The 42865-nt window shown below is 61.2% G+C and carries 44 protein-coding genes; 19 read left to right on the forward strand and 25 right to left on the reverse strand.

Annotation, left to right across the window (positions count from 1 at the left end):
* The 7 genes from HMPREF3149_RS10600 to serS form a co-directional block, all read right to left on the reverse strand.
* A partial coding sequence (locus tag HMPREF3149_RS10600; protein WP_246819998.1) for an HNH endonuclease occupies positions 1–849 on the reverse strand: 849 nt, incomplete at its 3' end.
* A gap of 44 nt (positions 850–893) precedes the next feature.
* Positions 894–1730 carry an HAD family hydrolase gene (locus tag HMPREF3149_RS10605; protein ID WP_210385448.1) on the reverse strand — a complete coding sequence of 279 codons (837 nt, stop codon included), beginning with the start codon at positions 1728–1730 and terminating at the stop codon, positions 894–896.
* 83 nt (positions 1731–1813) lie between these two features.
* Positions 1814–3361, reverse strand: a complete 1548-nt coding sequence (gene glpK, locus HMPREF3149_RS10610; protein ID WP_070538045.1) for a glycerol kinase GlpK — start codon at positions 3359–3361, stop codon at positions 1814–1816.
* A 24-nt stretch (positions 3362–3385) separates the two neighbouring features.
* Positions 3386–4123, reverse strand: coding sequence for an MIP/aquaporin family protein (locus HMPREF3149_RS10615; RefSeq protein WP_070538047.1), 738 nt, complete (start codon positions 4121–4123; stop codon positions 3386–3388).
* A 74-nt stretch (positions 4124–4197) separates the two neighbouring features.
* Positions 4198–5922 (reverse strand): glycerol-3-phosphate dehydrogenase/oxidase, encoded by a 1725-nt coding sequence (locus HMPREF3149_RS10620; RefSeq protein ID WP_070538049.1) that lies wholly within the window; start codon positions 5920–5922, stop codon positions 4198–4200.
* Between the two features lie 357 nt (positions 5923–6279).
* On the reverse strand, positions 6280–8004 hold the full coding sequence (locus HMPREF3149_RS10625; protein WP_070538051.1) for a lysophospholipid acyltransferase family protein: 1725 nt from the start codon (positions 8002–8004) through the stop codon (positions 6280–6282).
* Between the two features lie 89 nt (positions 8005–8093).
* Positions 8094–9359, reverse strand: coding sequence for a serine--tRNA ligase (serS, locus tag HMPREF3149_RS10630; protein ID WP_070538104.1), 1266 nt, complete (start codon positions 9357–9359; stop codon positions 8094–8096).
* 66 nt (positions 9360–9425) lie between these two features.
* On the opposite strand from serS, the gene HMPREF3149_RS10635 reads away from it, so the two are divergent.
* The 3 genes from HMPREF3149_RS10635 to HMPREF3149_RS10645 all read left to right on the forward strand — a co-directional run bounded on the left by HMPREF3149_RS10635 (position 9426) and on the right by HMPREF3149_RS10645 (position 11729).
* Positions 9426–10157: a GntR family transcriptional regulator gene (locus tag HMPREF3149_RS10635; protein WP_070538052.1), complete on the forward strand. Its 732-nt coding sequence runs from the start codon at positions 9426–9428 to the stop codon at positions 10155–10157.
* Between the two features lie 82 nt (positions 10158–10239).
* Positions 10240–11352: a septum formation family protein gene (locus HMPREF3149_RS10640; RefSeq protein ID WP_070538055.1), complete on the forward strand. Its 1113-nt coding sequence runs from the start codon at positions 10240–10242 to the stop codon at positions 11350–11352.
* A gap of 29 nt (positions 11353–11381) precedes the next feature.
* Positions 11382–11729 (forward strand): metallopeptidase family protein, encoded by a 348-nt coding sequence (locus HMPREF3149_RS10645; protein ID WP_070538058.1) that lies wholly within the window; start codon positions 11382–11384, stop codon positions 11727–11729.
* Here the strand turns inward: HMPREF3149_RS10645 and HMPREF3149_RS10650 are convergent.
* Positions 11726–12373, reverse strand: coding sequence for a histidine phosphatase family protein (locus tag HMPREF3149_RS10650; protein WP_070538060.1), 648 nt, complete (start codon positions 12371–12373; stop codon positions 11726–11728). The genes HMPREF3149_RS10645 and HMPREF3149_RS10650 overlap by 4 nt on opposite strands.
* 10 nt (positions 12374–12383) lie before the next feature.
* Complete coding sequence (gene pheA, locus HMPREF3149_RS10655) at positions 12384–13292, reverse strand: prephenate dehydratase (protein ID WP_070538062.1); 909 nt, start codon at positions 13290–13292, stop codon at positions 12384–12386.
* Positions 13293–13325: 33 nt separating this feature from the next.
* Between pheA and HMPREF3149_RS10660 the strand changes: the two genes are divergently transcribed.
* From HMPREF3149_RS10660 to HMPREF3149_RS10670, 3 genes are all read left to right on the forward strand, one after another.
* Positions 13326–14471 carry an amidase gene (locus HMPREF3149_RS10660; RefSeq protein ID WP_070538064.1) on the forward strand — a complete coding sequence of 382 codons (1146 nt, stop codon included), beginning with the start codon at positions 13326–13328 and terminating at the stop codon, positions 14469–14471.
* Positions 14468–15169, forward strand: coding sequence for a CPBP family intramembrane glutamic endopeptidase (locus HMPREF3149_RS10665; RefSeq protein WP_070538066.1), 702 nt, complete (start codon positions 14468–14470; stop codon positions 15167–15169). The genes HMPREF3149_RS10660 and HMPREF3149_RS10665 overlap by 4 nt, the downstream gene beginning before the upstream one ends.
* A gap of 75 nt (positions 15170–15244) precedes the next feature.
* A complete protein-coding gene (locus HMPREF3149_RS10670; protein WP_070538068.1) occupies positions 15245–16651 on the forward strand; it encodes an LCP family protein in 1407 nt (468 codons plus the stop codon).
* A 107-nt stretch (positions 16652–16758) separates the two neighbouring features.
* On the opposite strand, the gene HMPREF3149_RS10675 is transcribed toward HMPREF3149_RS10670, so the two are convergent.
* The 3 genes from HMPREF3149_RS10675 to HMPREF3149_RS10685 are packed head-to-tail and all read right to left on the reverse strand — an operon-like array spanning position 16759 to position 19361.
* Positions 16759–17688, reverse strand: coding sequence for a DUF5926 family protein (locus HMPREF3149_RS10675; RefSeq protein ID WP_042532708.1), 930 nt, complete (start codon positions 17686–17688; stop codon positions 16759–16761).
* 21 nt (positions 17689–17709) lie between these two features.
* Positions 17710–18414, reverse strand: a complete 705-nt coding sequence (locus tag HMPREF3149_RS10680) for a glycerophosphodiester phosphodiesterase family protein (RefSeq protein ID WP_070538070.1) — start codon at positions 18412–18414, stop codon at positions 17710–17712.
* Complete coding sequence (locus HMPREF3149_RS10685) at positions 18414–19361, reverse strand: L-lactate dehydrogenase (protein WP_070538072.1); 948 nt, start codon at positions 19359–19361, stop codon at positions 18414–18416. The genes HMPREF3149_RS10680 and HMPREF3149_RS10685 overlap by 1 nt, the downstream gene beginning before the upstream one ends.
* A gap of 141 nt (positions 19362–19502) precedes the next feature.
* On the opposite strand from HMPREF3149_RS10685, the gene HMPREF3149_RS10690 reads away from it, so the two are divergent.
* Complete coding sequence (locus HMPREF3149_RS10690) at positions 19503–21344, forward strand: alpha/beta-hydrolase family protein (protein WP_083280857.1); 1842 nt, start codon at positions 19503–19505, stop codon at positions 21342–21344.
* Between the two features lie 25 nt (positions 21345–21369).
* Here HMPREF3149_RS10690 and msrA read toward each other — a convergent pair whose 3' ends face one another.
* On the reverse strand, positions 21370–22020 hold the full coding sequence (gene msrA, locus HMPREF3149_RS10695; RefSeq protein ID WP_070538074.1) for a peptide-methionine (S)-S-oxide reductase MsrA: 651 nt from the start codon (positions 22018–22020) through the stop codon (positions 21370–21372).
* A 176-nt stretch (positions 22021–22196) separates the two neighbouring features.
* Here msrA and HMPREF3149_RS10700 point away from each other — a divergent pair, with 176 nt between their 5' ends.
* Entirely contained in the window at positions 22197–22799 is a 603-nt protein-coding gene (locus HMPREF3149_RS10700) for a superoxide dismutase (protein ID WP_039672633.1), read from the forward strand.
* 155 nt (positions 22800–22954) lie between these two features.
* Here the strand turns inward: HMPREF3149_RS10700 and HMPREF3149_RS10705 are convergent, their stop codons facing one another.
* On the reverse strand, positions 22955–23518 hold the full coding sequence (locus tag HMPREF3149_RS10705; RefSeq protein ID WP_070538076.1) for a DNA methyltransferase: 564 nt from the start codon (positions 23516–23518) through the stop codon (positions 22955–22957).
* Between the two features lie 833 nt (positions 23519–24351).
* Between HMPREF3149_RS10705 and HMPREF3149_RS10710 the strand changes: the two genes are divergently transcribed.
* From HMPREF3149_RS10710 to HMPREF3149_RS10720, 3 genes are read left to right on the forward strand one after another with little or no spacing between them, the layout of a single operon-like run.
* Complete coding sequence (locus HMPREF3149_RS10710) at positions 24352–26058, forward strand: carbon starvation CstA family protein (RefSeq protein WP_070538078.1); 1707 nt, start codon at positions 24352–24354, stop codon at positions 26056–26058.
* Entirely contained in the window at positions 26048–26305 is a 258-nt protein-coding gene (locus HMPREF3149_RS10715; RefSeq protein WP_070538080.1) for a cory-CC-star protein, read from the forward strand. Before HMPREF3149_RS10710 ends, HMPREF3149_RS10715 begins: the two co-directional genes overlap by 11 nt.
* Positions 26296–27261, forward strand: a complete 966-nt coding sequence (locus HMPREF3149_RS10720) for an ArsA family ATPase (RefSeq protein WP_070538083.1) — start codon at positions 26296–26298, stop codon at positions 27259–27261. Before HMPREF3149_RS10715 ends, HMPREF3149_RS10720 begins: the two co-directional genes overlap by 10 nt.
* Here HMPREF3149_RS10720 and HMPREF3149_RS10725 read toward each other — a convergent pair.
* Complete coding sequence (locus HMPREF3149_RS10725) at positions 27209–28099, reverse strand: LysR family transcriptional regulator (RefSeq protein WP_070538085.1); 891 nt, start codon at positions 28097–28099, stop codon at positions 27209–27211. The two genes, HMPREF3149_RS10720 and HMPREF3149_RS10725, sit on opposite strands and share 53 nt — an antisense overlap.
* 70 nt (positions 28100–28169) lie before the next feature.
* Here HMPREF3149_RS10725 and HMPREF3149_RS10730 point away from each other — a divergent pair, with 70 nt between their 5' ends.
* Together HMPREF3149_RS10730 and HMPREF3149_RS10735 are read left to right on the forward strand one after the other, a co-directional pair.
* Positions 28170–29321, forward strand: a complete 1152-nt coding sequence (locus HMPREF3149_RS10730; protein ID WP_070538087.1) for an MFS transporter — start codon at positions 28170–28172, stop codon at positions 29319–29321.
* An 11-nt stretch (positions 29322–29332) separates the two neighbouring features.
* Positions 29333–30625, forward strand: coding sequence for a copper oxidase (locus tag HMPREF3149_RS10735; RefSeq protein ID WP_070538089.1), 1293 nt, complete (start codon positions 29333–29335; stop codon positions 30623–30625).
* Positions 30626–30759: 134 nt separating this feature from the next.
* On the opposite strand, the gene HMPREF3149_RS10740 is transcribed toward HMPREF3149_RS10735, so the two are convergent.
* Complete coding sequence (locus HMPREF3149_RS10740; protein WP_083280860.1) at positions 30760–32196, reverse strand: TM0106 family RecB-like putative nuclease; 1437 nt, start codon at positions 32194–32196, stop codon at positions 30760–30762.
* Positions 32197–32270: 74 nt separating this feature from the next.
* Between HMPREF3149_RS10740 and HMPREF3149_RS10745 the strand changes: the two genes are divergently transcribed.
* Both HMPREF3149_RS10745 and HMPREF3149_RS10750 read left to right on the forward strand, forming a co-directional pair.
* On the forward strand, positions 32271–32903 hold the full coding sequence (locus tag HMPREF3149_RS10745; protein ID WP_070538091.1) for a DUF6474 family protein: 633 nt from the start codon (positions 32271–32273) through the stop codon (positions 32901–32903).
* 345 nt (positions 32904–33248) lie between these two features.
* On the forward strand, positions 33249–33566 hold the full coding sequence (locus tag HMPREF3149_RS10750) for a histone-like nucleoid-structuring protein Lsr2 (RefSeq protein ID WP_042532733.1): 318 nt from the start codon (positions 33249–33251) through the stop codon (positions 33564–33566).
* On the opposite strand, the gene HMPREF3149_RS10755 is transcribed toward HMPREF3149_RS10750, so the two are convergent.
* A complete protein-coding gene (locus tag HMPREF3149_RS10755) occupies positions 33563–34201 on the reverse strand; it encodes a LuxR C-terminal-related transcriptional regulator (RefSeq protein WP_042532736.1) in 639 nt (212 codons plus the stop codon). The genes HMPREF3149_RS10750 and HMPREF3149_RS10755 overlap by 4 nt on opposite strands.
* A gap of 36 nt (positions 34202–34237) precedes the next feature.
* Positions 34238–35410, reverse strand: a complete 1173-nt coding sequence (locus HMPREF3149_RS10760; protein ID WP_070538093.1) for a sensor histidine kinase — start codon at positions 35408–35410, stop codon at positions 34238–34240.
* Here HMPREF3149_RS10760 and HMPREF3149_RS10765 point away from each other — a divergent pair.
* Positions 35409–36038 (forward strand): DUF2020 domain-containing protein, encoded by a 630-nt coding sequence (locus HMPREF3149_RS10765; RefSeq protein ID WP_042532741.1) that lies wholly within the window; start codon positions 35409–35411, stop codon positions 36036–36038. The genes HMPREF3149_RS10760 and HMPREF3149_RS10765 overlap by 2 nt on opposite strands.
* Here HMPREF3149_RS10765 and HMPREF3149_RS13665 read toward each other — a convergent pair whose 3' ends face one another.
* Entirely contained in the window at positions 36039–36191 is a 153-nt protein-coding gene (locus HMPREF3149_RS13665) for a hypothetical protein (RefSeq protein WP_042532743.1), read from the reverse strand. It lies immediately after the preceding gene.
* A complete protein-coding gene (locus tag HMPREF3149_RS10770; RefSeq protein WP_070538095.1) occupies positions 36191–36958 on the reverse strand; it encodes a class E sortase in 768 nt (255 codons plus the stop codon). Before HMPREF3149_RS10770 ends, HMPREF3149_RS13665 begins: the two co-directional genes overlap by 1 nt.
* Positions 36959–37019: 61 nt before the next feature.
* Between HMPREF3149_RS10770 and yidC the strand changes: the two genes are divergently transcribed.
* Positions 37020–38006: a membrane protein insertase YidC gene (yidC, locus tag HMPREF3149_RS10775; RefSeq protein ID WP_070538097.1), complete on the forward strand. Its 987-nt coding sequence runs from the start codon at positions 37020–37022 to the stop codon at positions 38004–38006.
* Here the strand turns inward: yidC and HMPREF3149_RS10780 are convergent.
* The 4 genes from HMPREF3149_RS10780 to HMPREF3149_RS13670 form a co-directional block, all read right to left on the reverse strand.
* Complete coding sequence (locus HMPREF3149_RS10780) at positions 37963–38571, reverse strand: TetR/AcrR family transcriptional regulator (protein WP_042532748.1); 609 nt, start codon at positions 38569–38571, stop codon at positions 37963–37965. The genes yidC and HMPREF3149_RS10780 overlap by 44 nt on opposite strands.
* A gap of 68 nt (positions 38572–38639) precedes the next feature.
* Positions 38640–38900 (reverse strand): GlsB/YeaQ/YmgE family stress response membrane protein, encoded by a 261-nt coding sequence (locus HMPREF3149_RS10785; RefSeq protein ID WP_042532750.1) that lies wholly within the window; start codon positions 38898–38900, stop codon positions 38640–38642.
* A 133-nt stretch (positions 38901–39033) separates the two neighbouring features.
* Positions 39034–39930: a universal stress protein gene (locus tag HMPREF3149_RS10790; RefSeq protein ID WP_042532752.1), complete on the reverse strand. Its 897-nt coding sequence runs from the start codon at positions 39928–39930 to the stop codon at positions 39034–39036.
* A 41-nt stretch (positions 39931–39971) separates the two neighbouring features.
* A complete protein-coding gene (locus tag HMPREF3149_RS13670) occupies positions 39972–40118 on the reverse strand; it encodes a hypothetical protein (protein WP_168162211.1) in 147 nt (48 codons plus the stop codon).
* On the opposite strand from HMPREF3149_RS13670, the gene HMPREF3149_RS10795 reads away from it, so the two are divergent.
* A complete protein-coding gene (locus HMPREF3149_RS10795; protein ID WP_083280861.1) occupies positions 40054–41106 on the forward strand; it encodes a pseudouridine synthase in 1053 nt (350 codons plus the stop codon). The genes HMPREF3149_RS13670 and HMPREF3149_RS10795 overlap by 65 nt on opposite strands.
* Here the strand turns inward: HMPREF3149_RS10795 and HMPREF3149_RS13175 are convergent.
* Positions 41088–41288, reverse strand: a complete 201-nt coding sequence (locus HMPREF3149_RS13175) for a hypothetical protein (protein WP_210385449.1) — start codon at positions 41286–41288, stop codon at positions 41088–41090. The two genes, HMPREF3149_RS10795 and HMPREF3149_RS13175, sit on opposite strands and share 19 nt — an antisense overlap.
* Positions 41289–41529: 241 nt before the next feature.
* Here HMPREF3149_RS13175 and HMPREF3149_RS13675 point away from each other — a divergent pair, with 241 nt between their 5' ends.
* Positions 41530–41703, forward strand: a complete 174-nt coding sequence (locus HMPREF3149_RS13675) for a hypothetical protein (RefSeq protein ID WP_168162212.1) — start codon at positions 41530–41532, stop codon at positions 41701–41703.
* Positions 41704–42865: the final 1162 nt, after the last annotated feature.

The raw sequence follows: 42865 nt of genomic DNA on the forward strand, positions 1-42865 counted from the left end.
CACCAGGTGATGCACCTGGGCAAAATCAGCAGGCTTATTACAGCCTTCCCTTGCACACGTGGGATGCTCCGCACTAGCCATCATGCGCTGCTCAAACCCAGCTAAGCGTTTCAGGCGGTGTAGCCATACCGGCCCAATAGTGGGATGGACTAAGGTGACGTAGCCGATTTCAGCAAACTTATAAGTCAAAAACTCCCGCCCAGTCATACGCCCACCATTGGTTAACTCCAGCACGATGTCGTCACCGTCACCGGAGATAATCTTGTCGAGCTTATCCAAAGTCACCACCACACTGGTGAGCACGGCAGGTTTAGAACCACCATGCTTGTCGTTGAAGAAGACTTGTTTAGTCGCTTCCAGCAGGTTGGTCTTATCGATGGATTCTAAGGTGCCGTGCATTTCGGTAATCATCAACGGATCACCAGTAATAGTCAGTGAATGCGGACCTTGTTTGCGGTAGGTCATGCGCACCCCAGGTTTCGGCACACGCTTAGGCTTAAGTTCCTTCAACCGCTTGGTGCCCACGGCTGGGATGTTGTGTGCCGGGGTGCCAGCTAATTTGATGCGTAGGTTCCAGGCATCCAGCTGGTTTGTCAGCTTGGCAGTGTAGGACTCAATGAGGCTGAGCGTGGCCACATCATGGCCCTGGTCCAGGGCACGCGCACGAGCGGTGCGCTGTTTACCCGTGAACTTGGTAGCACCGAACCAGACGTGGTGCAGGCGTGCCAATTCGGCGGCATCAGCCGGTGCGGCACCAAGTGCGCGTAAGTGTTGTTCTCCTCCTTCCGCTTGCCCCACCAACGTGATCCCCGAGTTACGGAAGGAGAAATAGGTCTCTAAATCCCCCATGGGAAGGAGACTAAAGCACCCTAGAAAACCCCGCAACCGGAAGACTAAAACCAGTGCTCAAGCACTTTCGCCACGCCGGATTGGTGGTGTGGGAGGGTGGTGGCATCGGAGACGTCGACAAGCGCGGGGTCCGCATTCTCCATGGCCACGCCGAAACCAGCCCACTCCAGCATCTCAATGTCATTGGGCATATCGCCGAAGGCAATGATGTCCTCGCGGGCGATGTCGTGGTGCTCCGCCAGCCACTGAATGCCACGGCGCTTGGTCACGTTCGGTGCGGCAACCTCCAACACACCTTCCGACATCGAATAGGTCACGTGGGCCAGCTCCGGGTCAATGTGCGGGGCGAGCAGCTCATAGAGTTCAGGCGCCGAATAGTCGGTATTGCGGATGAGTAATTTCACGGCTGGCTTCGCCACCAACTCCCCCACGCTTACTAGGCCAAAGCCTTCGAACAGCGCATTCTCTGAATAATGGGATTCCACCACGAAAAGCTCCTCGACGGGATCGAGCAATGAGCCCCCGGCGCGCTCCGCGCCGAAGCCCGCGCCGCCAAGGGGCTGGAGAACTCGGCTGGCAACGTTGACAGTCTCAGCAAGCGCCTCAGGGGAAAGTTCGTGCGCGGAGAGGACGCGGTCTTCGGCGGAATCATAGATCACCGCACCGTTGGAGGTCACGCACACCGGGCGCACGGGGAGCTGCTCCAAGACCGGCATAATCCAGCGGAAAGGCCGGCCAGTGGCGAGGGCGAACTCGGCGCCAGCAGCAACCGCGCGGGACACTGCTTCCCGGTTACGCTTGGGCACGCGGTGGTTCCGGTCCAACAAGGTGCCGTCAATATCGCTCACAATAAGGCGCGGCGCGCGCTCCGGGAAAGTCATAACCATGAGTCTACGTCAGGGGGCTAGAACGCGAACGCGGCCGTGACGAGAGAACTCATCACGGCCGCGGGCAACGTTAGTGCTTAAGCAATCACGTCGTCATCGTCCACGTCTTCCCAGTTGAGGGAACGCTTGATGGCGCGCTTCCAGTCGCTGTACAGAGCCTCGACCTCATCCTTGTCGCGCTGCGGCTTCCACACCTTGAAGTCGCCCTGCTGGGAGCCCAGGACGCTGAGGTCGTCCCAGAAACCGGAATCTAGACCGGCGGCGAAGGCCGCACCGGTGGCGGTGGTCTCCACGTTCTTCGGGCGGTGCACCTCCACGCCGAGCATGTCTGCCTGGAACTGCATGAGCAGTTCGTTCATGGTCATGCCGCCGTCGACGCGCAGCTCGGTGATCTCCACGCCGGAATCAGCCACCATGGCGTCGGCGACGTCACGGGTCTGGTACGCGGTGGACTCGAGGACCGCGCGGGCCAGATGCTTGCGGTTGGCGTAGCGGGTCAAGCCCACGATGACACCGCGGGCATCCGGGCGCCAGTACGGCGCGAACAGGCCGGAGAAGGCCGGGACGATGTAGACACCACCGTTGTCCTTGACCTCACGGGCCATGTTCTCGATGGAGGAGGAATTCGGGATGATCTGCAGGTTATCGCGCAGCCACTGCACCAGCGAGCCACCCATGGAGACAGAACCCTCGAGGGCGTAAATCGGGCGCTCGCCCTCGCGCTGGAAGCAGACGGTGGTGAGCAGGCCGTTCTCGGAGAACTTCGGGGTGGTACCGGTGTTGAGCAGAAGGAACAGGCCGGTGCCGTAGGTGTTCTTCGCAGAACCCGGGCGGAAGCAGCCCTGGCCGAACATTGCGGCCTGCTGGTCACCGAGGATGGCGCGAATCGGCACGCCGGACAGGGAACCGCGCTCACGGACGGTGCGGAAGTCACCGAGGGACGGACGAATCTCCGGAAGCATGGAGGTAGGAATACCCATCTCCTTGCACAGCTCCTCATCCCACTCGAGCTTCTCAATGTCCATGAGGAGCGTACGGGAAGCGTTGGTGACATCGGTAGCGTGCAGGGCTTCCTGACCGTTGTCGCCATCGGCGCCACCGGTGAGGTTCCACAGCAGCCAGGTGTCGATGGTGCCGAAGAGCAGCTCACCGGCCTCGGCACGTTCACGGGCGCCGTCGACGTTGTCGAGGATCCACTTCACCTTCGGGCCGGCCGGGTAGGAGTTGATGATGAGACCGGTGCGGCGACGCCACTTGTCCGCGCCCTCGTCGCCGGCGAGTTCCTTACAGATCTCGGTGGTGCGGGTGTCTTGCCAGACGATGGCGTTGTACACCGGCTTGCCGGTCTTCTTGTCCCACACCACGGTGGTTTCACGCTGGTTGGTGATACCGAGGGCGGCGATGTCCTCAACGTTGATGTCAGCGTTGGCCAGCGCCTCACCGACGGCGCGGCGGGTGTTGCTCCAAATCTCCTCTGGGTCGTGCTCAACCCAGCCCTTTTCCGGGAAGATCTGCTCATGCTCCAGCTGGCCGACGGCCACCTGCTCACCGTCGTGGTCAAAGATGATGCAGCGCGTGGAGGTGGTTCCCTGGTCGATCGCTGCGACGTAGCTCTTGGTAGACATAGTTTTCTCCTTGTCGGGATGTTGTTAGAGAGCCATGGACAACAGGCCAATAGCCACGGCCGACAGCATCGGCGCGACGACCGGAACCCAGGCATAGCCCCAGTTTCCGGTGCCCTTGTCCTTGATGGGGAGGATGAAGGCGTACATGATGCGAGGGCCGAGGTCACGGACCGGGTTGATGGCATAGCCCGTGGGGGTGCCGAGGGACAGACCGACGGACACAACAACGAAGGCAACGCCGAAGTAGCTCAGCGGGCCAAGTTCGCCGCCGGCTGGGCCGAAGGCAATGAACATGAGGAGCACGCAGGTAGCGATGAACTCGGTGACCGCGTTCCAGCCATTGTTCGGGTGGGCGGGGTTGGTAAAGAAGATGCCGCCGGTCGTGGCGTTAGCGCCAGTGGTGTTGCCGGCGTCGTCGACATTGTTGGCGTCGAAAAGCTGCTTGAATGCGGCCCAGGCAAGGAATGCACCAACCATCGCGCCCAAGATCTGGCCCAGGGCGTAGTAGGGCACGAGGCTCCATTCAAGCGAACCGTTCACCGCGAGCATGAGAGTCACGGCTGGGTTGAGGTGGCCGCCGGAGGGATCAGCCACGCTGGCGCCGACGAAGACCGCCATACCCCAGCCGAGCGCGATGACTATCCAGTCTGCGCCGCGCGCACCCGAGGTGCGCAGGTTAACTACAGCGCATACGCCGTTGCCGAGCAGGAGCAGCAGCGCAGTGCCGATGAACTCCCACAGGAATGCATCCATTCCGGTCATTGTGTTGTCCTTTCTTATCTGCCTAGGCCAAGGGCCCAGCGAGAGGTCGCTGCTCCCGCTGGGCCCTCAATTTTTTAGGCGTCTGCCTGGGTGGCGCGTGCGCTGCCCGCACGCTCCAGAATGTCATTCGCCTCACGGTCAGTGAGTGCGGCCTCGGCGGCAAGCTCCGCCTCGGTGTGCTGCTTGAATTGGGAAACCTCGCGCTCGATGTCGCTCTGGTCCCAGCCCAGCAGCGGCGCGACGAACTCAGCAATAGGCTGAGCAGCGGCAACGCCACGGTCGGCGAACTCGATGGCCACGCGCAGACGGCGGGACACGATGTCGTCGATATGCAGAGCGCCCTCGTGGGTGACGGCATAGCGAACCTCAGCCCAGATGTAGCTCTCGGCACCCGGCACCGGCTCGAGGAGCGAGGAGTCCTCGGCGGCAGGTGCCAGGACCTCATCGATGAGGGAGCCATAGCGACCGAGCAGGTGCTCGATACGGTCCTCGCTGAGGTTGTAACGGCGAGCCAGTGCTGGGAGCTGGTTGGCCAAGGCATGGTAGCCGTCCGCACCCAGAATCGGGGTGCGCTCCGTGATGGATTCTGCAACCTTAGTACCCAGCTCCTTAACAGCCAGGTCCACGGCGTCCTTACCAATCACGCGGTAGGTCGTGTACTTACCACCAGCAACGGAGACGAGGCCCGGGGCTACGCGGGCAACGGCGTGGTTGCGGGAGAGGTTGGTGGTGGAGTCGGACTTACCAGACAGCAGCGGGCGCAGACCGGAGTAGACACCGACGATGTCATCGCGGGTGATCTTGTTGCGCACGCGCTGGTTGACCTGGTCCAGGATGTAGTCGATATCTGCCTTGGTCGGGGCCGGATCCGGCAGGGACAGGCCCTTCTCCCAGTCAGTGTCAGTGGTACCAATGATCCAGTACTCGCCCCACGGGATAACGAAGAGCACAGACTTTTCGGTGACGAAGCAGAGCGCAGCGTCAGCATCGAGAGCGTCCTTCGGGACGACGATGTGCACGCCCTTGGAGGCATGGACGGTGAACTTGCCTTCGGCGCCGGCCATCTCCTGAATCTTGTCGTTCCAGACACCGGTGGCGTTGATGAAGACCTTGCCGCGGACGGTGCTCTCGCGGCCGGTCTCGAGGTCACGGACGTGAGCGCCGGTGATGCGGCCACGGTTGTCCTTCTCGAAGCCGGTGACCTCGGTGCCGGTGCGCACGCTAGCGCCGTACTCGGCGGCGGTGCGCAGGACGGTCATGGTGTGGCGGGCGTCGTCGACAAGCGTGTCGTAGTAGCGGACACCACCAACAACGGCATCTTCCTTGAGGCCCGGGGTTACCTTGAGCACGCCCTTGCGGGTGAGGTGCTTCTGCATGGGAACGCTCTTGGCGCCGCCCATGAGGTCATACAGGGTGAATCCGCCGAACATCATGACACGCTCCCAACCGCGGTGGGTCAGCGGGAAGATGAACTTCAGCGGCTTCACCAGGTGCGGAGCCAGGGTGGACATGTTGAGCTCGCGCTCCTTGAGGGACTCAGCCACCAGGCGGAAGTCGAACATAGCCAGGTAGCGCAGACCACCGTGGAACATCTTGGAAGAACGCGACGAGGTGCCGGCAGCGAAATCGCGGGCCTCGACAACGGCCGTCTTCAGACCGCGCGTAGCTGCATCGACGGCGGCGCCGGCACCGACAGAACCGCCACCGATGATGACAACGTCATAGTCCTCAGTGGAGTAGTCGTTCCAGGCCTTTTCAAAATACTCGGGGTTGAAGCTGTGATTACTCGTCGTGGTCATGATTGACCAAATCTCCTCTCTCGCTGCTTACTACTGCGCGGAGCCAGAAGGTTCTGTTCAAGTGACAAAGGCGCAGCTCAAAGCAAGTGTTGCTCATCCACCGCCCAGATTCGATTCCGCAGCGTTGAACACCGTGATCGCCCTTCCGCGCGGGACGGATGAAGAAGAAGTTTTCTCCCAAATCCAATGTTATAGGTCACCTCAATTTCCTTCTGGAGACGCTACTCACACGTAGGTTCCGGTGAGGTAAGCAGGACTTTTGCACCCAATTCGGTAGGGTCGCAAAACGAAAAATACCCCCATCAGGGGGCATTAAAGGGGCAGGGGCTGCGTCAAATAAGTGGGAGATGTCCTGACTTATTTCTTTTTCGGCTGCTGCAGGCGAGCCATTGCCTCGAGAACTTCCGCGATTCCGAAGCGCTCCGCCGAATAGGTCACGGCCTGAGCCGCCTTAACTACCTCAATGGGCGCGGTTTCCAGGGCCACCATGTGCACAGCAACTCCCTCTCCACCCTCGGCAAAGGTCTCATCGCCCGGCTCGTTGGCAAAGAAAAGCAGGTCCTTGGGTTCAGCGCCAATCTTCTTCACCACAGCTGCGAGCCCCTCTGCCGGTGAAGCCGCCGTAACGACATCGCCGCCAGGGGCATCGTTGAACTGCACGGCCTCTGCGCGCTCGCTGCAGGCAATGCGCCACACGGTCTGCGGAACAGCGTCCAGCGCTGCGGCATCGAGCACCGAGCCCTGCTGCGAAATGATAACCAGCTCTTCTGCCTGCGGGTGCAGTTCAGCCAGTGCCTCCTGCAGGCGTTTCGAGACTTCGCCGCCCTCCATGCTCAGCGCACTTTGATCTGCCACAATCACGCGCGGGACCGCCGAGTACTCAGCCTTGATGCGGTGCGGGAGGCGGGACACAATGAGGCGCGACTGCGTTGCCGCAGAGAGCAGGCCCTGTTCCACAACCGAGCCCGCAAAAATCTCCTTGCCGCTCGCCGTCATGGAAGCCTGAGCCTCAGCAACGTCAGACTTCAGCTGCGCCATCACCTCGGTGACCTTCTCGCGTCCTTCTTCCAGGCCACGGGTAGCTTCTTCAACGACGGAGTTGAGGTTCTCCTTGATCCACTCCAAGGTTTCCGGCGCGGTGCGGGGACGATCCTTGCCTTGGTCGGGGTCGGTGGTGGCGGTAGGGGGGACGTCGCCAAGCGCGGCGTCAGCATCGGCAGCCTCAGGCGTGGAGGACTTCATCAGCGCCATGCGGTCGCGCACAAGCTCAATGGTGGCCGCAGACACGTGCCCTTTGAGGCTGGTCAGGTCATCACGAAGCCTGCGCACGCGATAGCGCTCGCTTTCCACTTCAGTGTCCTGGGCCTCGGCCTCCTCCAAAGTCGGCGCGCCGCCCCCCTTGCGCGCGGGCACCCAATACTCGCCCGCCGGCATTGGGCCAAACTCGGCCTCATACTGTTCCCAGAGGCCCTCCAGCGCGTCCTGCATGCGGCGGCGCACTTCAGCGATGTCCGCATCATGATCGCCCGTGGTGTAGTACGGCTCCAAGGCCGTGATGAGGATCGGGGTTTTCGTGCGGCCCAGGTGCTTCTTCTGGCCCTTGGTCCACAAACGCTGCGAGCCGAAAATCACCTGCGGAATGATGGGCACACCCGCGGCATGGGCAATCCGCGCGGCCCCATTACGCATGCTGCGGATCTCAAAGCTGCGAGAAATCGTGCCTTCCGCGAAGACGCCCACGAGCTCGCCGTTCTTAGCCAGCTCGGTGCCCTTAACAATGGCCGCACCACCATCGATACGGTCCACCGGAACGTGGCCCATCATCTGAAAGAGCTGTCCCACCACGGGGGCCTTAAAAACGGAAGCCTTGGCCAAATAGCGCACAAGGCGCTTCTTGCGGTACGCCAGGAAAGCCCCGAAGAGGAAATCCATGTAACCGGTGTGATTGCACACGATCACCGCGCCGCCTTCATCCGGGATATTCTCCACACCCGACAAACGCATCTTCAACCCTTGGGCCAAGGTCAGCCCGCGACCTACGTGGGTAATCTGCCGGTAGACAACGTTGCTCACAGCGCTCATGGTGCTCCAAACAGGTAAAGACTCTCGCCGGCCCAAGGCGGCGAGGAGGGACAGGGGGGCGCTGCGCACGAAACCTCGCGCGCAGCGTTCTACTGGGAGTTTACGGGGTGAAGCACGTCCTTGCCTACGAAAGGACGCAAAGCCTCAGGAACCACGACCGAACCGTCCGCTTGCTGGTGGTTTTCCAGGATGGCCACGAGCCACCGGGTGGTGGCGAGGGTGCCGTTGAGGGTAGCGGCGTACTGAGTCTTGCCGTTCTCATCGCGGTAGCGCGTGGACAGGCGGCGGGCCTGGAAGGTGGTGCAGTTCGACGTTGAGGTCAGCTCGCGGTAGGTCTCCTGCGTAGGCACCCACGCCTCGTTGTCGAACTTGCGAGCAGCGGAGGAACCGAGGTCTCCGCCGGCGATGTCGATGGTGCGGTAGGGCAATTCCATCGCAGCCAGCATGTCCTTTTCCATGGTGAGGAGCTTCTGGTGCATCTGCTCTGCCTCTTCCGGCTTGCAGTAGACAAACATCTCCAGCTTGTCGAACTGGTGCACGCGCAAAATGCCACGCGTGTCCTTGCCATGAGATCCGGCCTCGCGGCGGAAGCAGGAGGACCAGCCGGCGTACTGCACCGGACCATTGGACAGGTCGATGATTTCATCCTTGTGGTAACCAGCAAGAGCTACCTCGGAGGTTCCGACGAGGTACAGGTCATCCGCCGGGAGGTAGTAAATTTCATCCGAGTGCTGACCCAGGAAGCCGGTTCCCTGCATGACATCTGGGCGCACGAGCACCGGCGGCACCATGAGGGTAAAGCCAGCCTCGCGGGCCTTCTGTGCGGCCAGCATGAGCATGCCCAGCTGTAGGAAGGCACCATCGCCGGTGAGGTAGTAGAAGCGGGCGCCGCCGACCTTGGCTCCCCGTTTGACGTCGATAAGCCCCAGCGATTCACCCAACTCCAGGTGATCCTTCGGTTCGAAGTCGAACTGCGGCTTCTCGCCTACTTCCTCAATGATGACGAAGTCATCCTCGCCACCGGCCGGCGCGCCTTCAACCACGTTCGAGAGCTGGTACTGCAGCTCCTCCACCTTGGCCTCTGCAGCAGCCGCTTCCTCGCCGGCTGCCTTGACCTTCTCCTTGAGCTCGTTGGAGCCCTCGAGCAATGCTGGGCGTTCCTCCGGGGAGGCTTGGCCAATCTTCTTGCCAAAGGCCTTCTGCTCCGAGCGCAGCTGGTCCGCCTTCACAATCGCCGCGCGGCGCTGCTCATCGGCAGCGAGTAGCTGGTCCACCAGCGCGGGATCCTCCCCACGGTTGACCTGGGACGCGCGGACTACATCGGGGTTTTCGCGAAGAAACTTGAGATCAATCACGCCGAACAGTTTAGCGCACAGCGAAACCTTTGCGGTGGTCATAACCAGTGGCATATCATAGGTGTTATGGCACCTCACATCATCACCGACGGCCCCGTGCCCAAGCACGCGCAGCTGCGGGATATTCTTTCCGAGCTCTGCCGCACCACACTCAAGCCCGGTGACATCCTGCCCGGCGAACGCATTCTGGAAGAAACCTATGGTGTCTCCCGCATTACGGTGCGCCGCGCCATTGGGGATTTAGTGGCGGAAGGCCGCCTGCGCCGCGTGCGCGGCAAAGGCACGTTCGTGGCCCCGAATCCGCTGGTCTCCCGCCTCCATTTGGCATCGTTCTCCGATGAGATGGGCCTGCAAAAGGTCACGGCCTCCTCGAGGATCCTGCTCGGTGAGCGCAGTACCGCGCCCGAGGACGTGTGCGAATTCTTTAACACCGAGTCCACCGTGGCCCATACTCACCTGCGCCGCCTGCGTCTGGGCGATGGCGAGCCTTATTCCATTGATGATGGCTGGTACAACTCCACCTTCGCGCCCACGCTGCTGGAAAATGATATTTACAACTCCGTCTACGCCATTCTGGGCTCGACCTTTGATGTCCCCATCACGGAGGCCGAACAAACAGTGACGGCAGTGGCGGCAGATGAGGAGATTGCCGCGCTTCTCGACGTCCCCCCAGCTACCCCCCTCCTCCACATCACCCGCTTCGCCCGTTCCGGGGATCGGCCCGTGGAGTGGTGCTCCTCCGTTTATCGCACCGACCGCTACCGCCTGACCACCCGCGTCGCCCGCGCCGTGGACTAAGCAGCCCTGCCCCCCAGTTTCACGCCCCGAATAGTCGCCGGAACGAAGCGAGTACAGCGAAGGGAGTACTATGGGGAGTTCTATGAGCACTTCTTCTGCATGGCGCTCCGCCTCCGCCATCCGCGTCGTCCTCGTGGCCGCCTTGGCTGCGGCCGCCTTTCTGGCTGCCTACGGCGTGTTTAGCGGCGAGTCTACCGGCACCGATTCCGCGGCGAGCGAGTCCGCCACCCCCAGCGTTGACGGCAGCCAGGCCGCCGATCCTTCGGCCCCGCCTGCACAGGCCGCGTCTTTCACCAGTGCCTCCGCCGGCGCATGCGTGACGTGGGATATCGCAGAGGATGGCACGGCCACCGGCTTTGAGCAGACCAGCTGCGACAAACCGCACCGCTTTGAAATCTCGGCCCGCGAGGACCTGAGCGCCTACCCCACCAGTGAGTTTGGCCGCAACGCCGAGCGCCCCGACATTACCCGCCAAAACGCCCTCCGCGATGAGCTCTGCGAAGCCCCCACGGTGAGCTACCTCAACGGCAAATGGGACCCGAATGGTCGCTATGACATCGCCTCCATCTTGCCGCCAGCAGCCTCCTGGGAGAAGGGCGACCGCACCTTGTTGTGTGGCCTGCAGACCACGGACTCGGCAGGCATTCCACAGGAGTCCACCGGCAAGGTGTCGGAGGTGGACCAGGCGGTCGTCGCCAAGCCCGGCGAATGCCGCAAGGTTGATGAGAATAAGGTGATCAGCACCGTTCCCTGCGCCGAGCCGCACCAGATGGAGACCGTCTCCGTCATCAACGTGGCCGAGCGTTTCCCCGGTGGCTACCCAAGCGATGAGGAGCTGGACAAGCACCTATCTGAGACGTGCACCCAAGATGCCATGGATTACCTCGGTGGCGAGGAAAACCTCTACCAATCCACGCTGCAACCGTTCTGGGGCGCGCTCACCCGCGAATCCTGGGAAGGCGGTTCGCGCTCGGTGAATTGCTCACTGATCCACGTCAACAATGGTTTCTTCTCCACCGTGACGGGCTCCGCCAAGGACGGTCGCGACGGCCTGAGCATTGACGGCGCCCCGCCCACCGAGCAACCCAAGCGCAACCCCCTGCGTGATCCGAATGCCCAGCCAGGTGACACGAACCCTTCCGAGACCCCGGCTGATCCCGCAGCACCTGTCGACGTCCCAGTGGCGGCGCAGTAAACGGCCCCAATCATTACGAAGGAGCAGCGATGTACGAGGTCAGCGAGGAACGCTTCGAAGAGCTCGTGGGCGAGGCCCTGGACAAGATTCCAGACAAGTTCGTCGACCAGATGCGCAACGTTGTCATCCTCGTAGAAGACCAGCATCCGGAGAACCCGAACCTCCTCGGCCTCTATGAGGGCGTGATGCTCACGCACCGCACGGCGACACACACCGGCTACCTTCCGGACACCATTTCTATTTACCGCAAGCCGCTGCAGTCCATCAGCAACTCGGAAGAGGGGCTAGCCCACGAGGTCATGGTGACCGTCTTTCACGAGGTGGGCCACTATTTCGGTTTTGAGGAGAACCGTCTCCACGAGCTCGGCTGGGGCTAAACCTCGGTGTCCGCCCAGCGCTTGAGCGTCCAGTGGCCAAAGGGCTGGCCCTGCGGCTCCATGAGGGTAAAACGGCAGTTCGGCATGTAGCCGGTGTAAGCGAAGTCTGGATCGACGCCGCACGCATGGGTCGTGACCACGCGGATGGCAGCGCCGTGGCTCACCACGACGACATCGTCGTCATCATCAAGCTCCTGCGCAATATCCTCCAGCACCGGCTGGTAGCGCTCCAGTACATCCGCGTAGCTCTCGCCGCCTGGCATACGGGACTCAGCGTCACCGTCGAGCCAGCCGCGCAAGGCCACCATGTATTCGCGGTGGGTATCCTCGCTGCCGCTCATTTCGTGTTCGCCGGCGAAGACCTCATGCAGGCCTACGCGGACCTCCACTGGGACATCGCGCTCATCGGCAGCCTCGGCATAGGTGCGGGCAGCCAGCATCGCGGTCTGCTGAGCACGCAGCGCGATCGAGCAGATGAAGCGCACGCGGCGGCCTTCACACAGCTCCGCCAGCTCGCGGCCGACATCCTCTGCCTGGCCGCGGCCACGCTCGGTGAGCTCGGCACCTGGCGGGCGGGTATCCATGATGCGGTCAATGTTGGAAAAGGTCTGGCCGTGGCGCAGGAGGATGATTCTTCCGGTCATGCTTCACACATTATTGCCCGGTGCGCGCCTTCGCTACCCATTCATCGGCCTGTTTCAGGCGGGCAAGATCCAACTGGGGCGTTGACGTGGCCACCGCCGAAGGCCATGAACCAACGAAGACAACCTCCTCTGCGCGCAACCACAATGCCCGCAATGCCTCCGCCACAGGCTGGTCCTCGATGTGCCCGATGAGGTCGGCGTGGAAGCGGTAGTTGCCAAAGACGGTGCGCAGCGGCCTTGACTCGATGCGGGAAAGATCCACCCCGCGGTGCGCGAATTCCTGGAGGGCACCGACCAGGGAGCCAGGCTCATTGGGCAGAGTGAAAATGACGGATGTCCTGTCGTGTCCGGTGCGCGCGGTGGGTCTGCCGGCAGGGCCGACGAGCACGAAACGTGTGGTTGCGCCCGCCACGTCCGCGACATTCTCCGCTAGTGATTCCAGTTCAAAGATCTCGCCCGCGCGCGCGGGGGCCGCAGCGGCATCGACCTCACCGCGCGCCACGGCTTGGGCCGCCGCGCCATTCGAGGCTGCCGGAACGTACTCCACGCCCGGCAGGTTCTCCTCCAACCAGCCCCGCACCTGCTGATAGGCCACGGGATGGGTTGACAATGTCTTAATCTCCTTCGCATCCTGTCCGCGGGTGAGGATGGAGAAAGACACGGGAAGGTCCACTTCGCGGTAAATCTGGACTGGCGTTCCATCCGCAAGCGCATCAAACGTGGCCGTGACCGGGCCGTCCACGGAGTTCTCGATGGCCACGCAGGCATAGTCTGCCTTTCCCGAGCGCACCGCTGCAAGGGCCTCCTTGGGCGAACCGACCGGAAGCGGTTGGGTCTCACCAAGGTCTGCGGCGAAGCGCTGCATCGCCGCCTCCGTAAACGTTCCGGCGGGACCAAGGAATGCGATGGTGGTGCTCATGCACGCAACTTTAGCCCACTAGACTGGGCCGCCATGGACGTTAACGAGTTCACCCTGGAGCAGCTCCGTGAGGATCTCGCGGGCCTCAGCCCCGAAGAGCATGGTTTCACCTATCTCGATGTGGAGCGGCGGCCGCAGCACCACGGGCGTTTAAGCGGCTGGATCCTCTCTGTCAAGGATCTCAATGACGTCGCCGGCATGCCCACCACCCATGGACACATCGAGCGCACCTATCTGGCGGAGGAGACGGATCCTTTCGTGCAGGAGCTTATCGACGCCGGCGCGCTCATCATCGGCAAATCCGCCGCCCCCGAGCTGGGCCTTCGCGTCGATACCGAACCGGTGGGCCTGCCCCATCCGGATAACCCGCTGTACCCTGGGCACACGCCGGGCGGCTCCTCCGGCGGCGCAGCCGTTCAGGTAGCGCGCGGCCTGCTGCGCGCGGCACATGCCTCCGATGGTGGCGGTTCCATCCGCGTTCCGGCCGCTGCCTGCGGTGTGGTGGGCTTCAAGCCTTCCGGGGAGGACCTCTCCGTGCCTGGGTTTATTACCCGTTCAGTCGCTGACGCCGCCACGCTCCACGGCCTTCAGCCCCGCACGCCGCGCGCTCGCATCGGGGTGCTTACCGATCCGCTCTTTGCCGAGGTAGAAGTGGCCCCGCACATGCTGCGTGCGGTCAGCGAGGCCGCCGCGCGATTGGAGGGCGCTGGTTTCGAAACCGTAGCGATTTCGCCCTATCCGCAGGCAGCTGCCACTTTCGAGGCCTTCCAGCACATCTTCACCCACCGCCTGGCAGGCTTGGAGTTCGCGGAAGGCTACGCGGAGTGGATTCGCGCCCAAGGCCGCCGAGTGACCGACTTTGAGCATTCCCTGGCGCGCTGGCACGCCATTGTTCTGCCAGGGGTTCTCACGAAGTTCTGGCAGGTCGACGCCATCCTGACCCCCACGTTAGCGTTCGACCCGCCGCGCCGCGGGCACTTCCTCGCGCTGGATCACCAAGAGAATTTCGATGAGCAGACGCGCTGGTCACCGTGGGGGTCGCTGTTCAACGTGGCCAAGCTGCCTGCTATCTCCGTACCGTGGCCCGTGCCGCATCACCCGCCGGTGGGCGTCCACCTCGGAGGCATCACGCTTGACGACGCCTCCCTCCTCGGCCTCGCCCACGTACTGCACCCATGAGCCTCACGCGATCCCGCCTGCGTGCGGAAATCTTCATTGTCCTCACCATCACGTTCGGCATCTCCGGGGTTCGTGCGATGCTACGGCTGACCGATGCCCTGCTGAACCCCGCGCCGCTCAACGAACAGTCCGTCACCATCAACTCCTCGCAGTCCACCACGACGCTGCTCGACCTCGCGTTTCAGCTGTGCAGCACCGCTGTCTTGGTGGCGTGGGGAGCACTCGTGCTGTATCTCCTCGCAATGCCGCCACGGCCGCGCTGGCGCGATGGCCTGCACGGCGCGGCCTTGGCCGCGATTATTGGGTTGCCGGGCCTGGCGCTCTATTACACGGCGCTCCACTGGGGCTGGACCAAGGAGGTCATCCCGGGAGCCTTCGACACGTGGATTGAGATCCCCGTTCTGCTCCTCAAGTCCTTCGCTAACGCGTGGGCGGAAGAGCTCGTCGTGGTGTATTGGCTGATGACGCGGCTCAAGCAGTGTGGCTGGGCCCTTCCGGCGACACTGGCGACCTCATCCATCCTGCGCGGCTCTTATCATCTTTATCAGGGCGTATCAGCAGGCTTCGGCAATATCCTCATGGGGCTGCTCTACGGCTGGTATTTCCATCGCACGGGGAAGGTGTGGCCGCTGGTCATCGCGCACTTTCTTATCGACGCCGTCGCCTTCGTTGGCTACGCCTCCCTCTTCGGCGCTTAAAATATCGCTGAAAAGGCCCCAGCTGGCGCATTGTGAACACTGGGGCAGGAGTGATTTAGCGGTACAGTATTCCCCATGACATATCGAGGACGCGATCCTGAGCGTGAAACCCGGCGCGCCGGCGAGCCACCCAGCGATGCCCGCCGCGCGAGCTTCGGCAGCTCTGCCGGCCCATCCGGTGCCCACGCCGCCGGTTCCGAGTCCGGCGACTTCGTCCTCGGCGCGGATGGCCAGCCCTTACGCGACCGTTATGGCCGCCCGGTGCGCCGCCGCCCACAGTCCGCAAGTGGCAACCGTCACGGCTCGCAGGGCCACCACACCTCAGCCCACCGCGGCAATCCTCCCGCGGCTCGGCCGGAGGAGACACGTTTCGACGTGGACGCCTACATGGCGCAGCACACGCCCCGCCAGTCCGCACCGCGCCAGCAGCCAGTTCAGCACAGCGGCCAGCGCTACCCGCGCCGCGGCGCCGCGCCCGCTGCTGCCGCCCCACCACCGCGCAGTTATGACCCCGATGCACCAGCACGCAGTGTCCGCCGTCGCGCTGACGGCCGCCCGCACCGGCGCCGCAAGAAGGTCAACCCGCTCAAGCAGGTCTTCGGCTGCGCAGGCTGGCTCATCGCCATCGCGCTCGTCTTCATGGTGGCTTTTACCCTGTGGACAGACTCCCGCCTGACCCGCATAGATGCGCTGCCTTCCGAGCAGGTGGCGTCCACCTCCGGCACAAATTGGCTGCTCGTGGGGTCCGACTCCCGTCAGGGCCTCACTGAGGAACAACAGGCAGAATTAGGTACCGGTGGTGATGTCGGTGTCGGCCGAACGGACACCATCATGCTGCTGCACATCCCTACGTCCGGCAAGGCCACGCTGGTGTCCATTCCGCGCGATAGTTACGTCGACGTCCCCGGTTTTGGCATGGACAAGGTCAACTCAGCCTTCACCTACGGTGGCCCCCAGCTGCTGACCCAGACGGTGGAACAGGCCACGGGCCTCCACGTCGATCACTATGCGGAGATCGGTATGGGCGGGCTTGCCAACGTTGTTGATTCAGTAGGAGGCGTGGAGATCTGCGTCCAAGAACCCATCAATGACCCACTCGCGGGCATCGACCTGCAGGCGGGCTGCCAGAAGCTGCGCGGCCCAGATGCTTTGGGCTATGTGCGCACCCGCGCCACGGCGATGGGTGACCTTGACCGCGTGCAGCGTCAGCGCGAGTTCTTCGCGGCACTGTTGCACAAGGCCACGTCACCGGCGACCATTGCCAACCCTTTCAAGGCAATTTCCTTGGTCAACCACACCGCAGATTCCTTCATCGTGGGCCAGAAAGATCACGTCTGGCATCTGGCGCGCGTGGCGCTGTCGATGTCCTCCGGCGTCGAGACGGTCACCGTCCCAATCGGCGGATTCCAGGACACCGTGGTAGGCAACGTGGTGCTGTGGGACGACGCCCAAGCGCAGGCCCTCTGGGATTCCATGCGCTAGGGGCGCCGACTGGTCATATCGATCAAATAGGGCTCCAGAACTCCCCAGTTTTGGAGCCCTATTTGATCGAAACGTACCTACGCTATGATGCGCGGCCGGCGACACGACTAGCGCAAGGTCACCTGACGGGACTTGATGTTCTGCAGCTGCTTGCGCTCATCGGCGGTCAGGTTGGCATCGTTGGAGATCTCCTCCGTCAGAGCCTTGTTCACGCGGGAGAGCTCGGACTCATAAGAATCGTGAGCGACCTCCGGGTCTAGGTCGAAGACGGGGGCGATGAGGCCGTGGGTGCGGAAGACCCCGGCAAACTTGGTGTTCTCACCCAGGTTGAGCTCACCGCGGGCAGCGACGCGGGACAGGGCGTTGAGGAAGGCGTTCTCATCATCGCAGGGGCGTACCCAGCGGATATGCGCCTTGCCGCCACCGGCGTTGGCCCAGAAAGCGGTACCGATGAAGCCCTCGGCTTCCTGGCCTACCTGGTAGGACTCGATGACGGAATCGTTAGCGCGCTGCAGGGCGGTGGCCATGTGCGGCGGAACCTGTGCGCCCTCCGGCATCCACCAGGAGAAGTCCTGGTAGACGGTAATATCCAGCTCTGCAGATTCGTCGAGAAGCTCGGAGAGCTCCGGCTGGGAACCATCCGCAGCGGTGGACTCCAGGGTGGAACCCGGCGCGTTGTTCTTCACCCAGTTCAGGGCGAAGGCTAGGTCGCGACCTGGGTTGTGGGTGTGGGACTGCACCTGCAGGCCCACGAAGGCGTCACCGCCGGACTCCTCATCGCGGATGAGGGCTGCGGAGGCGCCCGGCAGCACGGTGGCAACGTAGACGTCCTTGTCGAAGCCCTTGACGGACAGCTTCGCCGTTGCGGAAGGAACGAATTCCTGCAGAGCGACGAGGCTAGCCTCAGCGGCGAGGCCGCCAAACGGGCGGGGGTCCTTTTCCAGGGCAGCGCGCTCGGCGGCGCGGGCAGCGAGCTTGGCTTGGCGGCGGGACATGCCCTCCGGCAGCTGTTCGTTGTTCTTTTTCTTCTTGGCCATACTGAACAACTTACCTGCTTGCTACAGCTCGATGGCGTGGAGGGCCACCTCTGGCTCATTCGTGGCGAGAATATCGACGCCGTTCGCCCATGCCCATTTCATGTCCTCCGGCTTATCGACGGTCCACATGTAGGTGGGCAGGCCATGTGCCCCGATGGCATCGGGCTGGAGTTTGGCACGCAAAATGGACATGCCTAAGCCCGTGGGCTGGGATAACAGGAAATCAGATCGGTTGAGGTGGCGTTCCCAATCACGGCGCAGATAAATACGATCCACATGTGGGGCCAGAGCCGTCATGCGACGGATGGCGTGATGATTGAAGGAAATCATGTGGATACGGGGGTCGTCGATAAGCCCCGCGTAGCGCAGCCGCAGCACCATTTGTTCCTCGAGGATGTCGCCCTGCCCCGAGGGGTGTTTAGTCTCCACGTAAAGGTGGTGATTCTTGCCGTCGAGCATCTCAAGGAGTTCGTCGAAAAGCAGCATGCGCTGACCATCTCCGATATCCAGCCGGCGCAGCTCCTCCCATGTCTGGCGGGACACGCGCCCCGAACCGTTCGTGGTGCGATCCACGGTGGGGTCGTGGTGAACCACCACCTTGCCGTCACTGCTCAGGCGGATATCGCACTCGATGCCGTGGATAGGCAGCTCGAGCGCTTTCTCAAAGGCAAGAGGGGATAACTCCGGATATTTCCCGGAGTATCCCCTGTGGGCGACAATCTTCACTAGCCGAAGATTTCTTCCTTGATGGTGTTCAGCGTTGTGTAGGAGTTCTCGAAGCGCTCCTTCTCATGCTCAGAAAGCTCCAGCTCGATGACACGGTTGACGCCGCTGCGGTCAACGATGGCTGGGGTGCCGATGAAGACATCTTCCTTGCCGTACTCGCCCTGCAGGTAAGCAGAGACCGGGAGTGCCACGGCCTGGTTCTGGATGACCGCGCGGGTAATGCGGGCCAAGGCCATTCCGATGCCGTAGGAAGTGGAACCCTTGGCGTCGATGATGTGGTAGGCCGCATCGCGGGTGTCCTCGAAGACCTTCTCAATGCGCTCGTTGTACCCCGGGTCCTTCTGGGAGCGGCGGGACAGGGACACACCTGCGATGTTCGCGGAGGACACAACCGGCAGCTCAGAGTCGCCGTGCTCACCGATGATGTAGGCGTGGACGGAGGTCGGGGCGACATCGTCCATCTCGGAGAGCATATAGCGGTAGCGAGCGGAATCCAGCACGGTACCGGAGCCGATGACGCGCTCGTGCGGGAAGCCGGAGGCTTTCCACACAGCGTAGGTGAGCAGGTCCACGGGGTTGGAGGCGACGAGGAAGATGCCGTCGAAGCCGTTCTTCATGACGTCACCCACGATGGAGTTCATAATCTTGACGTTCTTGTCCACGAGCTGGAGGCGGGTCTCACCCGGCTTCTGGGCAGCACCAGCGCAGATGACGACCATGGAGGCGTCCTTGCAGTCTTCGTAGGTGCCCTTGGTCACGCGGGTGCGGGACGGTGCCCAGACAACACCATGGTTGAGGTCCATGACGTTGCCTTCGAGCTTCTTCTCGTCGATGTCGATGATGGCCAGGTGGTCAACGGTGCCCTGGTTGACCAGAGCGTAGGCGTAGGCAATTCCAACGTCGCCGGCGCCGATGAGTACTACTTTGTTTCCAACATGATTTCCCATGGCACCTATTCTGCCCCCAATGTCCGAATATTGCTCGTTATGCGCCCGAATTCACAGATCCGGTAGTCCGATCTCACATTTCCGATGTCCGATCGGACGCCTTTCCAGGGTTATCTGCACGGCGGCATGAAAGCTGGTTCAATGGCGGGCATGCGCCAACTCGCCCGCCGCATCGCGTTGAAGTCCGCCCGAAAAGGCCTTCACGCTGCAATTTTCGGCCTCGAGCTGGTCAGCGATCTTACACCCGGCGTGCGCATGACGGGGAGGAGACGTCTGCCACAAAACATGTGGCCCGGCCTCTTCGGCGCCGAGGTTGCCACGTGGGCAGCCATCTCCCCATCCCTTCTGCCCCGCCCATGGTGGGTTACGGCAGCGAATGTGGCCATCGGTCAAGGCGCCGGGCACCTCGCCGCGACGACTCTGGCTTTCCTCACCAAACAGGGGTTGAGTATGGCTGGGCGACGTCCCCAAGATCACGTCGGCCCCACCACCCGCCGTTACTCCTATTACGCGCTGGGGCTCGGTACCTTCATCGCGGGACTGCGCTCGCTGAAGAACCAAACCGCCCAGGCTCGTCTCGTGAGCAAGCTCAACGACCGTGGCCCGCAGACGGCAGCCCTCGGCATGCTTGTGGGCACCGCAGGCTACGGCACGCTGCTCGTGCTCGGCGAGGCCACGCAGCTCACCGTCACACAACTCTCCCATCAGGTTCAGCGCTGGCTTCCCCGATGGATCGCCTGGCCACTCGCGGGCGGCGCCGTAGGGTTTGCCGCAGCAGTCCTGAGTGACCGCATGGTGTGGCGCCGCATGCTCCGTTCAGCATCCATCAACGCCCTTGAGCTCAACCGGTTGGTCTACCCCGGCTCGTCCATGCCGTGGGAGCCGGAGCGCTCCGGCAGCCCCTGGTCCCATGAGCCGTGGACAGCCGTTGGCTCACAGGGCAGGGCTTTCCTCGACCGCGGCCCGCGCGCCGAGGATATCCGGGAAGTCATGCACTATGACCGGGCACGTGAACCGATCCGTGTCTACATTGGCCTCATTCGCGGCCGCGGCCCGCAGGCCGCCGCCCGCCAAGCGGTGGCGGAGATGGATCGCACGGGTGCTTTCCACCGCAACACCATTGTGGTGCAGCTGCCCTCCGGCTCGGGATGGATTAACAACTACTCCGTGAGTGCCTATGAATTCCTCACCCGCGGCAACTGCGCCACTGTAGCTGTGCAGTTTGATTACCTGCCCTCAATGTTTTCCTACCTGGTAGACAAGGATCTCTCGCGCACATTTGCCCGCGAGCTCATCACCGCCGTGCACGAGCGCCTCGAGCTTCTCCCGGAAGATAATCGCCCTAAGTTCTACCTCAGCGGCGAATCCCTAGGCTGCTACGCCATCGTGGAGAACTACGAGACCGTCGACGACCTCCTCGCCGACTGCGATGGCGCCGTCTTCACTGGGCCGCCGCGCATGACGAGCTTCATGCGCCGCCTTCACCGTGAGCGCGGCTCCTTGGAGCGCCTGCCGCTTATCGACGGCGGCCGCCACCTCCGCTTCGCCGCCTCCCCTGAGCACATGACCCACGATGCCTTCGGCGAACCTTATGGCCCGTGGCAGCGCCCCCGCGTGGCGGTGGGCCAGCACGCCTCCGATCCCATCGTGTGGTGGGATAGCAAACTCATCTACGCGCGGCCCAACTGGATTCACGAGCCCACACCGAAGGCCCTGCATGCCGATACTTTTGAGAACCTACACTGGTACCCCTTCATCACCTTTTGGCAGGTAGCGCTGGACCAGATCAACTCGCTCAACGTTCCCGGCGGCCACGGCCACAACTACTTCGAGGAAACCTTCTGGTACTGGGATTCCGTTCTCGGCTCGCAGACCCGCGCCCAGCTCACCCCCGAGCTCGCGGAGCGCATGCGGGAGTTCGTCGCACGCGACCAGCTCAACAAACCGAGTGACTTCCGGACACAGGTGCGCAAACAGTTCTAGCCGCACACGCGTGCAGCCCACAGTTCTAGCCGCACTTCACACCAGTGCTGTGGTGCGGGCAGTAGCCGTTGGGCACCTTGTGCAGGTATTGCTGGTGCTCGTCCTCAGCTAGGTAGTACTCGCCGGCCTCCGTTTCACTGAGGAGGGTGACGTCGGTGGTGGTGGCGCCAAAGCCGGCATCGGCAAGCTTGGCAGCGTAGGAATCCACCAGCTGCTGAATCTCCGCGCGTTCTTCCTCCGTCTCTGGATAGAAAGCAGAGCGGTACTGGGTGCCCACATCGTTGCCCTGGCGGAAACCCTGAGTCGGATCGTGGGCCTCCAAGGCCTTCACGACGAGGTCGCGCAAGCTTACGCGCTCTGGGTCGTAGGTAATCTGGACGGCTTCTGCGTGGTTAGTCAGTCCGCGGCAGACCTCGTAATAGGTGGGGTTCGGGGTGATTCCACCGGCGTATCCCACGGAGGTGGACTCCACACCTTCAGTCTCCCAGTACATCTTTTCCGCACCCCAGAAACAACCGATGGCGATGATGAGGGACTTCTGTCCCTCCTTCCACGGGCCAGTGATAGGTGTGCCCAGCACGGCGTGGGGCTGCGGGTTGTCCAGGATGGGCTCTGCCCGGCCGGGGAGGGCTTGGTCTTTAGAAACGAGCTTCGGTTCGGGCTTGTAGAGGAACATTCAGGATTCTCCTTTACGTGTTGTTGCACCACTTATACTCTCCCACGCTGTACGCGAGCCAGGTTTTTGTTCACCGCCTCGGACCGGCGACTAAGCGTGGCGACTAAAAGTATTGTGGCCAAATTCTCAAACTGCCCCTACCATGGGCCGCGAACCCAATAGAAAGGATTTCAACAATGGCTGTTTACGAACTTCCGGAACTCGACTACGCCTACGACGCACTGGAGCCGCACATCTCCGCTGAGATCATGGAGCTGCACCACTCCAAGCACCACGCTGGCTACGTTGCCGGCGCTAACGCTGCGCTTGAGGCTCTGGAGGAGCAGCGCAACGGCGAGGCTAACGCTGATGCCATCCGCGCGCTGTCCAAGAACCTGGCCTTCAACCTGGGTGGCCACACCAACCACTCCATCTTCTGGAAGAACCTTTCCCCGAACGGTGGCGGCGAGCCGACCGGTGACCTGGCTGAGGCTATTAACCGCGACTTCGGTTCCTTCGAGAAGTTCAAGGCTCACTTCTCCGCTGTTGCCACCGGCCTGCAGGGCTCTGGTTGGGCAGTTCTGGGCTACGACCACATTGCTGGCCGCCTGGTTATTGAGCAGCTCACCGATCAGCAGGGCAACATCTCCGTGAACTTCACCCCGCTGCTCATGCTGGATATGTGGGAGCACGCTTTCTACCTCCAGTACAAGAACGTGAAGGCTGATTACGTCAAGGCAGTCTGGAACGTCTTCAACTGGGAGGACGTTGCTGAGCGTTACGCTGCTGCCACCAAGTAAGCAGCTCACCGGCCTTAGGGCCAGCTAGCGCTACACCGCGCCGATGCCCCTCGGATTTTCTGGGGTCTCGGCGCGGTTTCGCCGTTTTTCAGGTGCCTGCAACTGAGCAATATGGGCCCGTGCCTGACCACAAGGGCCCTAACTGACGGAAAATCTCAGCCCGCCGGTTCTTTGGCAAGATACTCGTCTTTTTCTTCTTCGATGAAGAGATAATTTCCATCATCAATTGGTTTGTTGCCGATGCCGATGACAGGTACGTCGCAAAGGGGCCTATTGCGATTCCAGACGAAAATATCCGGCGCGTCGGCCAGGTATGTGTTGAGGCGGCTCGGGTGGAGATCCATCGGGTTTGAGTCTGGCGTCTCGTAGTGGAATAAGCGCGGGGTGACCTTTTGCTTTGAAAAGCTCACGATGACGCAGAAGACATGAGCTTGGTCACTTGCTTCGTTCGCCCAACGGAAGGCGTCGTGCGCGAAGTCAATGTGGAAGCCCAATTGGGTGATTGGGTACCAAATGTTTGCTACCTGTTCGCCTTGGACAACCGAGTTGGTCGATACGAATGCCGTGCGTACGGTGTGGTCGCCCATGTACTCTGCGGCCTTGATGAACCAACCCGCTACGTAGTCGATGTTGCCGACATTCTTCGTTCCCTTTGGAAAGACTGAAGTGCCCCAGGTTTTGTTCCGTCTGAGCAGATGGGAAAATCTGGGGCACTTCAATTGACTTCCTTCACCCCGTTCACTAGGCGTGAGGAAGTTGAAGGTTGGTTACCGAAGCAATCTTAGATCGCCGAAATTCGGCCTGCGCGATAGCTCGGTAGAAGTTATCATTATTAGCACCACTGCCAATATCTACGAAAAGCATATTTAACATGCAAAAACAACAACACCGCATCGCCGCCATGGTTGTCGCAGACGTTATTGCTTGGCTGGCCCTATAAAAACATGGACAATATCGAGCATCGCATTTCCCAATTAGAACTTAACCAAGGACGGCTCGCAATCCTACTCACCTCAGCCCCCGAAGAGCATAAAGCGTGGGATAAAGCGTGCCTACTCCATGACCTCACCTTCGAACAAGAATACAGGGCTCGACAAGAAATCCTAGATTTCCTCAACTCAGAAGCGACTGATAGTAACGAACTACTATCAAAAGTAAGCCACATCGTAGGACATCCCGCAGTAGCTCGCGACCTCGTAAGCGCATTTAAACAACGTGGCACGGCAGCTCAACGATGGAAAGAAATAGACTCGGAAAACCTACTCTGACCATTCAGCTCACTGACTGAATGTTTCACAGAAAGAGCATCAAGTGTTGAACTAGTACTCAACGTTTGATGCTTTTGTCTTTCTGTTTTCCCATATGAGGGCGGAGGAAGTGAGGGAATCTCCGTCAGTTAGGGCACCTAGGCCACCCGCCACAACTTTCCCTATAGAGATGTAGAAATTAACTCCGCCTTCGTATCGTCGCTATGGCATAATTCACATCACCTGCACATGCGGTGGCACCTCACTTTGTGCCGTTGCCCCGAGAATCTCTACAGGTGGTTACTGTGAATTCACTCATCCTTGTCTTTATTGGGCTCGCCATGATGCTGGCGGGCTATCTGCTGTACTCGCGCTTCCTAGCATCGAAGGTCTACCAGCTCTCCGATAACTTCACGACGCCTGCACACACCATGGAAGATGGCGTCGATTACGTCCCCACCAATAAGTACGTTCTCTGGGGCCACCACTTCACCTCGGTCGCCGGTGCTGCGCCCATCATTGGCCCGGCGGTTGCCGTCATCTGGGGCTGGCTGCCAGCCTTCCTGTGGGTCACGCTCGGCACCGTTTTCTTCGCTGGTATGCATGATTTCGCCGCTCTGTGGGCCTCCCAGCGCCACCGCGGCCAGTCCATCGGCACGCTGTCCGGCCGCTACATTGGCGCGCGCGGCCGCGCTCTCTTCCTCGTGGTCATCTTCCTGCTGCTCCTCATGGTGAACGCGGCCTTCGCTGTGGTGATTTCCAACCTGCTCATCTCCACCCCGACGGCCGTTATCCCAACCTGGGGCGCGATCCTCGTCGCCCTGCTTATTGGCCAGGCCATTTACCGCCTGAACTGGAACCTGCCGATTGTCTCCGTCGTTGGTGTGGCCGCGCTCTACGCGCTCATGATCATCGGTGACCGTTTCCCGTTGGCGCTTCCGGAGACCGTCATGGGCATCCCGGACCGCGGCGTGTGGATCATCCTGCTCTTCGTCTATGCCTTCATTGCGTCCCTGCTGCCAGTGTGGGTGCTGCTCCAGCCCCGTGACTACATCAACGGCCTGCAGCTCTTCGTCGGCTTGGCCATCCTCTACGGTTCCTTCCTCATCACCGGCCCGGAGGTCGTTGCCCCAAGCGTCTCGGACCACGTTCCGGGCGATGCACCAAGCATCTTCCCGCTGCTCTTCGTCACCATTGCCTGCGGCGCTATTTCTGGCTTCCACGGCGTGGTGAGCTCCGGTACCTCCTCCAAGCAGCTGGATAAGGAAACGGATGCCCGCTTCGTGGGCTACTTTGGTTCCGTCGGCGAAGGCCTTCTAGCGCTGGGAACTATCGTGGCGACCACCTCCGGATTCAAGACGGTTGCGGATTGGGAAAACGTCTACAACGAATGGAATGCCGGCGGCGTGGACGCTTTTGTCCAGGGTGGTGGCTCGCTTATGAACGAGGGCCTGGGAATCCCCACCTCGCTGTCTGCCACCATCCTGGCCACCATGGCTGTCCTCTTCGCTGCTACCACCATGGACTCCGGCGTGCGCCTGCAACGCATGGTAGTCTCCGAAGCCGCCGAGCTCATGGGGATCAAGCTCAGCGGCGTGGTCGCCACCATCATCGCCGTAGGCTGCGCGCTGGGCTTGACCTTCTCCACGGGTGCCGATGGTTCCGGCGGCATGCTGATCTGGCCGCTATTCGGCACCACGAACCAGCTCATGGCTGGTCTGACGTTGTCCATCATCGTGGTCATCCTCACCCAACTGCGTCGCCCAACGTGGCCGGTTATCATCCCGCTGGTCCTCGTCACCGTGATGTCCCTGTGGGCCGCGGTCCTGCAGCTCAAGACTCTCTTCCAAGCGCAGAACTGGCTGCTCTTGGCCATCGATATCGTCATCATCGTCGCCGCCGTGTGGGTCATCGGCGAGGCCATCGCTGCCATCTCCCGCGCGCGCAAGGCGCCGCAGGTGACCTGGAACGATGAGGATGTCGAACCCCCTCTTCCGGTCGATGCGCGATAAGCTCAGGGCCCTTGGGCGCGGCCTCACCGAGTTCTACTCCGCGCCCTACCGCAGGTCCTTCGCCAAGGCGCAGCAGGAGGAAGATGATCTCTTCATGCTGCTCGTCATGTCGGAAGCCCTCGGTGTACCGAACCCCGCCAGCTATTACACCCTGGAGCTCCTGCCGCTCATGTACGAGGATTTTCATGCCTGGCACACGCGCATGGGCATGGAGCGCTCACCGTTGAACGGAATTTCATGCTGCTAGCCCCCATCATGTTCTTCGGCGGCAAGGGCGGCGTGGGCAAGACCACGCTGGCTACCGCCACCGCACTGCGTCTGGCCCAGGAGGGAAGGGACGTCCTGCTCGTGTCCACCGATCCGGCCCACAACTTGGGCCACATTTGGAACGCCACGCTTTCCGACGTCCCCACGACCCTCCACCCCCACCTCGCCGCCGTGGAGATTGACCCGGCGCGGGCAACGGAGGAGCACCTGCGGGACGTCGGCAAGCAAATGCGCCGGTTTATGCCCGAGCGCCTACACCGCGAGGTTGACCGCCACCTGGAGCTTGCCCGGCATTCGCCAGGCACGCACGAAGCGGCGATGCTGGAGCGCATAGCGGAACTTCTGGAGTGCCGTGCGGACTACGATCACATTATTTTCGATACCGCACCTTCGGGACATACCTCGCGGCTTATGGCGCTCCCTGAGTTGATGGCCGCCTACACCGATGGACTGCTCGCGCGGCGCGAGAAGTCCGATAAATTCGGCGCGGTGGTTCGCGGCATGACATCGGCGGAGAAGTCCGTATCCGCCAGCTCCATGGACCCGGTGGATCGTCGTAATCAGGAGATTCGCTCCACGTTGCTCAAGCGGCGGCGCCGGTTTGAAAACCTGCGCAGCGCACTGACTGATTCCTCCACCACCTCTTTCTTCCTCGTCCTCACCGCCGACCGCACCCCGGTGCTGGAGACCGCCGAGTTCTTCGAGGACCTCACCGCCAACGGAGTGCACGTGGGCGGCCTCGTGGTCAACCGCCGCACGCCGGATAGCGAGGATGATTTCCTGCAGCAGCGTCGAGCCTCCGAGGATGAGGCACTGGATCTTCTGATGCAGAAGCTCCCCGGTCAGCGGGTCGTGGAAATCCCCTGGCTGCCGTATGAGGTTTCTACTCCGGACGCGTTGAGTGCACTGGCGGATTCCCTACCACGAAATCCTTGAAGCGTTCGACGGGCGGGGCTTCATCCCCGATGCGCCACACCAGTCCCAGCTCGCGGTAGGCCGCGGGTTCCAGCGGGATAAGGTTGCTGGTGTGGAGATACGGGTCATCAAGCGGCAAGAGCGCGGAGCCCAATCCCGCGGCCACAAGGCCTGCCACGGTCGTCAGCTCCATTGATTCGAAGACAAGCCGGGGCGAAAAGCCGGCGTGGGCCGTGAGGTCATCGAGAAGCATGCGCGTTCCATAGCCCGGCAACATGCCGATGAAAGGCTCCTCGGCAAAGTCTCTCAGGCGCACGTTTTCTCGGCCCACGGCCCAGTGGCCCTCCGGCACCGCGAGGCCGAGGCGCTGCAGTTTGAGCTGGTGCCAGCCCACCGCGGAGTCCGTATCCGGGCGCGGTCCCACGAGTGCGAGATCCGACTCCCCCGCCAGCACGCGCTCCACAAGCACTCGCGCCGCCCCCTGGTGCAGGCGAATATCCACGTGCGGATGCTCGGTGCGGTAGGCCTTGAGCAGCTCCGGCACCATCCATGTGCCGAGGGAGTGCATAAAGTCCAGCCGCACCGTGCCGCGCTCCGGATCCATGAGGCGGGCCACGGCATCGCGCGCAGCGTTCTCCGCGGTGAGCATCCGCCGCGCCTGCGCGACGAAAGCCCGCCCACGCGAGTTGAGCCGCAGGCGCCGCCCACTGCGCTGGAATAAGCTCGCGCCGAGATCCGCCTCCACTCGCTGCACACGGCGGGTCAACGCGGGTTGGGAGAGCCCGAGGGCGTCGGCAGCCGCGCCGACCAGACCATGGTCCGCCACAGCGACAACGCCGCGCACATCCTCCAGATTCATGCACACCTCGCATGATTTACTTGCTTTCTGCACATTTTACACATAACCGCGGGCAGGCCATGCTTGATTCATGACGAGAACCCGGCGCGCCACCATCGCCATGCTCTTCGTGGGCTTGGCGATTTTTTCCTGCCTTTACCCCACCCAAGCCATGCTGCCCACGTTGGTGGAGGACATGGGCATGTCCTCCACTGAGGCCGCCATGACTATTTCCGCCGCGACCGGCGCGCTGGCCGTCTGCGTCATCCCAGTCTCCATCATTTCTGAGCGCATCGGCCGCGGAAAGCTGCTGCTCGTTTCCACCATTGCCGCCACGCTCATCGGCATGCTCGTGCCACTGGCCCCCACACCGGAGCTCCTCATCGCCACCCGCGCGCTGCAAGGCGCGGTGATCGCTGGCGCACCCGCCACCGCCATGGCATGGATTTCAGAGGAGCTGGAGTCCGACTACGTCGCCCGCGCCATGGGCCTCTACATCGCCGGCACCACCATTGGCGGTCTCACCGGCCGCCTCATCCCCACCGGCTTACTGGAACTTACCTCCTGGCGCTGGGCACTGTTCGGCTCCAGTCTGGTCACCCTGATCCTGGCCATCATCGCCGCAATTTTGCTTCCCTACCAGCAGAACTTCACACCGAAGGAGATCCACTTCCGCTCAGAGCTCAGCGCCATTTTCCGCCACGGGCGCGATACCCGCCTCATCCCGCTCTTCATCGTGGCCTTCGTAGCTATGGGCACCTTTGTCTCTCTCTATAACTTCCTAGGCTTCCGGCTCATTCACCATTTCCACCTCTCGCCCGGTCTGGCTGGCCTCGTCTTCCTCTTCTATCTCACGGGCACGTGGTCCTCGGCACGAGCGGGCCGGCTAGTCTCGCAGATGGGCCACGCCAATACCCTTCTGCTCTCCTGTGCGCTCTTCGCGGTGGGCATCGCGCTGTGCGCCGGTTCCCTCATCCCCACCTTGCTCGGAATCATCCTGCTCACCATCGGTTTCTTCGCCGCGCACTCGACGGCCTCAGGCTGGGTAGGCCACATCGCAACCCATGACCGTGCCGAGGCCTCCAGCCTCTACGTCTTCTTTTACTACCTGGGCAGTTCCATCCTGGGCGCACTATCCGGCGTGCTTTTTGACTCCCTCCCCTGGGCCGGCTTCATCGCAACCTACGCCCTCTTGGCCCTCGGCATTGCAGGTATGAGTTGGGTCGTGAGAAAAAACGGATAAACTCGTGTTTTATGGATAAGTGGTCGCCCCGCACGTGGCATAGGAAAGCATCCCGCCCGGTCAGCATCTGGATGATGATTTTTCTCATCGCCGGTGCATCCCACATTCTCATACCCAACTACCGCTGGGTGCTCATCCACCTCTTCACGCTCGGCATCCTGACGAACAGCATCATCGTGTGGTCCCAGCACCTCACCGAGAAATTCGTGCAGCTCCGGCTTCCTGACTCGGCGCGGCCACGGCAGCTCGCGCGCATCTATCTGCTCAACGCGGGCGTCATCGTGGTGCTTCTTGGCCAGCTACTCGTGCGGGCCTGGGAGAAGCACTGGATACTGACGCAAGCGGGTGCCACGCTTGTTGCCGCCGCTGTGCTCTGGCACGGCGCAACGCTCTTCGGCCTGTGGCGCCAAGCAGAGTCCAAGCGCTTCCGGCCGGTCGTAGCGGCCTATGTGGCCTCGGCGTTTTTCCTTGCTGTCGGCGCCGTCCTTGGCGCGCTGCTGGCTGTCTACCCTGCTCACCCGCGTCTGCTCATCGCGCACGTCACCGCCAATGTGGGTGGCTTCGTGGGCCTCGCCGCTGCAGGTTCGCTCACCATCCTATTCCCGTCCATCTGGCGGACCAAGGGCGTGAACCCACGCATGAACTTAAGCTTTGCACTGTTGAGCCTGGGCGTTATCGCCACCCTCATCGGCTCGGTGTGGAATATCCCTGAGGTCGGCCTCATCATCTACTGCTTAGGCTGGCTCGCAAGCCTGGAAGGCTGGCTGGTCAACGTCCTCACTGTGGCCGAGGACCCACGCGGGCGTGTCACCTTCCCTGCGCTGTCCGTTCTCTTCGCCGCGTTCTGGTTGGTAGGTGGCCTCACCTACTACACCGCGCAGCACTTCTTCACCGACGAACCGAAGATTCCTATGCTCGCGCTCGTCGTTGGCTTTGCCGCCCAACTCCTTGTTGGTGTGATGAGCTATCTTATGCCCACGACGATGGGCGGCGGTCCCTCCGCGGTCCGGGCTGGCCTGCAGGAATATAACCGCTGGGGGATTGGGCGCTCCGTCTTCATCAATGGCGGTTTGGCGCTGTGGCTGGCCACGTCCAGCTCCCTCACCATGGTCATAGCCTCCCTGCTCAGCCTCGGTTCCATGGCGCTTCTCTCGGTCCTCACCGCCCGCGCGGTCAAGGCACAAAAGGCTGTGCTCCAGAAGAAAGCCGAGGGCCCTGCCCCCGCGACGGCCACGGATTGGAACCAAGCGTTGATTGCCCTTGGCGTCCTCGTCCTCGTCGGCGCTCTCAGTTTCGTCCTCTAGGCCCTCTGCCCCTTCCCCAAGCCCCCAGACCTGCAACCCGAAACGCCCAGGTGGGCGTCGCCAAGCGCGCGGGACACAGGAAATCCCGACCTGGGAGTATGGGGGCCCAGGTCTGGGGAAATGGAACGAGGTGGTTAGGAACCCAACGGCGGGACGCCCGGCGCGCCGGCAGACATCCACTCGCGGACCACAGAGGTGGCGGTGACATCACCGGCGTTATAGCACAGGATCTGCTCGCGAGCGGATACGTCACCGGCAAGGGCAGCGCGGCGGGCGTTGACGGATTCCTCGCCGTCGAATTCCTCCGGCCACTCAAACCCCGCAACGGGGGCCACGGTCTTGAGGCTGAGACCAGCCGTGCCCGCGAAACTGCGCTTGACATGAACAAACATGTCCACCCACTCCTCCGAGGAAATGAACTCCTCCACCTCCTCCAGGACAGGATGCCGGAAGCGCTGCGCGGAGCGGCGCATCCAGTGGTTTTCACCATGGGCCGAATAACAATACGCGGCGAAGGTCTTGCCCTCCGTGTGGGCCTGGGACCGCACACCCATGAGCCACTTCCAGAACTCAGCGAAGTTCTCCGCCTCTGCGCGCCCGCCCAGCGGCTCCCAGGTTACGAAGGGGATGTACTCGCCATTGAGGCGCGCGCCCCACAGGTAGGCACCTTGGTCAAGGTAAGCCTCCATATCGACGTCCACCTCGACGTCGGCCCGGGGAACGCTGATTGTACTGCGGCGTAGCAGCGGAATGCCGTCGCGCCAGGCGGCGGCGAGGGCGGAGGGGGTGCCGAGGGAGGCGTCGATAAGCGCCTGCACCGTTGTGATTCCGCGCTCACGATAAGGATTCGCGCGGTCACCCGGAAGGAAAAGTGAGATGTCATCCCGGGCCTCAAGCTCCGGCTGACACAGGTGCCAGAAGCGGCAGGAGGCACACTCCTTGACGCGGCGCGGGCCCTCCGGAAGGGGCTGGGCCAGTGCAGCATCGACGGGATAATGTGCAGTCTCGGCAACAAAAGCCTGGCTGCGATCCTGTCCAATCGTGGCGCCGCGCCCAGAGTTCAAGCCCACCTCCTCGAGGCCACGGGCGGCGAGAGCCAAACGATAACCATCAATCGCATGATGCTTGACCTTGTATTTCGCCGGCAAAGGCTCGCTCAGCCCCAGGCGGTGCGTGGGAACCACGAGAGTTCGACCATTCTCATTCGGCCGGGCCACGCGGTGGTCAGACACGATGACGGGGCTGTAGTTTTCACCATCGCGGACGAGCAGCTCCACGCGAACCATCCACTCGTCGGTGGAAAAGACCGCATTCGTAATGTGGGTATAGCCATACGCAAGCGCCTCAAGCGTGGCCATGGCCCGCTCAAAATCCGTGCCCTCGAGATCAATGCGGCGAAAGCGCCCGGGCCCTGTGCGCGGAATCAGGGCAAGGGCGGCCTCAATGGCCGCGGCGTGGCGCTCGGCCCGAGCCTGGCCCGTTGGGGTGCGCGGGGTATCCGGATGTGCGCGGCGCTGCACGAGGCGATAGCGGCAGCCCACGAGGTCCGTGGCGACGAGCACATCTTTCACACCAGGTGAGCTTAGTAGACCACCTTGCTAAAGTTGTAGCGAGACCCTACCGATGAAAAATAAAGGACGTTTCAATGAGCTTGATCAAGAAGATCCGCAAGGCCCGCCGTGAGGCGCGCGCTGAGGTCAAGGCTGCTAAGACCCGCGCCAAGGCCGAGGTCAAGGCCGCCGACAAGGCCAAGCACCGTCAACAGAAGCTGCTGGCCAAGCAGGAGAAGGCCCTCATCAAGTCCGAGGAAAAGGGCCTGAAGAAGCGCCGCAAGCACGAGTACAAGATGGCCCAAAAAGAACTCGAGCGCATTAAGGAAGGCCGTTTTAACAAGGACAACGTCAAGCGCTATGCCGGTGCCCTGCGCACCGCTGCTCCGCTGTTGCTGCCGCTTATCTACCGTGGAATTACCGCAGCCCAGCGCGAAATTGAGAACAAGCGCGCGCAGAAGGCCGGCGTGTCCGCTGACCAGCTCGCGTCCTTCGCTGGCCACGGCGCACCGCTCAAGGCTCGCACCGCCGGCGTGCGCAACTCCCTCAAGGACGCCAACGTGCCGGCGGGCTTCAAGCGTGACGTCAAGGAGCGCCTCAACGAGCTTGATGCGGCAATTGATAACGCCGAGTACATGACCGAGCAGCAGCGCCAGCGCGCACACCGCTCGATCTCCGGCGAGATTGACTCCATCAACGCCGATATCCAGGCCAAGCTGCGCGCCTAAACTCCAGCGTCCCCTGTAGCCGCGGCCTTCCCTGGGTCGCGGCTTTTCTGCATTTCCGATGCTTTTGGAGCCCGCCATCCTTAACATTTAAACATGGATTTTAAATGCAGGACCACAGCATTCAATCAGTATTGCAAACGCCAGCGATCCACCCAGGGAATTCCACACCGTTTCCCCAAACTCTCCTATTACTTTAAGGTTATGAGAACTCGCCAACCCTATTTCTGAGATATAGTCGGTGACGAGGATAACCGGTTTTAAAACCACACCTCAAAAAGTAACTACTATGTAAAAGTGCTCTTCTAACCCAGCGCACAGGGCTGGGACACTACTGAATGGAGAACCATGGCACGCCGTGAAGTAACGCAGTTCTTTGATGACCTTGACAATAGCCCGCTTACTGAGGAAGAACTTACCGTCATCCGTTTCAGCGTTGATGGCAAGGACTACCTCTTGGATGTTTCCCGCGAAAATGCAGACAAGTTTCATGCCGCTTTGGAGCCTTTTGTCAAGGCGGCACGCCACCCAGTAAAGACGGAAACTCGCCGCTACAAGCCGTCTGATGTTCGCGAATGGGCAGCTAAGCACGGCTACGACGTGGCAGAGCGCGGCAAGATTCGCAATGACGTTATTTTGGCCTACCGCGACGCCAACAATCTTTAAAGAACTCCCTGCTCGCGGGCAGCCGCCACGGCGGAGGTGCGCGAGCGCACTCCCAGCTTGTCGTAGATGTGGACGAGATGGGATTTCACGGTTGCCTCGGACAGCATGAGCTCCACACCGATCTCGCGGTTCGAGGAACCGGCGGCAACCAGCTTGAGCACCTCAAGCTCGCGCGGGGTGAGGGAGGTGCGCGGGGTGCGCACTCGCGTCATGAGCTTGTCCGCCACCACGGGTGAGAGTGCCGAGTCGCCCTCCGCCGCGGAGCGCACCGCTGCGAGGAGCTCGGCGGGTGGCGCGTCCTTGAGCAGGTAGCCCACTGCACCGGATTCAATAGCCCCGAGGATGTCGGCATCCGTGTCATAGTTCGTCACCACGAGGACCTTGGGCGGGTTATCCATGGAGTAGCGGATGGCGGCGGTGGCTTCCGCGCCACCCATAACGCGGGTGCCTTCAATGCCCGCACCAAAGCGCAGGTCCATGAGGAGGACGTCGATACCACCTGCTTGTGCAGCGGAGACCGCGGCTTCAGCCGTGGCGACCTCGCCCACCACCTCGATGTCCTCAGCGCCCTCGAGCACAGAGCGTAAGCCCAGGCGCACGATCTCGTGGTCATCGGCAAGCAAGACCCTAATCACGGGCTTCCTCCTCATTGGTACGGTCCGGTCAAATTCTTAATCTACATCGTTATTTAAGGGCACACTAACTGAGACCGCCGTGCCCGTCCCTGGTGTGGATTCAATCACGACGTCACCCCCAAGCTCCTCCGCGCGGCGGCTCATGGCACTGAGCCCAATATGGCCTAATCCGGCCGGCCTATTCTCCACGGCTTCCACATCGAAGCCCTGCCCGTTATCAACCACGTCCACGCGTACCTCGTCCGGCTCATACGTGACGGTCACCCGGGCCTTGGTCGCGTGGGCATGCTTGACGACGTTCCCCACCGCGCCCTGCGCAATCCGCAACAGCGCCGCCTCCACCTTCATGGGCAGCTGCTGTGGCTCGCCCTCAACGTCCACCATGACCTCCACGTCACCGGTGGCGGCGAAGTTCTCCGCCATGCGGCCCAGCGCTGCCCCAAGGGAAGTCTCCGAGAGAGCCGCCGGCTGGAGAGCAGCAATCATCGCGCGGGCCTCGTGCAGGTTATCCGCGGCGGTGCGACGCGCAAGTTCGATTCGTTCGTGGGCTTTGGGGATGTTTTCTGAGTCCAGGTCACGGTCGGCGGCATGCAGGAGCATTTGGATCGAGGACAGGCCCTGGGCCAGGGTGTCGTGGATTTCATGAGCGATGCGCTGGCGCTCCGCCGTCATGCCCGCTTCACGCTCGGACTCTGCTAGCTGGGAGCGGGTTTCCATAAGCTCACGGTTCATCCTGTTCAGGGCACTGAAGGCATAGGAAATCGCGATGGTGACGAGCGCCGAGACCGCCGGCCCCATGATGCCGCCAAAGGTCAACCCGCCTGGCACCTGCACGAGCACCGCCGCCACCGTGGCTACGAGGACACACACAATGCCGGGGATCATCTCCAGCACGTAGAGGTACACAAAGTACAGGGAGAAGACCAGGTAGATGGCCGCCGGCGCCACCACCATATCCGCCAGCCACAACACCGTGAGGATGGCGAGCCAGCCATAGCGGGCGATGCGCGGCAGTGCCTCTAAGTAGACCGAGCCACCAAAGTAGACCACGGCGAAGGACACGAGCAGCAGCAGGTTAAGCACGCCCTGCCACAGCGGCAAACGCACGGTGGTGAGGATGGCCACCACCAGAAGCGTTGCGGTCAGGATGTGAATACCGTTGCGCAACGCATCCGAGTCAACCGAACGGTGGTCTAGTGTGGAGGTCATGCGCCACAGCCTACTGCCCCGCCTTGCTGCCTGTCTGATCGGTATCAGCCTTGTCACCACCGGCTGCACAGACGGTAATCGGCCCACGGAAGCGACACCGCCCAGCGCCCCCACTGCGGCGACAGGGGCGACGGGAGCTACGGGGGCTACGGGGGCAACTACGGACGACGCCACCGATGACGCGCCCGACTCCCCTGCAGTCACCGGCGACGGCCTCCCCGTCACTGCCTCTGCCGAGGTGACCGACTGGGAAGACTGCCCCTACCTGGACACCCAATGGGTAGCGGATACGAATGGGCAGAGGATGACTCGGTGGGGCGTCGACAAGCGCTTTGGCACCCCTGCCTGCGTGTTCTGGTCTTACCCGGAGGAACCCCAAGCCACCGTCATTGTGCGCGAGATGCCCAGCGTGGACGAGGCGCGCGCCGTCGTTGACGCCGCTGCACCGGTGAATGAAACGGAGCTGGCTGAGTTCGACGGTTGGTCCGGTGGGCGGGGCGTGTTTGAGGAGCACTCTGTCTTCGCCGTGCAGAAAGATACCCACGCGGTTCTCGTGTGGTCGAACCAGTTGCAGACACTCAAGCCGCAACTCATCGCGCAGGAGGCCATCTCCCGCTTGGGGCTCTAGCTACACCGCAACGTCGTTGTACGGCATCATCGCCGATACCCACGGAAAAACAACCTCCATGAGCAAGAAAAACACAGCGATAAGCAGAGCTACCGCCAGCACGGCCTTGACGGCAGTGGGGCCGGGCAACAGGTTCCACAGGGCGCGGTACATTAGTTCTCCTCCAGGACGGCGGGGCGGTGGTTGTCATCCGAGCCAGAAGACTTGGGCTCGCGGTCGGTCTCCATGGCGTGGATAATCATGCGCTCCGCGTTGGAGAACTGCGGGTGGCATGTGGTGAGGGTCAGCAAGCCCTCGCTGGCCTCGATCCCAGCTTCCGGCGGTGTTCCGGGGATGGGCTGCAGCACGCTGACATCACCAGGAAGGGTGATGTGGCGGCCTTGAATCTGCTGGTATTCCGGCTTCTCGCGCTGCTCAGGGCGGAGACAATCCGCCGGAGACCCGTCAATGGGCAGCACGCGGTACGTAACCCACTCCGTGAACGTCTCGATGACAATGGCGTCACAGGTGCGAAGATTGCCCAGGTCATTGAACGGCGCGCCTTTCCCCACGCGGTGGCCTGCCACGGCGAAATTCCCCTTCTCACCAGGCATCTGCGTGTCCGGATAGCGCCCTGGCCCACGCAGGAGATCATCCTCGTTGGTGCCCTCCAGCACGGCGAAGGCAAAGTCCGAACCGAACGCTGGGATATAAAGACGCGCGAAGGCTTCACCCAGCTTGGGCGCGTGCCCCTGGCCGCGCGGGTTGCGCCACTCCTCCTGCAGGGTCTCGTTGGCTTCTTCCTGCAGGTGACCGGACTCAATATTGGTCCAATAAGACTCATAAAGCGCAAAGAGCAAGAGCAGCACGCCGACGGTGAGCATAAGCTCACCAATGACGGAGCTCACCGTTGTCTTTCTGCGCGTCGTGGGCTGTGGCATGGTTCCTACACTAGCCCCTGTACCGTATAGGTACCCCACTCAGGACGAAGAGGAGTCCACGATGCTCGAGTTATTCATGTACCCGGTCTCCGGAATCATGAAACTGTGGCACCTGCTTTTTGCTTCCTTCCTGGATGGTTCACTGGCCTGGATCCTCACCATCGTCTTCCTGGTGGTGACGGTGCGCGGAATCATCGCGCCGTTGAACTGGCTCGCTGTGAAACAAGGCCGCATCGGTGCCCTCATGCGGCCTGAGATGACGGAGCTCAACGCCCAGCTCCGCGAGGTCACGGAGGTTGACCAAGCTGTCGAGCTCTACACCCAGCAGCGCGAACTCAAGGAACGCTTCCGCCACAATCCCATGCTGGGGTGCTTCCCGTCCTTCATTATCGTCCCTGCTTTTATCGGCCTCTACCAGGTTGTCCTCCGGGTATCCGGCTCCGCCAACGAGCCGGTGGGGATGCTGACGCTTGACAACGTCTCCTCCTTCCGCGCCTCCACCATCTTCGGCGTGCCCCTCACGGATTTCGCCCGTGAGCATCACAACCTTGTGCTGCCGATGCTCATCGCCGCGCTTACTTTTACCTCTCTGAATACGCTCATCACGCTGTACCGCGGTTACCTCACCACGCTCTTCGATGAGAAGATCCCGCGCCGTTTGCTCTGGCTGATGGCGATCATGGTGGTCATCATCCCGTGGATGCTGTGGACCGTAGCCTGGCACGGCCCGATTCCCGTCACCATCATCTTCTACTGGGGCTGCTCCTACCTCTTCACGCTGCTCCAGACTTTGGTTTACGAGGCGATCCTACGCAAGCGCTACCCGCTTCCCGAGGCCGTGCATGAGCAGCGACGAGAAAGCATTGAGCGGTGGCGCACAAAGGAAAAGAAGAGGAAGAAGAAAGCTGCAAAGGAGCGCTTTAAGGCGAACCCCGAGCAGAAGGAAGCATCCGCGGCGGCCCGAAAACGCCATGCCAAAATCCTGGCTGAGGCCAAGAAGATTGTTAAATCGAATAATCGGCAGGAGGGGCCGACAGCAGCTGAATAGCCAGCTGCTTCGCAGTTACCAGCGGAGCCGACTCACGAGTGAGCCGTGCGCCGGCAAGCCCTCCGTCAAGGAAGATGAGGAGCTGACTGGCCTGGTCTTCTGAGGGGTAACCATTCTTGGCGTTGAGCAGTGCCGTAATGGTGGAGTGCATCCACGAACGGTGTTCCACACACGCGGCAACAATGCCGCGTTCCGCATCGGTTTCCGGACGCGGATATTCTCCCGCAGCGTTGAGGAAGTGCGAGCCGCGGTATTCAATCGTGGGCTGTTCCTCAATGGCTTTGTCAAAGAAGGCGAGGATTTTGCTCTCCGCATCCGTGACATCCTCGGTGCGCTGGTGCCAGTCCGCGCGGTACTGCTCATCAAGCGCCTCAACGTACGCAATGACGAGGGCGTCCTTGGAGCCGAAAAGGGAGTACAACGATGCCTTGGCCACGTCAGCTTCGCGCAGAATGCGGTCGATTCCAATGACACGGATTCCTTCAGTGGTAAAGAGCCGCGTGGCGGAATCAAGTAGTCGGCTGCGCGGGCTCGGGCGATTGCGGCGCGACTTCTTTTCGGCCATTTTTTCTCCTCACATGACAAAACCGGTTCATCTACACAATATAGACAAACCGGTATGTATGTGAAATTTTATTTCTTGCGGCCCGTAATCGCTCCGACGATCCACAGCAGGATACAGGCACCGACTGTGGCGGTGATAATCATGAGGAACCAGCTATCGCTCACATCCTTGTTGAAGAGGGCCAGCAGTCCACCACCAATAAGACCGCCGATAACACCGACGATGAGGTTGGTGAACAGTCCCTGATCGCGCTTCATGATCTTCTCTGCGAGCCAGCCGGCGATGATACCAACGATGATTGAGCCAAAGAATCCGAGACCAAGTCCCATGGTGTACACAACTCCTTTTCGATGATTTGTTGTTTCCATCAACCATGGTACGTCCGAAAACCACAAAACGACCCGGCCACATCATATTCACAGCATGATGCGGCCGAATCGTTATTGCGGAGTTATAGGAGGGTTACTCGGAGTCCGGGCGGACCACCATCATTGGGCACGGCGCAGACTGCAGCAGCGCGCGCGAGGTGGAGCCCAAGAGCATGCCCTTGAAACCGCCACGGCCGTGGGAACCGACGACCAATAGCTGGGCCCCCTCGGAAGCATCCGTTAGTGCGCGAACCGGACGGTCACGCGCGATGAGCTTCTTAACCGACACATTCGGGTATTCCTTCTGGTGCTCAGCCAAACGCTCAGTAAGCAGGTCTGCCTGCTCGCGCTCGACCTCTGCCCACTCGGCCTGGGCGGCGGAAAGTCCAGCCAGGGAAGCCTGCACCTGCATATCCATCCAGGTGTGTACCGCGATGAGCTCAGCGCCGCGAGCATCAGCCTCCTTGAAGGCGTAGTCCGTGGCCTTCTGGGAAACCTCAGAACCGTCAACGCCCACGACGACAGGGCCGTACTTGGTGGACTCGGTGACCTGGTTATCCTCACGGACAACCACAACTGGGCACGAAGCGTGGGAGACCACAGAAGCCGAAACGGAACCCATGACCATGCCGGACAGGCCGCCCATACCGCGGGAGCCCATGACAATCATGGTGACGTCCTTGGACATCTCCAGCAGCATGTCAATGGGGGAACCCTCAGCCACGGTGTGGGCAATCTTCAACTCCGGCGACACCCTGTGGGCCTCAGCGCGGGCCTCCTCGATCTTTTCCAGGGTTTCTGCCTGCAAATCGTCGAAAAGCTCCTTCGGAGGGACCATGCCCTCGGCGTAGAGGAACTGCGGCATAGTGTAGCTCGATGCGATGCGAAGCGGGATTCCGCGCTTCGTTGCAGTATTAGCAGCCCAACGGACGGCGTTCTTCGACGCTTCCGAACCATCGACGGCTACGACGACAATGTCTTCCTTGGCCATGACCTTTTCCTTTCGACGTGCTTACATCTCCAGTCTAATACCTATTGACCGGCCTGTGGGGCGGTCGCAGCATCCGCATTGGCGGGGAAGAGAATGTTGTAGAGAGCCACAGCAATGTCACGAATGACGGCACCGATACCATTAGAGAAGAAATCAATGGCGGGTGCGAGAATCGAGTTGAAATCCATGGGAAAAAGAATAGTCCATAAAAGGCGTGGCGCAACCCCACTTCCCATCCGCGATGGACTAAACCCCACCCAAGCCCGCGTTCCGGAGGGCCCTATTTCCGCGTGGGATTTCGTCCGCGGCCTCATCATCTCCCAGCGCCACCGTCACCCCGACGACAACGACCAAGCCTTACAGGCCCGCTTCGACGCAAACGAGGTTGTGACTCAAAACGGAACGGCCCTTAACCCTGACAGCATCCTCGACACTAATGCCGTGGTGTACTTCTACCGCATCCCTGCGCCGGAGGTCCCGGTTCCCTATGACATCCCCATTCTCTTTGAGGACGAGCACCTCCTCGTCGTCGACAAACCGCCCTTCATGGCCACCATGCCCCGGGCCCGGCACATCACAGAGACTGCGACCGTGCGCCTGCGCCGACAGACCGGCAATAACGAGCTCTCCCCCACGCACCGCCTCGATCGCCTCACCTCAGGGATCCTCGTCTTCACCAAGGACCGTTCAGTCCGCGGCGCCTACCAGACGTTGTTTGCCGAGCGCCGCGTCACCAAAACCTACGAAGCCATCGCCCCGCTTGCCGACGTCTCCCCCGGCACCCTCTGGCGCTCCCGCATGGAGAAGACCCCAGGGGAACTCCAAGGGCGCATCGTCGACGGTGAAGTCAACGCCATCACCGAAGTAGCCGGCGTTGCTCCCGTGGACAAGGCCCCCTACGAAGCCATCCACGGTTCACTACCCGAGCTGGCGAAGTACACCCTCAAGCCCCACACCGGGAAGACGCATCAGCTTCGCCTTCACATGCTTCAAGCCGGCATCCCCATCCTTGGCGATCCCATCTATCCGGTCATTTACCCGGCGGAGGCCGAAGACATGCGGATTCCTATGCACTTAACGGCTACCCATATCTCCTTCATAGACCCACTAAGCAGTGCCACCCGCGAATTCAGCTCCCAATTACCGCTTGAAACCCATCATTTTTTGCGCCCGTAATTCTTCCCATCGAAATAATATCCAGCTTTCGACCACCACGTATCCGTATCACGCGCGGCTTTCCACCCCGCAACGTAGGCCAGCACCAAGCCGGCGAGTGGAACGGCCACCGCACCGATCGGACTAAATAAAGATGCCACGAAATCAATTGCGTGATCGAGCTGCAAAATCTCAAAGACCATGCCATAAAGTTCACCACGACCACTAAAAGGTTATTCATCGTGCTTGGGTTGGCTTGGACGTAGCACTGCCGAGTGCCTTCTCGCGTGAGGCATGATAGATGCCCCTCACACAGTTCGTCAAAGCTATTGACTGTTATTTGGAACACATGTAGCCTCGGGAGGTGAACCACCCCTCTAGAAGATAGGAACACTAGAGTCCGTGGCAACGAGTGTACTTAACGATCAAGTGTAAAGAGGGCTAATGAACAGGCATAAAATATCTCCCAATGCGATTGTCGTTGCACTATTTGGTCTGGCAATTTCAGGTTATGTCGCCATTTCAAACAAGTCGATCCTCGGTTTTCTTATCCTCATACTGCTCACCATAGTTGCAGCAGTACTGGTCAATCGTATCAAAAACAGTCATCAGGAATAACCAATGAGTAAATCTGCATAAATGCGTACTTAATTCTTTTATCTACTAAGTACGGATAACTTCCTGTAAATGTCTTCCCCAGCGCTTCTAGTGAAAGGAGACGCTGGGGAGTTCCTTGTATTGTGCGCTTCTTGATTTCTAGTGGTCGTGTAAACAGCAGCCCGAAAATCGTCTTGGAAAGCACTGTCTAGTGAATAGACAGTGCCTCATTTCGTTTTGTCTTATTCTCTGGAACTGGTTGCGCACTAGGGTGTGCACACTCTAATGCGACCATTACTACATGGTGAAGATTATTCATGTTTCAGACCGGAGGCGATGGGCGTTTCGCGCGGCCAAAAAATTTGAGTTAACCGAGCGGGATCGGCTCCTTTTTGACTGGTTGGTGGCGTTTGAAGCTATGACGCGCGACCACGCTGCCAGACTGTGGGGGATTAATCATTCGGGAGCCTCTAAGCGTCTTCGTGTGCTCCGCGACAAAGGGTTCATAGACGATAAAAGCGTTTTCACGGGCTTCCCCAGCATCCTAACCATCACCAGCAAAGGCTGTAGACACAGTAGATGGACGCACATTACTGATAAAGGAAATGTTGTCGGGGATTTCAAGCCTACGCATTTTAACACTGGCGGGACTTTGGCACACACTTTTGACGATGGATTTTGCTCTATCTTGGTCGATTTATGGGCACACGGTCGTAAGTGAGCGGGTAATGAAGGCTCAAGATCGCTTCACGGGAAGAAGTGTATTAGGTCCCAGTCCCTGGATTTGTGCTGAGTTTCTATGAGTCCAGACCTGGGTGGCGACTCATTAAGGTGGGGCTACGTGGTGGTGGCGTGGGGTGGTTTGTGTGTACTGGGTGTGTCGGCTTTCAGGGTTGGGCATATGATGCGGTGGGAGACAAACGAGTGGCAGTAACACCCCTTATTGTGTTGCGAGCGCCTCTATCTTTCTGTGGTTGCTGTGTCATTGTAGGGGCCAGCCGCTGGTGTTGAATCCTTCGTGTTTGTCCAGAACTTGGCGGGGTCTTATGCACGTGGGGTGGTGTGTGGTGGCCTGGGGTGCGGGCTGGTGGGGTTAGGAAAACAGCTCAGGGCCCTAGGCACCGTGGTGGGGTGTCTAGGGCCTTGTTTATTGAGTTGTTTGTTTGTTGTTTGGTGTCGGCGG

The sequence above is a fragment of the Corynebacterium sp. HMSC05E07 genome, assembly GCF_001807225.1.
Lineage (GTDB): Bacteria > Actinomycetota > Actinomycetes > Mycobacteriales > Mycobacteriaceae > Corynebacterium > Corynebacterium singulare.

Bases quoted from the DNA above. Each gene is read 5' to 3' on its own strand.
- HMPREF3149_RS10765 (WP_042532741.1), top strand. From the start codon at position 35,409: ATGCGCCACAGCCTACTGCCCCGCCTTGCTGCCTGTCTGATCGGTATC.
- HMPREF3149_RS10670 (WP_070538068.1), top strand. From the start codon at position 15,245: ATGACATATCGAGGACGCGATCCTGAGCGTGAAACCCGGCGCGCCGGC.
- yidC (WP_070538097.1), top strand. From the start codon at position 37,020: ATGCTCGAGTTATTCATGTACCCGGTCTCCGGAATCATGAAACTGTGG.
- HMPREF3149_RS10640 (WP_070538055.1), top strand. From the start codon at position 10,240: ATGAGCACTTCTTCTGCATGGCGCTCCGCCTCCGCCATCCGCGTCGTC.
- HMPREF3149_RS13175 (WP_210385449.1), bottom strand. From the start codon at position 41,288: ATGGTCTTTGAGATTTTGCAGCTCGATCACGCAATTGATTTCGTGGCA.
- HMPREF3149_RS13665 (WP_042532743.1), bottom strand. From the start codon at position 36,191: ATGTACCGCGCCCTGTGGAACCTGTTGCCCGGCCCCACTGCCGTCAAG.
- HMPREF3149_RS10625 (WP_070538051.1), bottom strand. From the start codon at position 8,004: ATGAGCGCTGTGAGCAACGTTGTCTACCGGCAGATTACCCACGTAGGT.
- HMPREF3149_RS10685 (WP_070538072.1), bottom strand. From the start codon at position 19,361: ATGGGAAATCATGTTGGAAACAAAGTAGTACTCATCGGCGCCGGCGAC.
- HMPREF3149_RS10650 (WP_070538060.1), bottom strand. From the start codon at position 12,373: ATGACCGGAAGAATCATCCTCCTGCGCCACGGCCAGACCTTTTCCAAC.
- HMPREF3149_RS13675 (WP_168162212.1), top strand. From the start codon at position 41,530: ATGAACAGGCATAAAATATCTCCCAATGCGATTGTCGTTGCACTATTT.
- HMPREF3149_RS10770 (WP_070538095.1), bottom strand. From the start codon at position 36,958: ATGCCACAGCCCACGACGCGCAGAAAGACAACGGTGAGCTCCGTCATT.
- HMPREF3149_RS10785 (WP_042532750.1), bottom strand. From the start codon at position 38,900: ATGGGACTTGGTCTCGGATTCTTTGGCTCAATCATCGTTGGTATCATC.
- msrA (WP_070538074.1), bottom strand. From the start codon at position 22,020: ATGTTCCTCTACAAGCCCGAACCGAAGCTCGTTTCTAAAGACCAAGCC.
- HMPREF3149_RS10605 (WP_210385448.1), bottom strand. From the start codon at position 1,730: ATGACTTTCCCGGAGCGCGCGCCGCGCCTTATTGTGAGCGATATTGAC.
- HMPREF3149_RS10735 (WP_070538089.1), top strand. From the start codon at position 29,333: ATGGATAAGTGGTCGCCCCGCACGTGGCATAGGAAAGCATCCCGCCCG.
- HMPREF3149_RS10715 (WP_070538080.1), top strand. From the start codon at position 26,048: ATGCGCGATAAGCTCAGGGCCCTTGGGCGCGGCCTCACCGAGTTCTAC.
- HMPREF3149_RS10760 (WP_070538093.1), bottom strand. From the start codon at position 35,410: ATGACCTCCACACTAGACCACCGTTCGGTTGACTCGGATGCGTTGCGC.
- HMPREF3149_RS10690 (WP_083280857.1), top strand. From the start codon at position 19,503: ATGGCGGGCATGCGCCAACTCGCCCGCCGCATCGCGTTGAAGTCCGCC.
- HMPREF3149_RS10635 (WP_070538052.1), top strand. From the start codon at position 9,426: ATGGCACCTCACATCATCACCGACGGCCCCGTGCCCAAGCACGCGCAG.
- glpK (WP_070538045.1), bottom strand. From the start codon at position 3,361: ATGTCTACCAAGAGCTACGTCGCAGCGATCGACCAGGGAACCACCTCC.
- HMPREF3149_RS10725 (WP_070538085.1), bottom strand. From the start codon at position 28,099: ATGAATCTGGAGGATGTGCGCGGCGTTGTCGCTGTGGCGGACCATGGT.
- HMPREF3149_RS10750 (WP_042532733.1), top strand. From the start codon at position 33,249: ATGGCACGCCGTGAAGTAACGCAGTTCTTTGATGACCTTGACAATAGC.
- HMPREF3149_RS10660 (WP_070538064.1), top strand. From the start codon at position 13,326: ATGGACGTTAACGAGTTCACCCTGGAGCAGCTCCGTGAGGATCTCGCG.
- HMPREF3149_RS10745 (WP_070538091.1), top strand. From the start codon at position 32,271: ATGAGCTTGATCAAGAAGATCCGCAAGGCCCGCCGTGAGGCGCGCGCT.
- HMPREF3149_RS10645 (WP_070538058.1), top strand. From the start codon at position 11,382: ATGTACGAGGTCAGCGAGGAACGCTTCGAAGAGCTCGTGGGCGAGGCC.
- HMPREF3149_RS10615 (WP_070538047.1), bottom strand. From the start codon at position 4,123: ATGACCGGAATGGATGCATTCCTGTGGGAGTTCATCGGCACTGCGCTG.
- pheA (WP_070538062.1), bottom strand. From the start codon at position 13,292: ATGAGCACCACCATCGCATTCCTTGGTCCCGCCGGAACGTTTACGGAG.
- HMPREF3149_RS10780 (WP_042532748.1), bottom strand. From the start codon at position 38,571: ATGGCCGAAAAGAAGTCGCGCCGCAATCGCCCGAGCCCGCGCAGCCGA.
- HMPREF3149_RS13670 (WP_168162211.1), bottom strand. From the start codon at position 40,118: ATGGATTTCAACTCGATTCTCGCACCCGCCATTGATTTCTTCTCTAAT.
- HMPREF3149_RS10790 (WP_042532752.1), bottom strand. From the start codon at position 39,930: ATGGCCAAGGAAGACATTGTCGTCGTAGCCGTCGATGGTTCGGAAGCG.
- HMPREF3149_RS10620 (WP_070538049.1), bottom strand. From the start codon at position 5,922: ATGACCACGACGAGTAATCACAGCTTCAACCCCGAGTATTTTGAAAAG.
- HMPREF3149_RS10730 (WP_070538087.1), top strand. From the start codon at position 28,170: ATGACGAGAACCCGGCGCGCCACCATCGCCATGCTCTTCGTGGGCTTG.
- HMPREF3149_RS10665 (WP_070538066.1), top strand. From the start codon at position 14,468: ATGAGCCTCACGCGATCCCGCCTGCGTGCGGAAATCTTCATTGTCCTC.
- HMPREF3149_RS10795 (WP_083280861.1), top strand. From the start codon at position 40,054: ATGACGGCACCGATACCATTAGAGAAGAAATCAATGGCGGGTGCGAGA.
- HMPREF3149_RS10675 (WP_042532708.1), bottom strand. From the start codon at position 17,688: ATGGCCAAGAAGAAAAAGAACAACGAACAGCTGCCGGAGGGCATGTCC.
- HMPREF3149_RS10720 (WP_070538083.1), top strand. From the start codon at position 26,296: ATGCTGCTAGCCCCCATCATGTTCTTCGGCGGCAAGGGCGGCGTGGGC.
- HMPREF3149_RS10700 (WP_039672633.1), top strand. From the start codon at position 22,197: ATGGCTGTTTACGAACTTCCGGAACTCGACTACGCCTACGACGCACTG.